This is a genomic window from Runella sp. SP2 (assembly GCF_003711225.1).
GTDB lineage: Bacteria > Bacteroidota > Bacteroidia > Cytophagales > Spirosomataceae > Runella.
In genome coordinates, this window is sequence record NZ_CP031030.1 from 346,029 (window position 1) to 403,699 (window position 57,671).

Below are 57,671 nucleotides of genomic sequence, written 5' to 3' on the forward strand. Positions count from 1 at the left end.
CGATGCCGAGCGGACGGAGATTCCGCCGATGTTGCTCCAACCCTATATCGAGAACGCCATCTTGCACGGGCTTCGTCCGAAAGAAGAGGGTGGAGGTCAACTTAAAGTGGTTATCCTGAGACAGTTTGATGATTTGTTGTGCATCATTGAAGATAATGGCATTGGTCGCGAGGCCGCTGCCTACATCAACTCCCACCGCCGTCGCTCGCACATTTCGCGCGGTACTTCCTTTACCGATAGTCGGATTCGCCTGCTCAATGCCAACCGTACCCAGGCCGTTAGTGCCATTACCATCGACTTGATGGACGAGCAGGGAAACCCCCGAGGCACGCGCGTAGAGCTTAAAATTCCGCTCTGATTGCAGTATCATTTGGCCAAAAATGCCTTCTTAGGGTAAATATTAATCTAAGAACGCATGAAAGTAAAAAGTTTGTTGGCTTCTTTATTGTTCTGTACTTCACTCTCGTACGCCCAATCTGAAGACAATACCCTGACGAAAAAGGAAAAGACCGAAGGATGGAAACTCCTTTGGGACGGAAAAACCAACGCTGGCTGGAAAAGCACGAAAGCCGACGGTTTTCCTGCTACAGGTTGGTCAACGGAAGGTGGCGTGTTGAAAGTCGTAAAAAGTGCCCGAGGAGGCGATATTATTACGACGAATAAGTACAAAAACTTTGTCCTAAAAATAGACTTCAAACTGACGGAAGGTGCCAACAGCGGCATCAAGTACTTCGTAAATTCGTCGGGCATTGGTTGCGAATACCAAGTGTTGGATGACGACAAACACCCCGATGCCAAAGCTGGCGTAGAGGGCAACCGTACCTTGGGTTCTTTGTACGACTTGATTACTGCCGACCCCAAAAAACCACTTAAAAAGGACGACTTCAATACGGCCATGATTGTCGTGAACAACAACCACGTAGAACACTGGCTCAATGGCGTGAAAATAGTGGAATACGACCGCAACAACCAGATGTGGCGGGCGTTGGTCAACTACAGCAAGTACAAAAAGTACGCCGATTTTGGCAATGCTACCGAAGCGCCAATTTTACTCCAAGACCACGGAGACGAGGTGTGGTTTAAAAACATTAAAATTTTAGAAAAAAAATAATCGTTACCAAATGACAACCAGAAGGGATTTTATAAAAAAAGCAGGGGTTGCGGGTTCGGGCCTAGCTTTGGGGCAATTGAGCCCAAGCATCATGACAAACCCAGCACGAAAAGGCGAAAAAGTCAAATTGGCTTGCATTGGAATCGGCTTCCGTGGGGGTGAAATCATCAAAGAACTCAACAAAACGGGTTTGGCTGAGATTGTGGCACTTTGCGACATCGACATGGGCGCCAAGCATACGCAAGAGATTGCGGCCATGTTCCCCAATGCGAAACAGTTCCAAGATTTCCGTAAAATGTTTGACAGCATGGGAAATCAGATTGAGGCGGTTTCTATCGGAATTCCTGATTTTGCCCACTACGTAGTGGCCGTCCACGCGATGTCGTTGGGCAAGCACGTCTATGTTGAAAAACCAATGGCGCGGACCTTCCACGAATCGGAGTTGTTGATGAAGTTGGCCAAGAAAAACCCAAAAGTGGTGACCCAAATGGGAAACCAAGGGCACTCGGAGGCAAACTATTTCCAGTTTAAAGCGTGGAAAGATGCGGGTATCATCAAAGACGTAACCAAAATTACGGCCCACATGAACTCGGCCCGCAGATGGCACGGTTGGGATCCTAAGATTTCAAAATACCCCGAGGCTCAGCCCATTCCGTCAACGTTGGATTGGGATACGTGGCATTTGAACACGATGTACCACGATTTTAACGAAAAATACCACTACGGTAACTGGCGCTGCTGGTACGATTTCGGGATGGGTGCTTTGGGCGACTGGGGCGCGCACATCTTGGATACGGCGCACCAATTCCTCGATCTTGGATTGCCAAACGAAGTGACTGCGGTGAAGTTGGACGGACACAATGATTTCTTCTTCCCAATGTCATCGACGCTTTTGTTCCGCTTCCCCGAGCGAAAAGGAATGCCAGCCGTGGACGTAACTTGGTACGACGGCGTTAACAACCAACCTCCGTTGCCCGACGGATACGGTTTGTCAGAACTTGACCCGAATATTCCTGTGGTGGCAGGCCAGAAAATTAAGGCCGCGACCTTGAATCCAGGTAAGATTATTTATTCAAAAGACCTCATTTTCAAGGGCGGCTCGCACGGAAGCACGTTGAGTATTATTCCCAAAGAAAAAGCGTTAGAAATGCAGTCGAAACTGCCTGTAGTGCCAGCTAGTCCATCCAACCACTTCAAAAACTTCTTGTTGGCGTGCCAAGGAGAAGAAAAAACGCGTTCGCCGTTTGAAATTGCAGGGCCGTTATGTCAAGTGTTTGCGTTAGGTGTAATGGCGCAGCGTCTGAACACGAAACTGTTGTTTGACCGTACGACAAAAACCATTACCAATCATTCTTTTGCCAACGCGATGCTGACAGGTATTCCGCCGCGCAAAGGCTGGGAGGATTATTATCGGATATAAGCGTGGAGTTTACCTTCCCGAAAGTTTTGAACTTTCGGGAAGGTGTTATCTTATCTTAGGGCACTTTGTTCGCCCACGTTGTTTGCGCGAAGCGGGCCGAAATTGAAGCTGATTTTTCGTGACCAAATACCCTCCTTTTCCGTTTCGCGTCCTAATTTCTCCCCCTTCTTTCATCGGAATAAAATCCAACGACGGCAAAAACGCAAAGTCATTAATCGGCTGAGGATGAATGTCGAATAGCGGATTGCCTGGAAAATGGTACGTCTCAAATTCGTAGTCAAACAAGAAAATCGTAATAAACCCATCGGGGCTGTACTTGAGGCTGATGTCTTGGGTAGGTTTCAGTTTAAACGCCTGTTGAAAATCGGCGCGGCGGAAAAACTGGTCTTTAAAATGGTCGTGGTGAAGCTTGGCGCGATTGTACAAATAAATCGTGTTTGACGAATCGTAGGTAATGGCAATGTCGATGTAGTGCTTTGAAAAATCTTTGCGTGTGTCTTTGGCAAACAAAACCCCCATGTTGTTGATGGCATTTTTGCTTAAATACAATTGATAATGCGCAATGGCCGATGACTCCTCGTTGCGGTTTTTGAAGACATTCCCAATGTTGACATTGTACGCCTTTTTGGTGGAATCAATTTCCAGACCTTTTTCAAAATCTTTGAGCGATAAGTCGGAAAACTTGGCTTCTTCGGCTTGGTCGCGGTTGTGGCGTTCACGCAACGACATATACGACTGAACAATCCCACGGTTGTTGTACAACATCGGCAATTGCTTTTTTCGCAAAAGGCTATCGTAGAGTACCTTCGCGCGGTCGATGTCGTCGATGTTTAGGTACGAAACGCCCAAACCGTTGCTCGCGTTGATATTGCTTGGGTCGAGGGCGTGGGCTTGGGTGAAGTCGTCGAGGGCCTGCTGGTACTCGTTGCATTTGAGATAAATATTCCCCCGATTGACGAGCATCCGAACGCTGATTTCGGGGTTGGCTCGAATGGCCCTTTCCAGCCATTTTAAGGAAGTCAAAAAATACCCTTCGATGCGGCAATACTCGCTCATGGCCAAGCAGGGAAGTAGTCCTTTCCCCGAAAGTTGCACTGCCGTTTGAACGTCATCTTTTGCCAAGGCTGTTTGGTGAGAATAGAGCCGACAAAACGCCCGTGCGGCAAAAAAATCGGCATGGTGGGGATTTTTGGCATTCAAAATTTCACCCGCTTGCTCAAAACAACAGACCGCTTCGCTATAATTTTGGAGACGATAATAAATAATGCCTAAACCGAGCCAAGCGTGCTTTTGGGTCGAATCTAAATCCAGCGCCCGTTCGTACGCTTTTTGGGCTTGGCGTTGCCCGTTGGTGCCGACGTACGCATTGCCCAAACTTAGCCACGCTTCGGCCGAAAAATCATTGAGCCGACAAGCCGCGTCGTACTCCAATACCGCTTCCTGGTACTTACGTTGGCGATACAGCGCGTGGCCTAAACCCAGCCTTGCCGCAAAGCGATAATAAGGGTCTTTGGTGGTAAGGTATTCGCGGTAAAGCGCCTCCGCTGTGGTGTATTCGGCCAAGGCCAGCGAGCTATTCCCGCGTTGTACCAAAAAACGAGGCCCGCTTGGGTGCTTGCCCACGCGCGTTGCGAGTTTGTCGGCTTTTTCGTAGAGGCGTTCTGCTTGTTTGTAGTCGCCAAGTTTAAATTGAATATTGGCGGCTAGTTCGTGAAATTCGGCCGCTTTGGCAAAACCAATTCGCTTGCTCCAATCTTGTGACTGTTGCAAATCACCCAATTTGTAATGGGCCAGTGCAATGTTAAAAATAAGTGTATCGTTAGGAGGTGCGTGTTCCCACGTGGCCAAGCCCTGTTGAATATCGCCTTTCTGCGCTTCCCAAACGCCCTTATTGTGCAAATAACGCTTCCCAGCTCCTGTCTGCGTCAGTAGTTGCAGGGCGGTGTCGTATTCTTTTAATACGCCAGTAACGAGTGCGAGATTATACAGTAAGGTGTCGTTGTTGGCATCGTATTCTTGGGCTTGTAGAAACATTGACTGCGCACTTTGGTACCGCTGATTGTAAGCGTACTGAATGCCACCATTGTTGAGTTGAGGAAACCGCTTGGGGTTCTGAGGAACGTTTTTTTTGGGAGGAGCTACCGCAATTTTCTTGGTTGAATGCGCTGACGACCCCGTATTAGAAGAATCTACCACGCACGCTTGAGACCGTGTGCCAAGTACAAATTCAACTATAAAAAGGAGTAAAGTAAACCTAAAAGTCAGCATCTCCATACCAATCGTCAATGTAACTAACTTAATTTCATTTACACGAACCATGCCATGATTAGCCACTTGAGGGAAAAAAATGAGCAATAAGGCGTCAAAAACAGCTGTTTTGGTCCTTTGGTGTAGAATGTGTAAGTAAAGTTAACGCTAAGTTTTGACTTTAGCGCCTATTTAGCTACATCGACGATGAAAAAAGGGGAAATACTAGGCTTAATACATAATTTCATTTTTTACCCGCAGAAGCGCGCAGAATAATACAAACGCAGATAAACGACTTAATGAAGCTATTTTCGTCAGCGAATATCTGCGGCTCTTAATCTGCGGGTAAAACGTAAAAAAAGTAACAAACAATGTACCTAATTCGGCATAATTAAAAATGTCGATTTTCCTTTCTGAGGCAGTGCTTTGTGCGAAAGTATCAATCGACGCACGGGGCGATTGTCCCATTTGGTTTTGAAACTGACGTATTCCATTCCGTCGGTAGAAGGCAGGTCAGTTGATACATCCCAGAGCTTGCTATCGTATTGAATAACAAAGATTTGTCCTTTGGGAGTAGTCAATTTGATTTTGCCAAGAGTGGTTAAATCCGTGTCGCAAACCGTCATAAAAACTTGCTGGAGCGAAGTGGGTTTTTGAGCCAACGTAAAATCATCGTTTATTTCGACACTATTTTTTACGCGATTGAGCTTCACCGAACGATTCCATGTCTGAATTCCCGCTTCTTTGGTGTAGCTAGGCGCAATGTCCATCGACAAAGTTGCTTCTTTTTCGTTGATGGTACTTTTGACGTTATGCGCCTCGTAAGTTCGCCCTGCGAGTTGCCCTAGTCCGTTGACAATCGGCAAGTTATGGTACTGAGATTGGGTAAACCAAAGCTCGTACCGCTTCGACGAAAAAGTGCGGGCGGTGTAGTTACCGCGACCTGCGTCGATGATCACAGGTTCGCCGTTGGCATAAAGTAGAAAATCGCCCACGTCGTTGTGGTTGTGGCTTTCGGCATTGTGCCCGCCGTGGGTAGCCAAGTACAGACCGTTGGAACTACGGGCCGTTAGTACTTGAATATCGCCGAGCCAAGCGTCTTTGACGGGTTGATACGTCGCTTTGGTAGAAGGTAATTCTTTGATGGTGAGTAAATTCTGGATGCGGCGCATACGGTGAAAGCCGTTGTTAGACACCGCCAATGGGTATTTTTCAGTTGCCCACAGGCCAAACTGCATCAATTGCGGGTCGTTGATTTTTTTGCCAAAACGATACAACATAATGCCGTCGGGCTTGAGCTTGGGGTCGGCATCGGCAAAGTTGACAAAGTAATCGTCCGCAATGTGGGTTTTGAACACGTAAGACGCCATTTTTTGAATAAGCGGCTGTTGGTACGCACTTACTTTGTTTTGAGTCGCGGATTCGAGCAATTCAAGGCAGTCAAACACACAAGCTCCCGCCGCAAACCAATAACTTGGGCCTTCGTCGCAGCCGCCATCCTCACCGAGGCCGTTGAGGTATAAATCCAATCCGAGCATGGCCGCATGGAGTTGTTCGGCGCGGCGTTTTTCGTCTTTTTCTAACAACAGCGTCGCCGTCATCCAGTTGGACATAATCCACGGATTCCAGTTGTTTACGGCATTTTTCTTGCTCATCCAGCCGTATCGGTCGGGGTTTTGAATCATGGGTACAAACAACCGCCGATTGGTTTCAAAGTAAATTCGCTTGCGAATGAGTTTATTAATTTTATCTAATTTTTTACCCACAAAATAGTCGGCGAAAGAAAGCACGGCTGCCGTTTCGGCCGCAAACAAATCCACGACGGGGTCTTCGACGTTGGGCAGACCTGTACCGCTGATGTGGGCAGGAACACCCCAAAAACTTTCCTCACAAATGGACCAAACGCCGTTGAAAATGGCTTCCGTAAATCGGCCTTTGTCTTCCACGCTCTCAGCCAAAATAAGGTCAATGAGGGCGTTTCGTTTTCCGTATGAAAGTTTGCCGTGGCGTTCGCGGTCGCCTGAGCGTACAAAATCCATCGAAACACTGGCTGGAATGGCTTCAAATTTGTAGTTCAACACAGCTTCTCCCGCTTTTATCACCCGTGCTGTCACACTATCGGGAAGCTGGGATTGCCATTCGGCGGCGGTTTTGGGGTAGGGTTTAAATTGGGCTTGGGGAAGAAGCGACTGCTTGACGGCTTCAAGCGAATAGGCCGTACCGAGCAGGTTTCGTTGGGTCACTTGGGCGCTGGCGATGGCCGCCCAACCGATTAAAAGGGTGGTGAAAAGGTGTTTCATTGGTCGTTTGATTGTAGCGACGTTGCAACGCAACGTCGCTATTGAAGGGTTTATATCTAACAGATGGCAAGAACCCCCTTTTCATACTGACCACAGAAAATAAATTTGTGGGATTTTGGTTTAATTCCAACCCCCGCCCAGGGCGCGGTAAATATTCACAACGGCATTCATCTGTTGCATCTTGGTTTCGACCAAGTCAAACCGCGATTCTATGGCGTCGCGTTGTGTCAACAACACTTCCATGTAATCGGCACGGGCCGAGCTAAACAAGTTGTTTGAAATTGTGATTGACTGCGTAAGTGCTTGAACCTCTTTGGATTTGGTGTCGTATGTTTTTTCGAGATTGCTGATTTTAGAAACTTGATTAGCTACCTCAATATACGCATTCAACAACGTACGTTCGTAGTTATAAACTGCCTGAATCTGCTTGGCATTGGCGTTGAAATATGAGGCTTTGATGGCGTTTTTATTGACCAACGGTGCCGCTAAATCCCCCGCCAGAGAAAGAATGAGTGATTGGGGCGTTTTTAACAAATACAACGGATTAAAAGCTTGATAACCAATTCCTGCCGAAATTCCCAACGAAGGATAAAACCGCGCTTTGGCCACTTGCACATCTAGCTTATTGGCGGCCAATTCCTGTTCTGCCTGACGAATGTCGGGACGATTGGCTAATAACTGCGAAGGCAAGCCCGTATGAATGGTCGCGGGGACTAAATTGCTAAAATCTTGCGAACTACGCGCCACGGTTTGAGGATAACGTCCCACCAAAAAATTGATATGGTTTTCGGTTTCGATGATTCGTTGCTGGATGTTGTATTGCAAACTTTGGGTGTTCAACACCTGAGCTTCAAACCGCCGAACGGCCAATTCTGTCACTTTGGTGGACTCTTTTTGAAGTCGCACAATTCGCAACGCATTGTTCTGAATGTCAATGTTTTGGTGAATAATTGCTAATTGACTATCAAGCGCCAACAACTCATAGTACGAACTGGCGATTTCGGCAATTAGATTTGTGACCATAAAATTTCTGCCTTCGCCACTGGCCAAGTACCGATGCACGGCGGCATCTTTGGCATTACGGAGTTTATGCCAAATGTCGATTTCCCACGTGGCAAACAATCCACCCAGAAAATTGGGTAACGGTTCGGGGGTTTCTCGGCCAGGTTTGATGTCGGTGGTGGCTTCGCTGGCTCCGATGTTGGTATAGCGCCCCACTTTGTCCACACCCGCACTGCCACGGATTCCCACAAAAGGTTTGTATTCCCCTTGACGAGCCATGATTTCGTTGCGCGACATTTCGATTTCCTGCATCGTAATGTTTAACTCCTGATTGTTTTGCAAGGCGCTGTCAATCAGTGCGGTGAGGTAAGGGTCGGTAAAAAACTCCTTCCATCGAATCGTGGCGCTGCTGGTCGAGTCCTGCGAGTTATTGAAACTCGCAGGTAAGGTATTTCGTTCGGTTCTGGTGACCAGCGCTGGGGTTTTGCAGCCCGAAATGGCCAACGTTAACCCCGCAACTCCAAGACCGAGTATGATGATTTTCTTAAACATTAGTGCTCAATTTCTTCGGTTAATGGATTCTCTTTTTCGCCTTTAATCAGCTGACGACCTTCGGCTATTTTTCCGAAAATAAAGTACAGCCCAGGAACGATAATCACGCCGAATACAGTCCCAAAAAGCATTCCTCCTAGGGCTGACGAACCAATCGTACGGTTTCCGATGGCCCCTGCACCCGTGGCAAGCACGAGCGGAATCAACCCCGCAATGAAGGCAAAAGACGTCATCAAAATGGGGCGGAAACGTACCTTGGCCCCTTCGATGGCGGCGTTCAAAACGGTGAATCCTTCTTTGTGTTTCTGAACGGCAAACTCCACAATCAAGACCGCGTTTTTCCCCAACAACCCAACCAACATCACCAATCCTACTTGGGCATAAATGTCGTTGGCAAGCCCCATCACTTTAATGAGTAGGAAAGAACCGAAGACCCCCGCAGGCAGCGAGAACACCACCGCCAGCGGCAGAATAAAGCTCTCGTACTGGGCAGCAAGGACAAAATAGACAAAGGCCAATACGATGAGGAAAATGTAAAGTGCCTCGTTACCCCGCATTACTTCGTCTTTCGACAAGCCACCCCAGTCGATGTCGTAGCCGCGCGGGAGGGTTTTCTTAGCCACTTCCTGAATCACCTTGATGGCCTCGCCACTGCTGTACCCCTTGGCAGGTGCCCCACGGAAAGCCGCAGTGGTGTACATGTTGTAGCGGTTGATTTCGTTGGCGCCCTGCGATTTTTTGATGCGCATAAAGGCCGAGAACGGTACCATTTCGTCGTACTTATTTTTAACGTACAGGTTCATAATGTCGTCAGGGAGTCGGCGGTATTCGGGCGATGCTTGCACAAACACCTTAAAGAAACGCTGGAACTTAATAAAACCGAGTTCGTACGTACTACCAATCAAAATAGAAAGCGTATTCATGGCATTGCCTATCGAAACGCCCTTTTGCATGGCCAATTTATTGTCGATTTCGAGTTCGTATTGGGGGTAATTGGCACTATAAAAGGTAAACAAGCCCGTCAGTTCTTTCCGCTTTTTGAGTTCACTCATAAAATCGGAGCTGACTTTTTCGAGTTGTTTGTAATCACCCGTGTTGGTTTTGTCCAACAATTGCAATGCAAAACCACCCGCAGCTCCGTACCCTGGTACGGCTGGTGGGTCAAAAAATTCGATGGTCGCCCCTGGGATTACTTTGGCTCGTTCTTCTAATTCATAAATAATCTCATTGACGGTGTGTTTACGCTCGTCCCAAGGTTTGAGGTTAATCAAACACGTACCCGCGTTTGACCCCCGCCCTTCGGTAAGGACTTCGTAACCCGCAAGGGCCGAAACCGACTGAATGCCTTCTACTTTTTCGGCAATCGCTTGGAGTTTGCGGGTAATGTCGTTGGTGCGTTCCAAGGTGGAGCCTGGAGGCGTTTGTACGATGGCGTAAATCATGCCTTGGTCTTCGCTCGGAATAAAGCCCGACGGGAGTTTGGCCGTAATTCCGAAAATTCCGACCCCAAAAGCCAACAGGATTCCCCACGTCACTACGCGGCGGTTGACGATTAGACGCAAAAGCCCCACATACCGACCCGTAAGTTTCTCGAAACCTCGGTTGAAGGCATCAATAAAGCGGTCGATGATGGTTTTCTTGCGTTTGTGACCGTGGTGATTTTTCAAAATCATGGCACAAAGCACAGGCGTAAGGGTAAGCGCTACCAGCCCCGAAATGACGATAGACGTAGCCATCGTAATCGAAAACTGGCGGTAGAAAATCCCCACGGGGCCCGTCATAAAGGCAACTGGGACAAACACGGCGGTCATCAACAACGTAATGGCAATAACGGCGCCGCTGATTTCGCGAAGTACTTTCTTGACGGCTTTGTAAGGTGTGAGGTGAGGTTCCTCTTCCATTTTGGCATGAACGGCCTCCACGACCACAATGGCGTCATCGACCACAATACCGATGGCAAGTACCAACGCAAAGAGCGTAATCATGTTGATGGTCAGGCCAAAGAGCTGCATAAAGATAAAGGCACCAATCAACGACACGGGCACGGCCAGCGTGGGGATGAGCGTAGAGCGCCAGTCGCCCAAGAAGATAAACACCACCAAGGCCACCAGAATAAAGGCATCGCGCAGGGTGTGAATAACGTTTTCGATGGAGGCATCCAAAAAGTGCGAAACGTCGTAGCTAATTTCGTAATCCATGCCAGGCGGAAACGACGTTTTCTTCATTTCGTCCAGTTTGGCTTTTACGCTTTTAATGACATCGCTGGCGTTACTTCCGTAGGTTTGTTTGAGCATAATCGCTGCCGACGGGAAGCCATTGAGGTTGGAATAAATGTCATAATATTCGCTACCAAGCTCCACTTCGGCAATGTCTTTCAGTTTCAGAATTTCACCGTTAGGATTTGCCTTCACAATTACATTTTTGTACTGTTCCACGTCGTTGAAACGCCCTTGATAGGTCAATACGTATTCCAAGGCTTCGGCGCGTTTTCCATCGCTTCGACCAATCCGCCCAGGCGACCCAATCACACTTTGGTCGTTGAGGGCTTCCATCACCTCGTCGGCCGAAATATTGTAAGCCCGCATACGGTCGGGTTTGAGCCAAATCCGCATCGCGTACTGGCGACTACCCAAGATACTGGCTTGCCCAATTCCCGTAATCCGTTGAAGTTCAGGTAACATATTTACTCCCGCAAAGTTGAAGAGAAACTTCATGTTGGCTTTGGGGTCTTTGCTGTACAAGTTGACGTACATCAACATGTTGGGAACGATACGGTTGACGATAACCCCTTCGCGCTGCACCAAAACGGGCAAGCGGTTGAGTACCTGCGCAATACGCGTATTGACGTTGACGACAGCTTGGTCGGGGTCAGTGCCGAGGTTAAAGACAATCTGGATGTTGGCTTCCCCCGCACTGGTGGCGTCAGAAGTCATGTATTTCATGCCAGGTACGCCGTTGATGGCCTGTTCCATCGGAATCAGCACCGATTCGGTAAGTACCTTCGCACTAGCCCCTGGGTAAGAGGCCCGTACGATGACCATTGGGGGCGAAATTTCGGGAAATTGTGAGATAGGTAAGCTAGTAATAGCCAATATCCCCATGAAAATGATGACCAGCGAGATGACGATAGCAAGCACTGGTCGATGTATGAATTTACTAAACATATTCTTGCGAGGTTTTGGGGACGGCTGTTACTCAGTATAAACTTTAAGATTGGCCAACACTTTGTGCGGGTCTTGGTAATCAAAGTGAATCTTCTCGTTGTCGTGTACTTTACGGATACCTTCAAGCAAGATGCGTTCGTCGGCGGCTAAGCCATCTTTTACCACGTAGAGGTCGGGCATTTCGGCCGCAATATTGATTTCACGTGATCGTACAACGTTGTCTTTTCCAACCACATACACATAGCGTTTTTCTAGAATTTCAAAAGTGGCTTTTTGTGGAATAATGATGGCGTTGCGAAGCGGAACCACCATTTGGATGTTGCCTGTTTCGCCGTGACGAAGCAGCCCTTTGGGGTTGGGGAAAGTAGCCCGAAAGGCAATGTTACCCGTTTCGTTGTTGAAGTCGGCCTCAATCGTTTCGACAATGCCCGAGTGACCAAAGAGTTGATTATTAGCCATCAACAAATTGACCGACATCTTTTTGCCGTCTTGTGCTTTGGCTTTAAAATCTAAGTATTCGGCTTCGGGTACGTTGAAATACACCCACATTTTGCTGTTGTCAGAAAGCGTGGTGAGCAAATCGCCTTCATCCACCAAACTTCCAGGGCGTACTTGAAAATGGTCCATGATGCCCGAAAAAGGCGCTTTGATTTTGGTAAAACCTAAATGTACTTGGGCTAAGGCAAGTTCGGCTTTGGCTTTGTCCCACTTGGCATTGACCATCGCCAATTCGTTGGGCGCTACGATGTTGCTATCGGCAAGGCGTTTGGTGTTTCGGTATTCGATGCTGACAAACTTAGCTTCGGCTTCGGCTTTTTGTACTTCGGCTTCGTACAGTTTGGGCATGATTTGAAACATCAATTGGCCTTCTTTGATAAACTGACCTTCGTCCACGTAGATATTTTGGAGGTAGCCTCGCTGCTGAGCGCGGAGCTCAATATGGCGAAATGCACGGATTTGGCAGACGTAATCTTTCGTAATGGTAGTGTCTTTTTTGAGGGGGTTGGTCACCAAAAACTTGGTAATTTCTTCCTTCTCTTCTTCTTTTTCTGAGCAACTTGTACACCACAACAAGGCACAGAAACTTGCGAGCATGAGGGTCTTATTCATACTGATTTCACTTTTTGTGTAGGGAGAATGGGGAATAATGTGAGTGGATTTATTTTTTTGAATGCGAGTTTGTTTTGTAAAGCGGGGGAGCATTGGGGTGTTGGGCCAATTCTCGTAAGAGGCTATCTTTCTCTTGGTTGTGACGAATACATTCCGAAAGTTGCTGCCGACAATACACATTATCGACACTGCTAGCCACGCTGGCTAATTCAAATTCATAGAGGCTCCGTTGGCGGGTTTGTTGGTAAAGTAAAAAGCCGTTGAAGCCTAGTGACAGGGCCAACGTGAGTCCTAAACCGTAAAGCAAAATCGATGGAAAATAATGGCGTCGCATAGGTGATATGCTGTGTTAATTGACAAAACAAAGCAACCACTTAGGTATTAAAACGATGTGAGAAGGAAATTAGAAAACATTAGAGAAAGAAACCAACACGGTGGTACCCTCGTCGATTTTAGAATTCAAATGAAGAAAGCCTTGGTGTAGCTCAATGATTTTCTGCGTCATGGCTAAGCCAATGCCAAACCCAGGAACGCCTTCTACGTTTTTTCCTCGGTAAAGTGGGTCAAAAATGTGGGCAATATCGACTTCGGCAATGCCCCGTCCGTGGTCTTTGATGATGACCAAAATTTTATCAGAAGTCGTCTGAAGTTGTACTGAAACGGCCTCAGTAGAGTACTTGCAGGCATTGTCGAGGAGGTTTAGAAAGGCAGTGGTCAGCAAAGTTGCATTTCCTTTTACTGTCAGCGAGTGGTCGTCGTCGGTTGTAAATTGAAGGGGTAAACTTCGGTGCGGGTATTTGGCATGAATTTGCCCCAGTGCCGTCAGCAAACAATCATCCACCTGCACACTTTGGAGGGTAAGCGCCCCATCGGTGACGCGTGCCAGTCCGAGCAAACTATTGGTGAGCGAAATGACCTTTTTTAATTCTTCCACGGCGACTTCCATGCTGTCGCGCCAGTCGTTGGGGTTTTGGTCGTAGCGGAGCGATGTTTCGAGCGTGCCGAGGGTGTTGGTAAGCGGAGTACGAAGTTCGTGCGAGGCGTGGGCCACAAAACTCCGTTGGGAGACAAAGGCATCTTCGAGCCGAAAGAGCATTTGGTTGAAGGTCATCGCAAGCTGCGCAATTTCGTCGCGGCGGTTGCCTTCGTTGACGCGTTTGTGTAGGTCTTTGGCGGTAATTTGCTCAACTTCGTCCACGATTTGCGAAATGGGTTTCAACACCCTTCCCGAAAAATACCAACCTGCTAATACAATCAGGGAAAATCCTAACATATTGGCCAACAGTAGGATTTGCTGTAACGTGCCAAGTTTGGCAAATCCAATGCGGTCGTAGCCCGAGGCAAAAATGAAAAAGCGCTGCCCTTGGTCATTGTAAGGAATCAAAATGGACTCAAGGTGGCCTGCACGAAATTCAAAAATGGCATCAGAAGAGGGTAGATGTGGGATTTTTTCTTTGTAATAGTCTGATTCTTTGAGGGTTCGGTTGGTAAAAACTAACTTATGTTGTTGGTCAAAAATACTAATTTGTTCCTCGACAATGGTGAGCAAATCGGTACGAACCATGTTTTTAAAAAAATCATCGTGCAGGTGCCGCCTCGAAATCAAAACCCTTCCTGCAACCCGTGCTTTTCCCTCCAATCGGCTATAAAATTCTTCTTGGCGGTATAACGAGTAAAAATACCAAACCAACAACGACAGCGTCACCTGAATGGCCGTGGCAAGCAGGGTAAAAATAATGGTAAGTCGATTTCGAATGAGCATATTTAGAGAAACGATTATCCTTCGCGTAGCACATAACCCATTCCGACGATGGTGTGGAGGAGTTTGGTAGAAAAGCCTTTGTCTATTTTTTTGCGTAAATAGCTGATATAGACGTCAATGACGTTGGTGCTGCTGTCAAAATCCAAGCTCCAAACGCGTTCGCTTATGTCCACCCGTGAGATGATTTTCCCTTTGTTGAGCATCAAATATTCCATTAAAGAGTACTCGCGCGTCGTGAGGTTGATGCGTTGGCCAGCGCGAGTGACTGTCTTGGTATCAAGGTTCAGTTCCAAATCTGCCAACCGTAAGATTTGCTTTGGTTTGGTGCCGCTTCGCCGCGTGAGTGCCCGAAGACGCAAAAGAAGTTCCTGAAATTCAAAAGGTTTGGCAAGATAGTCGTCCGCGCCCGCGTTAAAGCCATCGGCTTTGTCTGCGAGGCTATCGAGGGCCGTTAGCATCAAAACGGGGACGCTTTCATTGTCAGCCCGAATAAGCTGACATAACTCAAAACCATTGATGTGAGGGAGGTTAACGTCCAACAAAATGATGTCGTAACTATTTTTACGAAAAAGTGACAGACCCATGCGCCCGTCGTAGGCAACTTCTACTTCATAGCCTTCGGCCGAAATACCTTTTCGGATAAAAGAGGCGAGTCTATACTCGTCTTCCACTAATAAGATTTTCATACAAACGATGTGGGTTGTTGATGTGTCAAAGTGTTCGTTTCCACCCCTTTAGAGGGTGTGCTGTTGCTGCAAATATATACACCGACTTGATTGGGTAGGCATACATACACTTCTCACAAAGCGATTTTAATCCTTTTTTCATACCCGCTTGCGACAATTAAGTCGCACTATTTGGCATAAAAAAAGCGATAAAAGAAGGGCTCATCTAAAAAACTGACGTGGGATAAGTAAAAAGCATAACTTGGTCGTTTTATTTAGTTTTAAGTATCTCTCTCACAAAAGTTTGATTAACCCATGCGTTTTAAAAAACAGTCAAAATTGCAACTTTCGGCGGCAATCGGGACGGCTTGTTTGGTGGTGTCGTGTATGAAAACACCACGTACGAGCCAGCCCGTTGTCATCAAAGAAGACCCTACCAAGGCCATTGCCAGAGCCAAAGAAATCCGTGAAAAAACGCCTGTTAAGCTCGCTGATGGCCTGCAAATGACGCTTTGGGCGTCTGATTCACTTGCTCCCGACCCCGTGGCGATGGCTATCGACGACCAAGGGCGGGTCTATATCAACCGTACTAATCGCCAAAAAAATTCGGAATTTGACATTCGCGGCCACCGTGATTGGATGACGGAGTCAATCGGGCTTCAAACGGTAGAAGACCGTCGGGCGTTTTTGCGCAAAACATTTTCTCCCGAGAAAAGTAAAGCCAACGAGTGGCTCGCTGATCTCAACGAAGATGGCATACACGATTGGAAAGACTTGGCCGTTGAAAAAGACGAAATCTGGCGGTTGGAAGATACTAACAACGATGGTATCGCCGACGTTTCGCTTCGGGTGGTGGAAGACTTTTTCGAGGAAGTTACCGACGTAGCGGGTGGTATGCTGGTGCGTGCGGGCGAAATTTTTGTGGGAATTGCCCCCGACCTATGGCGTTTGAAAGATACTAATGGCGATGGTATCATGGATAAAAAGACATCCATCAGCCATGGATACGGCGTACACATTGGGTTTGGCGGACACGGAATGTCGGGTGTAACTGAAGGGCCTGATGGACGTATTTATTGGAACATTGGAGACATTGGGGCGAATATCACTGCGCCCGACGGCAAAAAATGGGAAAACCCCAATTCAGGAATTATCGCTCGTTCTAATCCTGACGGCTCTGATTTTGAGATTTTTGCCTCAGGACTTCGTAACACCCACGAGTTTGTTTTTGATGAATACGGCAACCTTATTTCGTCCGATAACGACGGTGACCACCCAGGCGAAAGCGAGCGTTTGGTGCACGTGGTACAAGGACACGATGCAGGTTGGCGTTCTAATTGGCAGTATGGAAAATACACCGATCCGCGCAACAATAAGTATAATGTGTGGATGAACGAGAAATTGTTCAAACCACGTTGGGAGGGGCAAGCGGCCTATATTTTGCCCCCAATCATGAACTACCACAACGGCCCAACGGGGATGGAGTACAACCCAGGTACGGCGCTAGGGTCGGAGTGGAAGAACAAGTTTTTCTTGGTAGAGTTTGTCGGAACGCCCTCACGGTCACACATTTGGTCCTTTGGGTTGAAACCAAAAGGAGCAACGTTTGACCTTGATGGAGAAAAAGACATTGTGAGCGGGATTTTACCAACAGGCATCAAATTTGGTCCCGACGGGGCCTTGTACGTCGCCGACTGGATTAATGGTTGGGACACCAAAAACTACGGTCGCGTCTGGAAATTGGACGTTACCAAAGATAAAAATGACCTAGCGGCCGTACGCGAAGAAACCAAGCGGATGATTCAGTTGAGTTACCCTGCGCAAACCGAAGAAAAACTGTATTCGCTGCTTTCGTACGGAGATATGCGGGTTCGTCAAAAAGCGCAATTTGAATTGGTAAATCGTGGCAAAAAAGGACTTCCGCAGTTGATAAAAGCAGCCGAACAAACGCAAAGCCAATTGGCGCGTATTCACGGAATTTGGGGAATTGGTCAGTTGACGCGCATCGACCAAGCCAATGCTTCAACGTTGATGTCGTTGTTGAACGATAAAGATACCGAAATCGTCGCCCAAGCCGCCAAAATGCTCGGAGATGCACGCATCGCAAACGCAGGAAGTGCGTTGGTACCGTTGTTGAAAAATACCAACCCGCGCGTTCGTTTTTACGCTGCTGAGGCGTTGGGACGCATTGCTTATGCAGATGCCGTAACACCGTTGATTGAAATGATTGGTGCCAACAACGATGAAGACCTTTACCTTCGTCATGCGGGTGTTTTGGCTTTGTCGCGCATTGGAAAAGTAGAACCAATGGTAGCCTTGGCTAACAACCCAAGCAAAGCATTGCGGACAGCGGCAGTGGTGGTATTGAGACGTTTACGCAATGGAAATGTAGCCGTTTTCTTGAACGACAAAGACGAATACATCGTAGCCGAAGCAGCCCGTGCCATCAACGACGACCTGTCGATTGTGGGAGCGTTGCCAGCATTGGCGGCTACTTTAAAAGAAACCCGCTTTACGTCGGAGGTGATTGTACGCCGTGCCATCAACGCGGCATTGCGCGTGGGCGGCGATAAAGAACTCCAATTGTTGCTTGATTTTGCCCGTCGCACCGACCTCAAAGAAGACATAAAAGCAGAAGCATTAGCCGCGCTCGGAACGTGGGCAAATCCGTCGTACACCGACCGCGTGGATGGTCGTTACCGTGGTAAAATTGAGCGTGACCCTGCGGCAGTAAAAGCCAAAGTGTTGCCCTTCATTAATGAATTTTTAAAAGAGAAAAATGCCGAACCTCTGGCGGCGATTGTGGGCTTGATTGCGGATGTAAAAATCACCGAAGCCAACGAACAATTGGTGTCGATTTTTGATGCCAGTGAAAGCCCTCGGGTAAAAAGTGCTATTTTGACTGCCCTCAACCAGCTCGGATATGCGCAAATTGATGCCATTGTTAAGAAAGGAATGGACGACAAAGAAGAAAGTGTGCGCACGGTGGCGTTGGGTCTATTGAACAATAACAACGTTACTAAAGCAAGTTTACCTTTGATTGTCAATTCGATTTTTACCAAAGGCACAACGCGGGAGCAACAAAAAATGCTCGAAGTACTAGGGAAAATGGAAGCTGATAAAACACAGGTAATCTTGAGCGACTTGATTGATCAGCTGAAGGCTAAAAAACTATCGCCAAACTTGTCGTTGGAGCTGAAAGAAGCGGTAGAAGCCTCGGGGGTAGCTTCATTAAAGGAAAAAATGGCGACAGTAAAACCAGGCGCTTCGACGATGGATGAATATGCGGAATCACTTTTTGGCGGAAATCGCTTTTCAGGTCGCAACATATTTAACAATAACTCGGCTGCGCAATGCGTGCGTTGCCACGCCGTTGGCGGTACGGGCGGAGCCGTTGGGCCTTCGTTGACGCACATTGGTGATGTTCTCACGCGCGAACAATTGTTACAAGCGTTAGTAGAACCAAGTGCGCGTTTGGCACCAGGCTTTGGTATGGTATCGCTCACTTTGAAAGACGGTCAAGTGGTGAACGGAACGTTGGCCAAAGAAACGGCGGAAGAGCTGACCATCACAACTTCCGACGCTGAGCCGTTGGTGATTCCTGTGGCACGCATCGGCAAACGTGAAAATATGCCATCGGGGATGCCGCCGATGGGAAGCATTTTGTCAAAACGCGAAATCCGCGATTTGGTAGAGTATTTGGTGAATTTGAAAAAGTAGGAGAAACCTATTCCCAGCACCATTTATTCAAAAAACGCCACGAAGCTCAGGTTTTGTGGCGTTTTTTTACATTATTTTATATTGAATCATCCAACCTAAGAGCTTGTTTGTATATATTTGTTCGTTCGACACCCTTCCGCCTTTGAATTATGGTTAATACAATAAAATTTAAGAATTATAAAGTCTTCAAGAGTTGGCAGACCCTTATAATCAAACCTATGACTGTTTTAATAGGAAAAAACAGTTCAGGAAAAAGTGCTATTTTGAAGTTGCCAACATTAATACAAGGTTCTTTATCAGGTGATTTTCCTGAACCATTACGATGGAAAAGCGATGGTGTAGAACTTGGTGGTGAGTTTAAAGATTTGATTTATGGTAGAAACCCGTTAGGGCAACTAGAATTTAATTTGAAGAGTGGCGAAGATGAATTAGAGGTAGTCGTTAGTCATTTTGAGGGTATTCCTAAAATTTTCTTCTGGAAATACAATGATAAGGAAATAATAGAACCTTCTGAAGAAGATTTTAATGGTTTTATTTATAAGCGAAACTTTCTTAATAATCTATCACTAACTACAGAATACATTTCTTCATTACGATTGGGGTTGGAACGCTATTTTGACAAATCAACTCAAAAATTTAATAGGGTTGGCTTATTTGGTGAACATGTTTATCAAATTTTGATAGATGATGCTTTAACGACACCCCAAAGCCTTGTAAAACAGGTTTCTGAATTTTATAAACTCAATTTTGAAGGTTGGGGCTTGACAATAAACAAAGATACACCTCCTTATACTATTCGTTTAGAAAATGAAGACTTACGAATCAATATCAAGGATGTTGGTTTAGGTATGGTTCATGCCTTACCACTGGTTGCACGAGCTTGCATGGATGCCGAGAATGAAATATTGATTTGTATCGAAGAACCAGAATTACATTTGCACCCTGCGGCTCATGGGAATTTGGCAGAACTCTTTGTTAAATCACTTAAGGATAATAATAAAAAATATTTTATAGAGACTCATTCTCAAAACTTTATTCTCCGCTTAAGAGCATTGGTAGCAGAGGGTAAACTAAACAGTGAAGATTTAGCGATTTATTATGTTGATTATGATGAAGAACGTAACGAAAGTAATTTGTTACCTGTTACCGTAGATAAACAAGGTGAAGTTGATTACTGGCCTGAAAATATTTTTAGTGAAAGTTTATACGAAACTATCAGAATCAGAAAAGCTCAAAAATTACAAGCCTTATGATTTTTACTATCTCAAAGGATGTTTTTGAAGATAATTCTGACTCCAATATTAGAGAACTATACAAAATTTGGTTACAAGTTGATGAACGTCACAGAATGTATATTTATGACGAAATAGAGTCTTTATTAAACTGTGAATGGTTTAAATCATTACCAAAGCCTTTTCAAGATGAAATAAAAGAACATATAGCTTGGTCAGGATTGAATCCCCAACCTACATCTTTGTTGAAAATTTCTAATGAGTCCAGTGGCAATTTTTCCACTATGGAAGCATATGAAATATTGTCTACACCTTTAACATTAATTCTTGAAAATGCAGAAAATGATGCTTATTTCATTCGTGCGTTACTAAATAACTTTAAAAAGAAAGGGAGAAAGATAGAGCAGCATCTGAATAATGGATGGTTGAAATTTGGAATGGGAGCAGGTAGCACAATTCCAAACTTAATAAGGTCTGAAAAACGTAGATTTGACGAAAATAAAGATAGCTTTCCCAAAAATAGCCATTCTTATTTAAGATATTTTGCACTGATAGATAGTGATAAATTGCATCCTGACCAACCATTAAAAGATGAGAAACAAAACCTTGTTCAATTTCTCGAAGAGAACGAGATTCCGTTCCATATCTTAGCTAAAAGAGAAATGGAAAACTATTTGCCGGATGCAGTATTTGAAGAGATTTCGCATAACGAAGATTACATACGATGCTATTTAAGCTTAAGTGATGTGCAAAAAGATTTTTTTGATATTGGCAGTGGTTTTCCAAATAAACGATTTGAACAACTCCTTCCTGAAATAAAAGATTTGTATGGAGGTATTTCTGCTACCAGTAAAGATATTTTTAGAAATAGGGAATTAGAAATAAAAGATAAAAATGGTAAAAAACTAAGCGTTAAAACGGAACTGCCAAAGCTATTTTTAAGCCAGAATGTAACTCAAGAAGGATTACAAAATAGAGCAGGGTCAGATGAACTTCAAAAAATTCTTGACAAAATAAGTGAATTACTATGAGTAGTAAGCTAAAAATAGAACCCAGAGTACGTCGCCTAAAAGACTATATAGAAGATTTAGAAAAAGGTCTGCTACAAATTCCTCCCTTCCAACGAGATAAAGCATGGGACAACAATAAACGAAAAGACTTGTTTGATAGCCTAAAAAATGGTTATCCGATTGGTTCTTTGCTACTTTGGAAACCAGAAGAAGATAATATTTTTGAAAGAAGTATGGAAAAAGTGGGTCCTTACACAACCCCTTTAACTGGGAATAGAGAGTTTTATTACATATTAGATGGATTTCAAAGATTATCTACTTTGTTTGGATGCCTTTTGGATAAAAATAAAACAAAACTAGAAATAGATGAAGAAGAATGGAAAAAAGAGTTTTTTATCTGCTATGATTTAAAAGAAGAAGAGTTTTTTATCCCGAGAACAAGAGATTTAGAATCTTACCAAGTTCCAATATACGAACTTATCGATACAAAAGCAGCTTTCCTCCGAGAGCGGGAATTAAGGACAAGGTTTGAGGAAGAACAGGTAGAATCATATATGGATAGATACAGGAATCTGGGGTCTATTTTCATTGATTATTCTCTTCCTTCAGTACAAATTAATGGGGGAGGTATTGAAGATGCCGTTGAAATATTCTCAAGAGTAAACTCCAAAGGGTCTATTATTTCACCAGATTGGATGGTTTCAGCTCTTTCCTACAATAAAGATAAAAGAGGTTTTAGATTGGGGAGTGCTATAGATATGCTAGTAGAAGAATTAAAAGTTTACAACTTTGACAATATCAAACGTGAAGTTATCTTTCAGTGTATTATAAATTCGTTTGGGAAAGCCCATTTTGACCAAATGAACCAAAAAAATACTAGTAAAATTGAGAAGCTAGTTAAAAGAGCTGATTTTGTAGAAGTTACAAAAAAAACTATTGAAAGCATAAAAAAAGCAGTTCATTTTTTATTTGAAAATTTATTAGTATTAGATAGTAAACTATTGCCTTATGGAAATCACTTGATTTTTATCACTGATTTTTTCAACCAAGTGGAAAATCCAAGTAAGGTACATCTTGAAAAATTAAAACAGTGGTTTTGGATTACGACTTATGCCAATTACTTCACTATTTATTCATTGAGTAAGCAACGGGCGGCATACCTTCAATTTCAAGACTTTCTAAAAGACGAAGAACAAGATCCTGTTTTCAATGACAGACCTGATACTGCATTTTCTGTGTTTGAATTTCCCCCCAAAATCTTTTTCGGTAGTGTACGAGCTAAAGCATTGGTGCTCTTTTTGCTAAATTACTCGAATGATTTTAAGATAATCGAAACATCTAAGGTTGAAGGTCTAAATATGAATTATTTATTCGTTGATATAAAGGATGAAAAAGGAAATTTATTACCAGAAGGGGTTTTACCTACGATTAATCTTTTGACAGAGCAATTTCCTAAATCAAAAGATATGTCTTTCATGCTTGAAGAATATAATTCAAAGTACGAAAACTATTTTTTAACAAGCGAAATGAGGGAAATATTCAATACCTACCATAAAGATATATCACAAAGAAAAATTTTAGACATTAGAAAAGGCTTAATAGTGGAGAATGAGAAGGCTTTTGTTGAAGCATTGGGGTTGAAATATGCAGTATAACCCTAAACCTCCGACGCTGAGCCGTTGGTGATTCCTGTGGCACGCATCGGCAAGCGCGAAAACATGCCGTCGGGAATGCTACCAATGGGAAGCATTTTGTCAAAACGCGAAATCCGCGATTTGGTAGAGTATTTGGTGAATTTGAAAAAATAGGAGTACTACCTTCCCGAAAGTTTTGAAACTTTCGGGAAGGTCCTGATAAAACTTTTCGACAATTTTTCAACTTCCCGAAAGCTCTAAGCTTTCGGGAAGTTTTTGTTTAAGGCTCAGCAGAAACTTTAGCGATGATGTAAAGTCTAATCGTAGGTGAATTATTGTTGACCCTAAAGGAGTTGTAAAATGAAAAATTACGAAATTCCACTTGTTCCTGGTACCTGCTATCATATCTTTAATCACGCCAATGGCCGAGATAATTTGTTTGCAAACAGAGGCAATTATCAGTTTTTTCTACAACGTTATGCCTTTTTCATGAATCCAATTCTGGATACCTATGCGTATTGCCTAATCACTTGCATCTTTTAGTACGAATTAAGGAAGAACATGAGTTAAAAATAGCATGGGGAGTGAAAAATACCCCGTACAATTCAGTGACTAAAGAAGTGAACTGGCCTGCTTTTATAAGTCGAGCGTTTGGTAATCTTTACAGTTCATACTCTCAAGCGTTTAATCGCCAGCAAAACAGAATGGGCAGTTTATTTATGCCAAATTTCAAGCGACGAGAGGTTGACAATGAAGACTATTTGGTACAATTGATTCATTATATTCATGCTAATCCCATTCATCATGGTTTTGTCAACTCCATGGATAGGTGGGAGTTTTCTTCTTACCATGCGCTGAAAAGTGTGAAACCGACTAACCTAAAACGAGACGAAGTGTTGGAATACTTTGGGGGAATCAATGAGTTTGTTCAGTTTCATGCCCAAATGCCGATTTCAAAAAAATGCTTAGACGAGGGGGAGTTTTAGCTTATAACTGCACCTTCCCGAAAGTCTAAACCTTCCCGAAAGTTCTGAAACTTTCGGGAAGGTTGCCAAGTTTCATGACCAAATGTCGATTTCAAAAAAATATCTAGACGAGGGGGAGTTTTAGCTTATAACTGCATCTTCCCGAAAGTCTATACCTTCCCGAAAGTTCTAAAACTTTCGGGAAGGTTGCCAAGTTTCATGCCCAAATGTCGATTTCAAAAAAATGCTTAGACGAGGGGGAGTTTTAGCTTAGAACTGTACCTTCCCGAAAGTCTGCACCTTCCCGAAAGTTCTGAAACTTTCGGGAAGGTTTTTGTAAAACTTTTCGACAAAGGTCATTGCAGGTCGGGAAAATCCTTTTTAAGTTTAAAGGTTAATATTCCTAATCACGTTAATTCCTTAAATCATGTCGGAAAAGCAACACAAAATCTTACTCACCGAAGACGAAATTCCAAGACATTGGTACAACATTCAGGCAGATATGCCCAACAAGCCGCTGCCGCCTTTGCACCCCGCTACCAAGCAGCCCGTAGGGCCAGGCGATTTGGCTCCGTTGTTTCCGATGGAGCTGATTAAGCAAGAAGTGTCCCAAGAAAGATACATCGAAATCCCCGAAGAAGTACGCGAAATCTACAAGCTGTGGCGTCCAACGCCCATGTTCCGTGCGCATCGCTTGGAAAAAATGCTGGACACGCCCGCAAAAATCTACTACAAATACGAAGGCGTAAGTCCATCGGGTAGCCACAAAACCAACACCGCGGTGGCGCAGGCGTACTACAACAAGATGGAAGGTGTAAAACGCATTACTACCGAAACAGGCGCAGGGCAGTGGGGAACGGCCTTGGCCATTGCCTGTCAGATGTTTGGCATTGAGTGTGAGGTGTTTCAGGTGCGTATTAGCTATAACCAAAAACCGTATCGCAAAGCCCTCATCGAATCGTTTGGGGCCAAGATTTTCCCTTCTCCTTCGGAACTGACGCAGTCGGGACGGAAGATTTTGGAACAATATCCCGACACCCCAGGAAGCTTAGGAATTGCTATTTCGGAGGCGATTGAGTGTGCCGTTCAGGACGAAAACTGTAAATACGCCCTCGGAAGCGTACTGAACCACGTGTTGATGCACCAGACCATCATTGGCCAAGAGTGTTTGGTACAGATGGAAAAAGCGGGCGATTATCCCGACGTCGTCATTGCGCCGCTGGGTGGTGGCTCCAACTTTGCAGGGATTTCGTTCCCATTTTTACACAAAAATATCACCGAAGGTAAAAACGTGCGCGCCATTGCGGTAGAACCTGCTTCGTGTCCTAAACTTACCAAGGGTGAATTCCGCTACGACTTTGGCGATTCGGCTGGGTTTACCCCGTTGTTGCCGATGTACACCTTGGGTCACAACTTCCGTCCTGCGGCCATTCACGCGGGTGGTTTGCGTTACCACGGAGCGTCGGTATTGTGTTCACAGTTGTTGAAAGACGGCCTCATCGAAGCCAATGCCATTCAGCAGTTGGAGTGTTTTGAGGCAGGGGTGGCTTTTGCCAAAGCCGAAGGAATTATCCCCGCGCCCGAAGCCACGCACGGCATCGCGCAGGTATTTAGAGAAGCGCAGCGTTGCAAAGAAGAAGGCAAATCAGAGACGATTTTGTTCAACCTCTGCGGCCACGGTTTCTTGGATATGCAGGCTTACATGGACTATTTCGACGGTAAACTCTCCGACCATTTCTTGACCGACGATGAATTGAAATCGGGCTTGAAAGAACTAGAGGGTTATCCAATGGCCTAATAAAAATAAAAGCGAGAGGTTGTCCCAAAAGGATAGCCTCTCGCTTTTTATTGATTTGTTTTTCTGTAAGTTACGTTAAAAAGCACCCAGTCTTCGATGGCGCGAACGTCCAGCTGCTCCAAATCCCGTGTTTAAAGATATTAGAGCGGCGCACATTCGATTGTTGTTAGTAGTTTTAGTAGGATAGTTTCAATAGAAAAATTATGTAGTAAACGAGAAAAACTATGGTATTACGATCCTTCATTATCCTGATTCTGTTCGTTTATAACTCAGCATTTGGACAGATTAAAACAGAAAGTTTTGAGTTTATTCATAACGGTAAAAAACTTAGGGGACTTCTGGATTTACCAATTGGACAAAAGCCGACTTCAGTAATTTTAATTGTTCAAGGTTACGGAAAAAGTAATATTGTAGAAGGAAATTGGTATTACGATTTACGCTCAAACTTTGTAAAACTTGGACTTGCTTGTGTTATTTGGGATAAACCTGGTTGTGGAAAAAGTGAAGGTGAATTTGACGTAAATCAAACAGTACAAAGTAGTGCTGATGAGGTTCTTTCTGCAATTAAAGAAATAGAAAGTAAAAATATTGCAGGGGCTACCAATATTGGACTTTGGGGGATTAGCCGTGCAGGATGGATTTGCCCTTTGGTAATTCAAGAATATCCAAAAATTGCCTATTGGATTTCGGTGAGTGGAACAGATGATAAAGAAAATTTTGGCTACTTGCTTGAAACAAATCTTAGAATTGAAGGAAGAAGTGAAACTGAAATACAACTATTGGTTTCAGAATGGCAACGAGGTAATGATATATTTAGAAAAGGTGGGGCATTTGCTGAATATCAAAAAGCGACACAAAATCTAAGGAAGGATTCTTTTTGGATTTTTTTAAACAATTCTTCAGAAACCGAAGAGTCCTATTTGTCTAAGCAGAAACAATTTATAAGTGAACATCATAAATTTGACAGAAAAACAGGACTAATGATATACGTTCCCAATTTTCGGAAAACGCTTATGAAAATTCAATGCCCTGTACTAGCAATTTTTGGAGAAAAAGACGCAAATATTAATTGGAGAGAAACGATTGCCCTCTATAAAGAAACAATAGGAAAAAGAACTAAAGCTAAGCTAACAATAAAGACTTATCCTGATTGTAACCATAACCTTAAAAGTTGCAAAACAGGTGGTATGAAAGAAACTATTGAAAACAGTAATAAATATCAACCACCATGTGATGGATATTTTGATACAATGTCGGAATGGTTTAAAAAAATAGTGCTCTAAAAATAAAAAACTAACACCAATAACATCGCCTTCATAGCCGCTAAAAACCAAGCTATAAAACGCCCGTAAGCGCTTGGAAGGGGAGAAGTACGGCGATCGTTTGATTGGTATTTTTAAAAAGTAAGCGGCTGCCCTTTTGGGGCAGCCGCTTACTTTTAGAATCAGGTTCGAATCAAGTTACGAAATCGACGCGCCTGACCACACTTCTTTGTGGGGCTGGAGTAGCGATAGGCTGCCGTCGCGGTCTTCGGCCATGAGAATCATCCCGTTAGATTCTTGTCCCATGATTTTGCGAGGGGCGAGGTTGGCGATGAACGTCACTTGGCGACCAATCATTTCTTCGGGTGAAAAATGTTTGGCAATTCCGCTCAGAATCGTGCGTTTTTCAAAGCCATCGTCCACCAAAAATTTCAATAATTTATCACTTTTAGGAACGCGTTCGGCTTCCAAAATGGTACCGATGCGAAGGTCTAATTTGGCAAAATCGTCGAACTGAACCGTTGGTTTAAGTTCAGGGACGGATTTGGTCGCTAATTCGTTCATTTTCTTTGCGTCGTGCAGTTTTTGTACTTGTTTTTCGATGACCGAGTCCTCGATTTTTTCAAACAATAAGAAAGCTTCGCCAATGGCTTGGCCTTCTGCCAACAGGTCGCTTCTGCCCGCTTCTTCCCACTGCTGTTGGCTGAGCGACAGTTGGTTGCGCAGCTTTTCGGCGGTAAACGGCAAGAAAGGCTCGCTCACGATGGCCAGGTTAGCGGCAATCTGAAGCGCAATGTGCATGATGGTATTTACGCGCTCGGCGTCGGTTTTAATGACTTGCCAAGGCTGGGTTTCGGCCAAGTATTTGTTGCCCAAACGCGCCAAATCCATCAACAACGCCAAGCCTTCGCGGAAACGATAGTTTTCGAGGGCATCCCCAATTTTGACGGGGAGTTCGGCCAATGAAGCGAGCGTCTCACGGTCAAAATCCGTTAACTCACCCAAGGCAGGAACGCTACCGTTGCAGTATTTGTGCGTTAAGACAACGGCACGGTTGACAAAATTGCCGTAAATCGCTACCAACTCGCTGTTGTTGCGGGTTTGGAAGTCTTTCCACGTAAACTCGCTGTCTTTGGTTTCGGGAGCATTGGCGGTCAATACGTAACGCAGAACGTCTTGTTTGTCAGGAAGTTCCTCTAAATATTCGTGCAACCAAACGGCCCAGTTGCGAGAAGTTGAAATTTTATCGCCTTCCAAATTCATAAATTCGTTGGCAGGAACATTGTCGGGCAATAAATATTCATCTCCCATCGCCATGAGCGTAGCGGGGAAAATGATGCAGTGAAACACGATGTTGTCTTTGCCAATAAAGTGAATCAGCTTCGTATCTTCGTTGTCCGACTTTTTCCACCACGACTCCCAGCCTGCATCGGTGCCATTCTGCTGAATCAACCAATCTTTGGTGGCCGAAATGTACCCAATCGGCGCCTCAAACCACACGTAAAGCACTTTTCCGTCGGTATCGGCAAGGGGTACTTTGATGCCCCAGTCTAGGTCGCGGGTCATGGCGCGTGGCCGAAGACCTTCTTTTAACCACGACTGACACTGACCAAATACGTTGGTTTTCCATTCGGTATGGCTTCCTACGTATTTTTCCACGTCGGGTTGCATTTTGTCCAAAGGTAAGTACCAGTTTTTGGTCGATTTTAAGACAGGTTTTGAGCCCGAAAGTGTCGAATGTGGTTCTTTTAACTCCATTGGACTGAGGGCGGTTCCGCAGCGTTCGCACTGGTCACCGTAGGCGTTAGGGTTTGCACAAACGGGACAAGTTCCAACGATGTAGCGGTCGGCCAAAAACTGTTGTGCTACCTCGTCGTAATATTGTTCGCTGGTTTCTTCTACGAAGCCGTCTTTGTCGTAAATAGTCTTAAAAAACTCCTGCGACGTGCTGTGGTGAACAGGCAGGCTCGTGCGAGAGTAAACATCGAACGAAATCCCAAAATCAGCAAACGATTGCTTGATTTGCGTATAGTACTTATCGACTACTTCTTGGGGCGTAATTCCCTCTTTTTTTGCACGGATGGTGATGGGTACACCGTGTTCGTCGGTGCCGCTTACAAAAGCTACATTGGCACCTTTGGCACGTAAGTACCGCACGTAAATATCGGCAGGAACATAACAACCTGCTAAGTGACCAATATGGATAGGGCCGTTGGCGTAAATGAGGGCCGCCGTAACGGTGTATTTCTTACTCATGGGATAATAAGTCAAATTTGAGGCTGCAAAAATAGTAAAATAGCGTGGGAATGGAGAATTGTTTAACTTTGATGCAGTGCCAATTTTGAGTTAACTATGAAAAATTTTATACAACAGTTGTACTTGGCAGGAAGTATGTTGGCGTTGGGAATCGCGCTGGAGCGCTGTACGCCCAAAGAAACGCCCGTTTCTGTACCCCAAGCGGCCTCGTTTGATTTGCTTCAAGACCGTATTTTGACGCCCACTTGCGCCACTGCGGGCTGTCATGCGTCGGAGCAGACGAGCACATTTGCGCAACACGGTTTGGTGTTGGCCAAGGGAAAATCGTATGATTTTTTGGTAAACAAAGACCCTAAAAACACCAATGCCCGCACTGACAAACTAAAGCTAGTGACGCCTTATTTTTCGCTGCAAAGTCTTTTTTATCATAAATTGGTTTGGGGAGACAGTGGTCACCACAGTGGATTAAGTTACGGGAATCCCATGCCGCTCAACGGAAAAGCGCTTTATAAAGGACAAATTGAGTTTGTGCGGCGGTGGATCGAAGCGGGCGCTCCTCGTACGGGTAGCGTAGTGGATACCACACTCTTGAATGACAAAACACCAAGTTTTTAAGGTATGTGCGTGGCGTGCGTCGGGGTACTCATACCCCGACGACCTACTTGCGCAGGCTACTCAGCGGGGTATGAGTACCCCGCTGCACAGTTGACGACCTATTTGCGCAGGCTATTCAGCGGGGTATGAGTACCCCGCTGCACAAATACTTAAAACCAGTACTTTATTTTGTCGCGGGTACGTTTGAAACGAAGCGCGGTACTTTCGGCGGGTTCGCTCAGAATACCTTTGTAATAAGCGTTTTGGGTTGAGCGCTGAAATTGAAGGTAATAATCAAAAAACGTACGAGCTGAAATTCGCCATTTTTGGTAAAACTGCTTGCTACCGTCGTTCTTTTTGATGCGCGATACGCTCTTCGACATAAAGTGATAGACAAGACTATCGCCGATGCCCCTAAAGTTACGTACTCCTACGGCCCAAAGTTTTCTGCAAATATCAGGGTCGGAATACATGCCAGGACTAAATTCGACGCTGAAGCCGCCAATCAAATTCCACATCCGTCGGTGCATGATACTTGGTGGGTAATTGGCGCCCTGCCAGTCGGGAATAATCAAACTCGACCATTCATTCAGCAATTGTTCTTCCTTAAAATTCTCGACGCTATCGCCATAATTATGCGGAGAAGAAACATTGCCGCTGTGTGCGTCAATGCGTTCAATCATGGTTGATGAAAAGTAAAAATCGTCGCTTCCATAATCCGTTACAGCCCGAAAAAGCCGCTTGTCCCATTCGGGGCACACATACATATCGTCGTTGATATAGACGATATAATCGGCTTTAGAAAGCGTAAAAGCGGCATTGCAAGCAACGCAGATTCCGACATTTTCGGCCGTGTGGGTGAAGTCAAGCTGTTGTTGTTTGGCCCAGGCCACAGTGCCATCGGAGCCGTCGTTGATGTGGAGAATAATCTGGTGGTTGTAAGTGGAGTTTTTGCGGATGCTCTCAACGCAAAGTTTGACCAGTGAAAGATTATTCCAAGTAGGAATGAGGATGGAGAAAAGTGGTTTTTCTCCATCCGAGTGTTGTTCATAATGGATGTGCATACGTCGTAAGAATGGTGTAATGATTTATTCTAATTTTTTTATTTCTACATAAAAATTAGGGTCTATCATCACAGCGCTTGCCTTAGCGACTTTGAGTGTTTTCCAATCAGAATTTGGCTGTAGTGTCTTCCAATTATCGCCAATTTTTAATTTTACTGGCATCTCAAAACCTGCTACGCAATTGCTCCAGCGATACGAAAGTTGTTTGCCTTCGAGTTTGTACTCTAACGTTGGAATGCGAACATCGCGGAGATACTGGTCAAACACTTTCGACAGATTTATTCCCGCTTGTGCGCTCATATACTCTTCAATTTGTGGTGACGTAACGGTCTGGTGGTAAAACGTCTTATTCAATCCGCGCAAGATGCCGCGCCACTTCTCGTCGTCGTTCACAATTTGTCGAATGGTATGGAGCATGTTTCCGCCTTTGTAGTACATATCGCCCGAGCCACTGTGATTAACACCATATACGCCAATAATCGGCTTGTCGTTGCGAATTAATTTCCGACAACCAATCACATATTCCGCCCCCGCTTGCTTACCGTGGTGATACTCAGTGTATAAGTTTTCCGAATAATTAGTAAAACTTTCGTGGATCCACATGTCTGCTATGTCTTTGTAGGTAATATTATTGGCAAACCACTCGTGCCCTGATTCGTGGATGATGATAAAATCCCACTTCAAGCCCCAGCCCGTTGCCGAAAGGTCGCGGCCGAGGTAGCCGTTTTGGTAGCCGTTGCCGTACGTCACTGAGCTTTGGTGTTCCATGCCCAAATAAGGTACTTCGACGAGTTTAAACCCATCTTCATAAAACGGATACGGCCCAAACCAATGTTCAAACGCTTTGAGCATCGACCTCGCTTGTTGGAATTGGACTTTGGCTTTTTCTACGTTTTCGGGTAGTGCATAAAACGACAGGTCGAGTTTCCCTTTTTCGCCTTCAAAGGTTTCGCTCCAGCTCACGTAGTTGCCGATGTTTACGTTTACGCCGTAATTGTTGATGGGATTCTGAACATACCAATGAAAAGTGCGCCACCCGTCGGCGTTGTTGGTAATACTACTTAAACGCCCGTTGGAAACATCCGTCAGGCCTGGCGGCACCGTGATGCTGATTTTCATGCTGTCGGGCTCATCATACATGTGGTCTTTGCAAGGCCACCACACACTCGCTCCCAAGCCTTGGCAAGAAGTTGCCACAAATGGTTGCCCATTTTGGTCACGCTTCCAAGAAAAACCACCGTCCCACGGAGCACGTTTCGCGATGCGAGGTCGGCCACCATAATACACCGTGATTTCTTCTTGGGCATTGGCTTTTTGGGGTTTTGTCAACGTGATAAAAAAAGCGTCACCATCGCGCTTGTAAGTGAGCTCCTGACCGTCTTGTGTAATTTTAGAAATCGTTAGGGGGCGTTGAAGGTCGATTTGGAGCACTTGTGAAGGCTGAATTACTTTGTAGCGAACAGTTACACTGCCGCCAATCGTACTATCGGCAGGGTTGATGCGGGTGTTGAGGTGATAAAACTGCAAATCCCACCAAGCACGTTCTTTGGTAATGCTGCCCCGCAGCGTATCGTCGTGCGTGAAGGTGTATTTTTGGGCGAAAAGGGTGAAGGAAAAAATAGAAAATAGCAGAGCTAGACGAAAAATTTTCATATTAGAAGAGCGCTTGTAGTTTGCCTGGGAATCCAGTTTGGGATGAAAAATGCTTTTGATAAAGCAATAATACCAGTTTGTAGGGCAAAAAAAAATCCGAGCGGGAAGCCCACTCGGATTTTTAACCTTTACTCAACGTTATGAAAAACTCTATAGCTTAGACTATAGGTCGAATACAAGGTCACAATTTTTTTTTATTTTTTTTAAAAAGTTTTAAAAAAATAGTACCCAAGTCGAAAAATCTTCTGAAAAACGAGTGAATTTGTGGGCTGCATGGGCAGGTACAAACAAAAAATCGCCCGTTTCTACTTCGGTCACATTTCCTTCTAACTCAAACGTTGCGCTCCCTGATGCGATGATGTAAGCTTCGTCGCGGTCGTGGGGAGTTTGTTTGTCCGCAAGGTGTGGTTTGTAAAGTTCCACTTCTAAGTTGCTACGCCGAAACAACGAGATAAATTCCTCGGGGTGTTGACTGAGTTTTTGAGACGCTTCTGCCAAGCTAATTTTGTTTGCGAACATGATGGTAGTAAGTGAACCTTAAATCAACGGAAAATAACGCTCTTCCAACACTCGTAAGTGGTGAATGGGGTGGCCAATCAACACAAACCCTAAAGCTAAGGGAGAAATTTGCTGGTTAAAACTAACGCCCGAACGGTGGAACATCTCGTCGCTGAAACTTTTAAAAAGTGCGATGGTTGACTGACGAACTACGGCAAATTCATCCAGCAAATCGTCCAACGTGCGTTGGTTAGCGGTGGTGTTGGCACCGAACAAATCTTCGTCGTATCCTGGCAGACTCGTTTTGTCGTTGCGGGCAAAACGCATTGCTCGATAAGACATAATGCGCTCGTTATCAATCAAATGTTGGATGATGTCCTTGGCCGTCCATTTGCCAGGTGCATAGACTTGGTCGCCAAGTGCCTCCAGTTTTTCTTTGATTTCGGGCGCGTGATAAAGGCCAGCCGTTGCCTCCAGACCGTCGATGATGTCAATGTCATCAACGAGCAAGATGTAGCGGTCAAAGAACTGGGGCATGTGTTGGATGTCGGAACGTTTCATGAGGGTAGGTGAGTTAAATGTTCGGGTAAAGATACATTTTTACTGAATTCATTCCCCACGGGAGTTTCGCGAACGGTACGTAGCGGAATCAGCCCCGACCAAATCGGCAGTTCTTGGTCTTCTTCGTCGTCTTTAGGCATTCCTGTGCGTAGCTTTGCCGATGCTTCTGCAATGGGAAACGACAAAACGGTGGTTTTACGAACTTCGCTTTCCGTCATGGGGCGCAGGTATTCCCAACTGTTTGGGACAATTTTTTCTGTGACCCAACGGAGTGCGTCCCATTTAAGGGTAGCGTCTTCTACTTTTTCGGCGTTAGAAAAAACCACGACCGAACGATAATTGACCGAATGATGAAAGGCTGATTTGGCCACCACCAAGGCATCAGTCAACATGACCGAAATACAAACGGGAACGCCTTTTTCTAGTTCTCGAATAAAATGACTCCCTACTGAACCATGAATATAAATACGGTCTTCGTAGCGGGCAAATGCCGTAGGAAGTGCAAAAGGTTGTCCGTCGATGGTAAAACTTACGGTACAAAACATCGATTCGTCCAAAATCGAATAAACGGTTTCTTCGTCGTACTGAGCGCGTTTGGCCAAACGGCTTGGAGTTGTGCGTGGTGTTGGCTGCATGGGTTGGTTTTTTTTTGACAAAAGTATATCTTTACTGGATTGCTATACGTGTCCACTTTTAATAAAGTAAGTAGTCCACTTTTTAACCTAAACAAACGATGAAAACCAAAAACCTATGGGTGTTTTTAGCGGGGATAAGTACAGCCTTTGCGCAAGCTCCCAACAAAGCCCACGAAAGTGTTATCAAGGAAATTAACCAAAAAGAAAAGCAGTACGGCGTGCTCTCTAAGCAAATTTGGACGTTTGCCGAAGTAGGGTACCAAGAAGTCAAAAGCTCGGCCATTTTACAAGATCAGCTTCGTAAAGAAGGCTTTAAGGTACAGTCGGCCGTGGCAGATATGCCTACCGCTTTTGTGGCGAGTTTTGGCGAAGGCAAACCCGTGATTGGTATTCTGGGGGAATTTGATGCGCTCCCAGGGCTTTCGCAAGACTCGATTCCCGTCAAAAAATCAATTGGAGGCATTGCAGGTCATGCCTGTGGGCACCACCTGTTTGGGGTAGGTTCGTTGGCGTCGGTGGTTGCCATTAAAAACTGGTTGGTGCAATCAGGACACAAAGGAACGATTCGGTTTTACGGTACACCTGCCGAAGAAGGCGGGTCGGGAAAAGTATATATGGTACGCGATGGTTTGTTTAAAGACGTGGACGTGGTATTACACTGGCATCCAGGCGATAGCAACAGCGCAAGCTCTTCGTCGTCGTTGGCGAACAAATCGGCCAAATTTCGTTTCAAAGGCATTTCGTCGCACGCTGCGGCTGCCCCTGACCGCGGGCGCTCGGCTTTGGATGGGGTAGAGGTGATGAATTATGCCGTCAATATGATGCGTGAACACATTCCGTCGGCTACCCGAATCCACTACGTGATTACCAACGGCGGGAAAGCGCCAAACGTTGTTCCTGATTTTGCCGAAGTGTATTACTACGTTCGGCACCCGAGTCGTCAATACGTGGCTTCGATTTGGGATCGCGTTCAGAAAGCGGCTCAGGGGGCAGCACTCGCAACGGGTACGACGGTAGAAGAAGAGGTGATTGGAGGCGTACACGAAATTTTGCCCAACGATGTTTTGTCACAACTCATGCACGAAAATCTGAAGGGTATTGGGGGAATGAAATATACGCCCGAAGAGTTGAAATATGCCGAAGAAATCAGCAAAACGCAAGGAATGGGGATTCGTGCGTTGAGTTCGGTTGAAACGATTGAACCATTGGCCAACGAGGGATTAAGCAGCGCTTCGACAGACGTGGGTGATGTAAGTTGGGCGGTGCCAACGGTCGGTTTGCGTACGGCTACGTGGGTGCCAGGTACGCCCGCCCACAGTTGGCAGGCAGTAGCGGCGGGTGGCACGAGCATCGGCCGAAAAGGGATGATAATTGCAGCCAAAGCGTTGGCAACGACGGCCATTGATTTGTTCCAAAATGAAAAGATTATTTCGGAAGCCAAAGCCGAATTTGAAAAACGTCGCGGTGCTGATTTTACCTACAAAGCCTTAGTCGGCGACCGAAAACCAGCCCTTAATTACAGAGATTAATCATTATGCTTGTCCATCAGCTACAATTATCTATTGATAAAAACGCCAAGCAGCCTGCGTATTTGCAATTGGCCAATCAGCTGATTCAGTTGATTCGGACGGGTGAGCTGCGGGCGGGGCAAAAATTGATTGGTACTCGATCATTGGCCGAACTGCTTGATATTCACCGAAAAACGGTCGTGCAAGCCTATGACGAACTGTTGGTACAAGGTTGGCTAGAAAGCAAAACGGGCAGCGGGACGTACGTAGCTGAGACGTTACCCGAAGTTGAACCCCAAAAACTGAGTAAACAGACGCTCGAAAAAGTAAATCCTGCCAAAAAAGCAGGGTTTACTTTTTCAGAACCACTCCACCTGCGTCGCGATGTGCTAACGTCGGGGTATGCTTTGCATTTGGACGATGGTTTTCCTGATCCGCGCTTGGCGCCGCTCGCCGAATTAAGTCGCGTGTATCGAAGTCAATTACTGTTGGGGAATCAGTATGTAAAATTGGGCTACGGAGATACCAAAGGGTCGGGTTGGTTGCGACAAGAACTTTCGACCTATTTGAACGAAACCCGTGGACTTAAAATTACGCCCGAAAATATCCTGATTACGCGTGGCACGGTCATGGGCATCCACTTAGCGAGCGCGGGGTTGGTACAACGCGGTGACGTGGTCGTGACGGGAAAAATGAGTTGGGGAACGGCTACGACCAATTTTGTACAGGCGGGCGCGCACATTGAGCAAATTGAGGTGGATGAATATGGGCTGGTTGTAGAAGAGCTGGAAAAACTATGCCAACGTAAACCTGTTCGTTTGGTTTATGTAACCTCCCACCACGACTATCCGACGACCGTGACTCTGCGCGCCGACCGCCGATTGAATTTACTGAAATTGGCTGAAAAATACGGTTTTATTGTCTTTGAAGACGATTACGACTACGATTTTCACTACCTAAGCAAGCCCTTATTACCGTTGGCGAGTGCCGACCGCGCGGGCATGGTGCTGTATTGTGGGTCGTTTACGAAAGCCATTTCGCCCGCCTTTCGGGTGGGGTATTTGGTGGGGCCAGAGGATGTCATTGCGCATTTGGCACGCCTGCGGCGGATCATCGACCGACAAGGTGACTTGATGCTGGAAAATACCGTGGCCGAACTCCTTCAAACGGGCGTCATAGAACGGCATTTGCGAAAATCGCTGAAAGAATACCGCAAACGGCGGGATGTCTTTGCCGAATTACTTCAAAATGAATTGAGCGATTATGTACAGTTTCAACTTCCCGACGGCGGCATGGCGATTTGGACGTTGTTTGATAAAGGTGTTGATATAGAACGTTTTGCAGAACGTTGCCTCAAACAAGAGCTCTTTTTTTCCAACGGGAAACACCTTCACCCAACCCTCAATGGCACGCGACTGGGGTTTGCATCGTCGAACGAAGAGGAATTGGTAAGATGTGTGGAGGTAATGAAGCGAAACCTTTGACGTTTAAGCATACTCACTTGGTGAAATACCGTACCGTTCGCTAAATACTTTAGAGAAGTACGGTAAACTTTCAAAACCCACTTTATAAGCTATTTCTGAAACGGTTCCTGCGTTGGTTTGGAGCATATCAGCTGCTATTTGGAGACGATAGTTTCGAACGTATTCGGTTACGGTTTGGTTGGTGAGCGCTTTCAATTTACGACGTAGCTGCACGGACGTTAAGCCCATTGCTGCGGCAAACTGGTCAACGTCAAAGCTACTTTCGGTATAGTTTTTGGCTAAAACGTCGGTTACTTTTTGTAAAAATAAGTCATCCATCGACGCTGCTGGAACGACTTCGTCGGCCACCTGAGCTACTGGAGCCAAATGAGCGTACTTTTGTTGGAGCAATTGTTGTTTTTTGAGCAAATTCTGGATTCGCACTTGCAACTCTTCCGTATAAAACGGTTTCGACAGATAATCGTCGGCACCTATCTCAAGCCCTTCGAGTCGGTCGTTAAGCGTAGCTTTTGCAGTAAGCATCACGACAGGAATGTGATTGGTACGAATGTCAGTTTTGAGGGCTTTACAAAAGCCAAACCCATCCAGCCGTGGCATCATAACGTCACAAATAACAACGTCAGGAATTAGTTCGGTAGCCATTTGGAGACCGATTTGGCCGTCTTGCGCTTCTTCAATTCGATACGTACTGCTAAAAATACTTCGGATATAGTGGCGCAAATCGGGGTTGTCTTCGACAATAAGTAGGAGTGGAGCTTCGCTATTTTTATCGACAACAGGAGCTTCGATTGAGCTTGAAACACTAGATTCAAACACCATTGGTGCACCCAATTTTTCAACAGTTGTTTGACTAGCATGAACAAACTCACTCCAATGGGCAGCATCGCAGGGGAGAGTCACGACAAAAGTGGTTCCTTTTTCGGGCTTGCTTGTCACGTCAATCGTCCCTCTGAGGGCTAAAACCAATTCTTTCACCAAGGCCAATCCAATACCCGTCCCTTCGTAGTGGCGTCGTTGGCTGTCATCAATTTGGTAAAAACGGTCAAAAATTCGGTGAAGTCGTTCGGCATCAATTCCAATCCCGTTGTCAGCCACTGTTAACGTAAGGAGTGCGCCTTTCTCATTACCTTCTCCTTCGGGAGTAGTGTACTGTACATTCACTTTTACGCGCCCATTTTCATTGGTAAACTTAAAAGCATTAGACAATAAGTTGGTGACGATTTTTTCCAGTTTATCCTCGTCAAAATAGGCAAGGCATTTTTGATGACTTTGCGTTCGTTCAAAAATGATTTGTTTGCTTTGCGCGAGCGACTCAAAGGACGCAAATTGGTAACGTAAAAAATGGGCTACGTCGCCATACTGAATGATGGGTTCTAGCTTCCCAACTTCGAGTTTAGAAAGGTCAAGGAGTTGATTGATAAGGTTTTGGAGGCGAGATAGGTTTCGTTGCATGATAGGAATCATGCCTTCGGTGGGGTATTTTTTGCCTAGCTCAGCCAACGGGCCAACGAGCAGGGTTAGGGGGGTGCGAAACTCGTGCGAAATATTGGTAAAAAAGCGCGTTTTGGTTTCGTCCAACGCCATCAATCGTTCGGCTTCTTTTTGCTCAAAAGACAAGCGTCGCATTAATTCTTCGCGTCGTGTTTTTTGGCGGTAATAAACAAAGTAAGCACCAAACAAAACGATGGCAAGTACCAAAGAGACGGCCAATATCCAAAAACGCGCATTCTGTGCTTGTTCATTTGCAAGTTCGGCTTGAAGCTTGTTTTTTTCTACGTCAAACCGTACTGAAGCTTCTGAGGTAATGGCTTTAATTTCTTGTTCATTGCTAACAATTAATTCTTCATAATATCTTTTTCGGTGATAATAAGCGCTTTTAAAATCTCCTATTAACGAATCGGCAATCATGCGATTGTTGTATAATGATGCGACCAAAGCGTGATAGTCACGCTTGTCGGGGTCAGAGTTCAGCGTGAAAATTGCTTTATCAAAATACCGTGCAACGTCTGCTTTATTTCCTTTTACGCCCGCTACCTGGCACAAATTCCCATAAGCCTTGGCAATATCGCCCAACCCTTTGGGTTTGTAACGTTGCCGATATACTAGCTCTTGCTTGAAATAAGGCTCTGACTGGGCAGGGTTAGGGGAGGTATTGAGGATGATTTCGCCAATATTACCATTGATAGTTCCAATTTTCAAGCTATCTCTGCGCAGTCGTACTTGGGCAATCGCCAATTTGTTGTACTTAATGGCTTGGCTATATTGCTTTAAATAGACCAAACAGTTGGCGTAATTTTTGTAAAACTCAATTCGATAACGGTCAATAGGGTCTTTGGCTAAATACTTCTCTCCTTCTCTAAAATATTTGATGGCCGTCTTAAAATCAGAGACCTGGTTCATGTAGTACGTTCCGAGGCGGTTGAGCTTGTGGTCTGCTAACAAGACATTGTCATAGCCTATTTTCCTAAAAAACAGGTCCGCCGTAAGGAAATGATTGACGAGGGTGACAGAATTGGCACGATCGTCGTAGAGGATTATGCCCATTCTAAATTCTATATAAGCTCTAATTCGGTCGGTTAAAAGGGTTTGGGGGAGTTTGGCTAACTCATCCAACAATTTTTTCATTTCTAAATACTTAGAGCTAGGCTTGGGAACTGGTTTAAAGGTAAAGTACCTGAGGGTTAGATAATTGTTAAAAATACGGAGTGCCTTGTCTTGCGATTGGTTGGCGTAGAGCTCAATCGCGTTCAAATCAGCAGCCATCGAAGCGCTGTCAGGTTCTTCGTTTGCCCAAATAAAGTGCATTTCAAGACTGTCTAACCGAGCTAGGTCTTTTAGCTTTAAAAATGAAGCTATCTTGGGGCTTTGAGCGTTCAAAGGCGTAGCACTTGATGACCCCAAAAATAGGAGAATGAACAGGATGGATGCTGCTAAACGTTTATTTTTAAAGGGAGAAAGAGTAGGCATTGGTCACAATTGAAGTTTTTGCATGGGTTTTTAACCAATACAACAAAATACGTCAATTGTGAATTTAGGAAAAAGGGTTTTGTTAAAAAAGATACCAGAAAGTAGATAATAAAATTGGGCTATTGGTATTTCACCAATAGCCCAATTGCAACTTTAATGTACTTTAATGACTTTCAAATGGGTTGACTTATCGGGAGTCGATACCCGTAGGAAGTAGAGTCCATCGGCAAGTTCGTTGACCCCAAACTCCTCTTGATGGGTGTTGGTTTCGGGTACAAATTGACGACGCAATACCTCCCGACCCGAAGCATCAGTTAATGCCGCTTGCACCACTTGCCCCTTGCTCTCTTGCACTTTCAAGCGCAGGATGTTGCTGACTGGGTTGGGCATGACTGTGGCAAAGACGCCGTTATCAGTTATCGGTTGTCCGTTATCCGACCCTTGCTCTTTGCCTCTTGCCACTTCACTATCCGCTGCACGTGCTGCGCCTACGCCTACCCCATCTCTTGACTGGATACGGAACCAGTATTCTTGGTAGGCCAACACGTTGCCTTGAGGCTTGCGGGTGGATGGATAAATGCTGCCCCAGCCTTTTTGGTCCCAATAACGAATGCTCAATTTGTACAACCCTTTGGGTAAACCTGCATCGTACGAATTGCCACCTGCACCGTTGTCTTGGTAGAAGCCATAAGCAGGGTGATTTTGAGCGTACAACTCCGTCCAGCCCTCGCGGTTGGCGTACATGAAGTATGGTGCATTGTTCTCGTGCGTGTTGAATGAACGAATTACCCCCATTTCTGGCGTCGCCAACATGTCGAATGTCAATGAGCCGTCAGTGCTTAATCCGCAAGCTTCTACGTTGATTGTCCAGTAACGAGGAGCCATTTTGTTGGCATTCTCAACGTAGTATAAGGTTGGATTTACCTGCGTACTCTGCTCCAATTCGGGGCCACCGTCGCGGGTGATGAATTGGCTTGTCCACAACGACTTATCGTTGGCGGGTTTCACTGCCGATTTTGATTCGCCGATGTTAATCAACGTCACCACAAAAGCGTTCCAATAAATGTCCTTTTTCATACTTTCCACACTCTGACAACCACCTTCAAAAAGACACTTCGCCCAGTACGTTTGCTTGGTCACGTTGTTAAAAGCTACCTCAAAACTTGGCGCAGTGACACCCGTATTCCAAAACGTCTGACTTCCTGCGGGGCAATTGGCCGAAACCGTGACCGTTGTACCTGTGCAAACGATCTCTTGACTTGCCGTAATCACGGGCGCTACTTGCGTTGGTGTCAAAGTAAACGTTACGACATTACTTTTCTCACTCACGCAACCATTTTCCGTCTGGCAACGAGCGTAGTATGAAGTCGTTTGGCTGGGAACGGTGGCGGGAAGGCTTGGCAAAGCCACATTCGTGGTGGCATTGTACCAAACTGTCCGCAAGCTTCCACAAGTTGACTGTCCACTGAAACTTGCTGTTGCATCACAACTCGCTGTTGATGACAAAGATACCGTCGGTGCAGAAGGAATGGTCACCAATTTTAAGCGCATTACCCCTGATTCCGATTCCACACAAGATGGCGTTCCGTCCGATTTGCGGCAACGTACGCGGTAGTTGTGGAATTGATTGTCCACCAAACCAACTGGTACGCCCGCGCTGTATTCACCACCGTCAACCGAGTAAAGAACCACTTCTCCAGTTGAACAATTGGCATTAAATGTAAGAGGCATGTTCACCAAACTGCACACTTCCTTCGTCTCCCCTACGGCAACTGTTACTCCATCTACCATTAAAGACACATTTTGAGGAACGGAGGCGCGGTTATTAATCGTCAATTCTATCACGCCCGAGTAGGTCGAAGCGCAATTAGCATCACAGGCCGCTTGGTAGCGGTGGAGTTGGTTATTGGATGGTTGGGAAACTGGGGCTGTCGCCGACCAGTTGCTCCATGCGCCATTCCCTACTTGAACTCGCCAAACGGGCGAACCCACCACACACGAACCCGAAACCGTAAACTGCAAACCGTTAACTGGATTCGCATCCGTGTCGCACAAAACTTGAGAATTGCCTTCGTTTAGCGTTTGTTGAAGCGTAGTCAACGAAATCGTTGGCGGGCCTACCACTGCTACACTTCCTGTAACATTTGGCGAAACACAGCCCCCCGCATTGCTCACCGTCAGGGTGTAAGTAATCAAATTGCCCGTTGCTGGGCCACTCAAATTCACTACAATTGGCGTTGATGTGAGCAAACCATTAGTTACTGAAGTGATGCCTGTTCCCGTAATCGAATAGCTTATCGGGCTGCCCGTCGTACCCGTGTAAGGGATTGTGAAGGAAGTCGCTCCTGCACAAATAGGTGAGCTTGCTGCCGTTGTGATGCTTACATTGCTAGGTGGCGCAATAATATCCACATCCCCACTCGCCAACGATACGCAGCCCGCATCATTGGTCACCGTAAAGGTATATATTCCTGAGGACAAGCCTGAAACCGTCGTCGTTGCGCCCGTACCTGTACTAGTGACAGAACCAGGGTTACGCGTCAATGTCCATGTCCCACTCGATGGCAAACCACTCAACGCTACGCTCCCCGTGGCCAATGCGCAAGTCGGCTGCGTTATTGTACCTGTCACGGGCGCACTTGGCGTTGATGGCTGAGAATTAATCTCCACGTTCCCACTTGCTACCGATGTACAACCTGCATCATTCGTCACCGTGAAGGTGTACGTGCCTGAGGACAAGCCCGACACCGTCGTCGCCGAGCCACTGCCTGTACTAGTGACCGACCCAGGGTTACGCGTCAATGTCCATTGCCCACTCGATGGCAAACCACTCAACGCTACGCTCCCCGTAGCCAATGCACACGTCGGTTGCGTTATTGTACCTGCCACGGGCGCACTTGGCGTTAATGGCTGAGAATTAATCTCCACATTCCCACTCGCCAACGATACGCAGCCCGCATCATTGGTCACCGTAAACGTGTACGTACCTAAGACCAAGCCCGACACCGTCGTCGCCGAGCCACTGCCTGTACTAGTGACCGACCCAGGGTTACGCGTCAATGTCCATTGCCCACTCGATGGCAAACCACTCAACGCTACGCTCCCCGTAGCCAATGCACACGTCGGTTGCGTTATTGTACCTGCCACGGGCGCACTTGGCGTTAATGGCTGAGAATTAATCTCCACGTTCCCACTTGCTACCGATGTACAACCTGCATCATTGGTCACCGTGAAGGTGTACGTACCTGAGGACAAGCCCGACACCGTTGTCACCGAGCCACTGCCTGCGCTAGTGACCGACCCAGGGTTACGCGTCAATGTCCATTGACCACTCGATGGTAAACCGCTCAAGACCACACTTCCCGTCGGTGTCGAACACGTAGGTTGCGTTATTGTACCTACCACGGGCGCACTTGGCGTTGATGGCTGAGAATTAATCTCCACGTTCCCACTCGCCAACGATACGCAGCCCGCATCATTGGTCACCGTAAAGGTGTATATTCCTGAAGCTAAGCCTGAAACCGTCGTCGTTGCGCCCGTACCTGTACTAGTGACAGACCCAGGGTTACGCGTTAGCGTCCACTGACCACTCGATGGTAAACCACTCAGCGCTACGCTCCCCGTGGCCAATGCACAGGTCGGTTGCGTTATTGTACCTACCACGGGCGCATTTGGCGTTGATGGCTGAGAATTAATCTCCACGTTCCCACTTGCTAACGATGTACAACCTGCATCATTGGTCACCGTAAAGGTATATATTCCTGAAGCTAAGCCCGACACCGTCGTCGCCGAGCCACTGCCTGTGCTAGTGACCGACCCAGGGTTACGCGTCAATGTCCATGTCCCACTCGATGGTAAACCGCTCAAGACCACACTTCCCGTCGGCGTCGTACACGTCGGTTGCGTTATTGTACCTACCACGGGCGCACTTGGCGTTGATGGCTGAGAATTAATCTCCACATTCCCACTCACCAACGATACGCAGCCCGCATCATTTGTCACCGTGAAGGTGTACGTGCCTGAGGCCAAGCCTGAAACCGTCGTCGTTGCGCCCGTACCTGTGCTAGTCGCCGACCCAGGGTTACGCGTTAGCGTCCACTGACCACTCGATGGCAAACCGCTCAAGACCACACTTCCCGTCGGTGTCGAACACGTCGGTTGCGTTATTGTACCTACCACGGGCGCACTTGGCGTTGATGGCTGAGAATTAATCTCCACGTTCCCACTCGCCAACGATACGCAGCCCGCATCATTGGTCACCGTGAAGGTGTACGTGCCTGAGGCCAGGCCTGAAACCGTCGTCGCCGAGCCACTGCCTGTGCTAGTTATCGACCCAGGGTTACGCGTCAATGTCCATGTCCCACTCGATGGCAAACCACTCAACGCTACGCTCCCCGTGGCCAATGCACACGTCGGTTGCGTTATTGTACCTACTATCGGCGTGGCGGGACTGACGCAATCCACCGTTATCACTACGTCATTGTTATTAGTCCCTCCCGTGTAACTAATCCTCGCATTCAACCCTGAATTTAAAAAGTTTGACAGCGTTGCGCCTTGACTAAAATTGCTGAAGGTACTACTGATGGCGTCTGTACCATCATTGTCCACGATGACAAACGTCTCCCCTCCTACCAGCGTAGGCGTTCCGCTCAACACCAAGTTGGAACCCGACAAATTTACCCCACCTACTACTTTGAGTTGGCTGTAGGCACTGCCCGTACCGTTGATGGAAATGTTTAAATCGCCCCCTAACGTCAGCGTACTCGCCGTTACATCCGTTCCGTTGAAGGTCGGTTTGATGGCCGCAGGTGAGCTGCCTGGGTCTAACAGCAACGTGCCTCCTCCTGTATTGAAACCACCAAAGCTCACGTTTATATCGCCCCCACTAATCAGTTGTACGTTCGTAGATGCAGGACGAGTAACCCCTCCTGACGAGAAACTGATGGCCCCCGCAGTAGCATCCCCAATGATGAGCGTTCCCGTCGTCATTCGATCGAGCTCCGCATCGGACAAACTTAATGGACCACTCGTAGGGTCAGTAGAGGAACCGAGGTTAATTTGCATACCCGCAGTAAAGGGGCGAAGCCAGAGCGTAGAAACCGAATTGGTACTTAAAGAAGCCTGAATATTCATGCTGTTAGCAATGAGGCTCAGGTTACCGCCGTTAGTAGCTGTGCTAATCAAACCCAAGCCCGTTATATCAATTCCATAGCTATTAGCTCCACTCCCTCCCGTTCCTGTAACACTCACATTTCCTCCCGAGGAAGTAATCGAACTTGTGCCCGAAATAATCACCCCACTACAAAACTCTCCTCCTGAGGCTCCACCTTTGCCTACTACATTTACCGTATTGCCGTGGATTTGACCACCACCAGTTACAAAAACTCCAAGCTGATCACCTCCAGGGTTATTTCCCCCTGTGCCCTTCACTGTAACAGAACCATTACCCGTCGATTGAAGTAAACTACCAGTTCCAGAAATCAATACACCATAAAAAGTACCCGACGTGGCCGTGGATTGTTGATTGGCTTCTACCAATAAATTCCCATCGACCGTTTCTAAACTTCCACCCGTAAAAATTTGCACGTTTTTGCTCACTTTGACCGTGGCCGTTCCCGTACCCGTCAGTTTTACATTCGCATTCAAGGCGACCCTCACCGCATCAACCCCAGGATTCAAATCGTCGTTTTGTAAGTCCAAATCGAGGTTCGCGTTCGCCGCAAAGGTGATGTCTCCGTTGAAGATCACTTCGTCATCGCCCGTGCCGCCGTTGATGGTCAACGAAGGCAGATTCGCCGTAAATGTACCGACGTTGATGATGTCATTCCCTGCTGCGTTATTGACCGTAATGGAGCTTGCTCCAGCGAGGGCTACATCGGCAGGAAAACTGAGCGTAGTTCCCCCATTCAGGGAATAGGTACGTCCAGTCACATCAAAACGAATATTGGTGCTATTTTGAGAGACATTGAGCGTTTCGCCATTGCCTACTGCATCGGTAATGATAATGCCACCACCAGTTGTAGTGATGGTATAATCGGGATTACAGCCCTCGTCAGTAGAACCATTACAGTTGTTGTCGATACCGTCGCAGATTTCGGTAGTGCCGGGTCTGATTGCAGAATTGTTGTCGTTGCAGTCGCCCGAGGTAGCCAATAATTCAGTGGATACTTTATAGCCTAGCGGACGTAGACATTGCGTAATGGTAGCTGCACCTGTTTCAGCATAATTGTCATTGTCGGTATCTTTATACCATACCTGACCAGGTTTCTCCAAAGCATTATTGTCATTACAATCAGTGTTGTTGGTGACGTAGCCGCTGGGTTGAGTACAGGCAGTTTGGGTGATTGAGGGGTTGCCAAAACCATCGCCATCCATATCGCGATAAAAGGTAGTGATGAACTGACCTGTTGTGACAGGAACGAAAGCCACATAGTCGTTGGTTGCACTCCAGGCAGCTCTATTTCTACCCGGCACTGCGAGGGCAATGGTGCCGCTGGCATTTTCAATCCCCATGGTAGCGGGGTCAACCCCATTGATATTGGTAGAATGAATTTCAATTAAATTGGAAGTTTCATAAAGGATGATCTGGCTGGTGACGTTAGGGGAGCTACTCCCAGCAATGGGAATGCCCACATAATTGACGATTAACTTTCGGTTGGGTGCCGAGCCTGTGGTGAAGTAGTTGATGCTACCACCCGCAGAAGGATCTAAATCATCCCAGGCTAAAGCAATCAGATTATTGGGAGAAGACGTATTGGGAATACTCTGTCCGGAGCAGCAGCCAGAGGAAAAAGGTGAAAAGGTTATAAAGCCATTTGAACTAATCGCAAAATCGGTATAGCTGTTCCCAAAGAAGCTAAACGTAAAACCGATGGGTAAAGTACTGCTCACCGCATCATCGCCAAGCGTTACAGAGGTACCCGTTCCTGCCACCGGGCTAAAGGTGCCACTTTGATTGAGTGAATAAGGCAGATCAGCGTTTTGGTTATCGTCGCAATCTAGGGCATTGTCAGCCCAGCCTTCGCCGCAACTCGTACAGAATTGTTTGGTAACACCAGCAATTCCATAGCCGTCACCATCCATATCCTGATAGCAGGTGACAACAGTAGCCGTTGAGGTAGCTGTTTCAAAGGCACCGTAATCGTAGCAACCAATCGGCCTGTTGTTGTTGTTGTAATCTTTTTCGGCGGGTGCGCTGGTAAAATACTCGCCGCCAGGTCCATCTATTGCGGGCGAGTTGACTGCTAAGCGCAAATCCCCACCTGCAGCATTTACAAAAAGCGGATCCGTGTTGAGAACGGTTCCGACGCAGGTAAGGCCAAAGGTGCAACCACCTTTAGACAAGCTGTTTTCTAAACGGATAGCCGAAAAACTGGCTGTGCCCAGACAGTCACCAGTGGGGTCTCCCCAAAGAATACATTTAATAAAACTAGCCGTAGAGCCTCCACCTTGAAGCGCATTGGAATACCCCACTTTTTTAGATAGCGATGCGTTGTTGTTGTAAAAAGTGCAGTGTTCAAATACGGGAGTGGAGAATGGAGTACCACTGAAATCGCCATCCGCCATGCTCAACACTGCCCCGCCGTGGCGGGATGCAATATTGTTTTCAAACAAACAATTGGTGAAAGTAGGCGTACTGGAGCCACTCACCTTACTGGCTGCGCCTGCTCCCCCCCCTCCAGAGGCCTGGTTGTCGTAAAGCCTGCAGTTGTTTATGGTCGGTGCCGAAGTGATGCCACCTGTGGCATATACGAAAACACCACCACCGATGCCGCTTACAGCAGGATTGCTGAAATCATTGGCATCGCCGCCATTGGCGTTTCCTTTGGTAACGGCTACCCCATCCAAACGCATGGCCGCCGAAACGCCCTGTATATACACTACGTGGTACGCATTGTCAGCATCATCGCCGACGGTGCCCACATCGCCGCTCAGGATTGCGATATTGGTTCGCCAGTTTCGCTGGGAAAGCGAAGATTCTGTACCGTTAAAGCCCCCGTAAATGGCAATATCTTTGTTGATAAAAAAGGTTTTGAGCTGTCCATTGTCAGGGATGTTGCCTGCATTGTCCTTGGTGGGATAATAAGTGCCTGAAGCCAGCCAGATTTGATCTCCAGCCACAGCCACTTCAATGGCTTTTTGCAGGGTTTGATAAGCTTGTGCCCAGGAAGTACCTGTATTGCTGTCGTTGCCACCAGGCCTGACATAACGGGTAACCGCCAGTGCGGGACTAGCATCAATAATAGCAGAACCTGAATAAATTGAGAGTGGGGCCAATCCTCCAGTATTGGCCCCACTCATGGCTATACTTCGCGTAAAATCGCTGGTGCCTAGTAAGCTCAGATTTACGCACATAGTCTGACCAAATACCAGCACAGTACGATTGATACCAACCAGTAATAAACACAACAAAATAAATAGCTTTTTCATGTGATTTAGATGAGTTAAAGTGATGTCCCAAAATGGGTATGATGATTGATGATAGACGCTGAACTATCGTTAACAATTAGATAGCCGTTGCCGAAAACATCCATTTTGGGTTCAAGACCAGACCTTGAGAGGCTAATTTCAAGTGAAGGCATACTTAACATATCTGGGATTTGGGCTAATGAGCTAAAACTAGCTATGATGCTAACCCAAAATGTAAGTGTAAATAAGTTTTTCATTGGTAGAAAATTTTAAAATGAGTTTAACATGAATCGGTAGTAGAAAAAGGAGGCAGAAACATTTCGTCAAATGTCTCCCAAACCTCCTTCCCTTTCTACCATGAAAGATTATGAGTAGGGTAATCAAAAAAGTACAGTCGTTTTTTCATGTCCAAACGAGTGAAAGTGATGTACCAAAATTCGGGATTTGTGAAACACAGGTGTTATCCCAAAATTGACTTTCTTTAGCTCATTTTTGACAATAAAAAAAAGCCCCTCTGAGGGGCTTTCAATTTTTATTAACTCATTTTTGACTTTCTTTAGCTCATTTTTGACATTTTCACAAATCAAGGCAATTTTATCACCTTCAAAGTTGCTTTATTTGTCTCTGTCCTCACCTGCAAGAAGTACACTCCCGCAGGCAATTCACTCACCCCAAATTCCTCTTGGTGCGTATTGGTTTCGGGTACAAATTGACGACGCAACACCTCCCGACCTGAAGCATCGGTTAAAGCCGCTTGCACCACTTGTCCCTTGCTCTCTTGCACTTTTAAGCGCAGGATGTTGCTGACGGGGTTGGGGAGAACGGTGGCAAAGACGCCGTTATCAGTTATCTGTTTTCCGTTATCCGACCCTTGCCCTTTGCTTTTTGCCTCTTCGCTCTCCGCTACGCGTGCTGCACCCACACCTACCCCATCTCGCGATTGAATGCGGAACCAGTATTCTTGGTAAGCCAGCACGTTGCCTTGTGGTTTACGCGTTGAAGGATAGATGCTGCCCCAACCCTTCATATCCCAATAACGGATACTCAATTTGTATAATCCTTTGGGCAACCCTGCATCGTACGAATTGCCACCCGCACCGTTGTCTTGGTAGAAACCGTAGGCGGGGTGGTTTTGGGCATAAAGCTCCGTCCAGCCCTCGCGGTTGGCGTACATGAAATACGGCGCATTGTTCTCGTGCGTGTTGAAGGAACGAATTACCCCCATTTCTGGCGTTGCCAACATGTCAAATGTCAATGAGCCGTCAGTGCTTAATCCGCAAGCTTCTACGTTGATTGTCCAGTAACGAGGCGCCATTTTGTTGGCATTTTCAACGTAGTATAAGGTTGGATTCACCTGCGTACTCTGCTCCAATTCAGGGCCACCGTCGCGGGTGATGAATTGGCTACTCCACGCTGAACGGTTGTTGGTTTTTATCGCTGATTTACTTTCACCGATATTGATCAATGTTACCACAAAAGCATTCCAATAAACATCCTTGCGAACACTCTCTGAGCTCTGGCAACCACCTTCAAAAATACATTTCGCCCAGTAGGTTTGCTTAGTTACGTTGCTAAATGCCACTTCAAAGCTTGGCGCGGTTACACCCGTATTCCAGAACGTTTGGCTTCCTGCGGGGCAATTGGCTGAAATCGTGACCGTTGTGCCTGTGCAAACTATCTCTTGCGAAGCCGTAATCACGGGCGCTACTTGGGTTGGCGTTAACGTAAACGTTACGACATTACTCTTCTCGCTCACACAACCATTTTCCGTCTGACAACGAGCGTAGTACGACGTCGTCTGACTTGGAACGGTCGAAGGCAGGCTTGGAAGTGCCACGTTCGTTGTGGCATTGTACCAAACCGTGCGCAAGCTTCCACAAGTTGACTGCCCACTGAAACTGGCTGTCGCGTCGCAACTCGCTGTTGATGAAAGTGATACCGTCGGAGCTGCTGGAATTACCACCAATTTTAAGCGCATCACCCCTGACTCCGATTCCACGCAAGATGGCGTTCCGTCTGATTTGCGGCAACGTACGCGGTAGTTGTGGAATTGATTGTCCACCAAACCTACGGGAACTCCTGCACTGTATTCGCCACCGTCAACTGAGTAAAGAATCACTTCGCCAGCAGCACAATTGGCGTTAAATGTAAGAGGCATATTGACCAAACTACACACTTCCTTCGTCTCTCCCACGGCAACTGTTACGCCATCCACCAACAGCGACACATTTTGCGGAACGGATGCGCGGTTATTGATCGTCAATTCTATCACGCCAGAATAGGTCGAAGCGCAATTGGCGTCACAAGCCGCTTGGTAGCGGTGGGGTTGGTTATTGGACGGCTGGGAAACTGGGGCTGTCGCTGACCAGTCGCTCCATGTAGTGTTGCCCACTTGTACCCGCCAAACAGGTGACCCCGAAACACACAAACCCGAAACATTAAACTGTAAACCGTTAACAGGATTGGCATCCGTGTCGCACAAAACTGGGTTGTTGCCTTCGTTTAGGGTTTGTTGTAACGTGGATAAAGTAATCGTTGGTTTGTTTTGGACGGCTACAGTTACACTACCTATCATAGTAGCACTACAATTTCCTGAATTGTGGGTAGCTTCTACTGTGTAAATACCTGCCAACTGTGTTCCAAAACTTATTGTTGCTCCCGTACCTGCTACGATGCTCCCCGTGTTGTTACCGTCTTTTTTGAGTTGATAGTTAATGCCGACTTCTGAACCATTCAATCCCACAGCCACTCCTGAACTTTCAGTGCAATATACACCGCCGCCCGTGACTGTGAACATCATCGGAGCAGTAGAAGCGTTAATCGTTTTGACTGAGTTGTCGGTGGCGGTGCATCCCGCGTGAGTAATGCTAAATTCGGAGTAAGTTCCTTGGGTTAAGTTGCTCAAGGTAAAGGCATTACTAGCGATACTGATTGTGGTCGAAAGCGCGGTTGTTCCTTTTTTGTAATTGAGGGTATAGCTGTCATCGTTCAAATTCGTGGTTACAAATGGAATGCTTCCGTTGCTTCCCGCGCAAGTGCTAGGGTTGGTAGGTGTCCCCGCGGCGATGGTAGGGGTGGCAGGGTCATTTAAAGTTTTGGCGGAGTTGTCGGTGGCGGTGCATCCCGCGTGAGTAATGCTAAATTCGGAGTAAGTTCCTTGGGTTAAGTTACTCAAGGTAAAGGCATTACTAGCGATACTGATTGTGGTCGAAAGCGCAGTTGTTCCTTTTTTGTAATTGAGGGTATAGCTACCATCGTTCAAATTCGTGGTCACAAACGGAATGCTTCCGTTGCTTCCCGCGCAAGTGCTAGGGTTGGTAGGTGTCCCCGCGGCGATGGTAGGTGCAGCGGGGTCATTTAAAGTTTTGACTGAGTTGTCGGTGGCGGTGCATCCTGCGTGAGTAATGCTAAATTCGGAGTAAGTTCCTTGGGTTAAGTTGCTCAAGGTAAAGGCATTGCTGGCGATACTGACGGTGGCTGAAAGCGCGGTTGTTCCTTTTTTATAATTGAGGGTATAGCTGCCGTCATTCAAATTCGTAGTCACAAATGGAATGCTTCCGTTGCTTCCCGCGCAAGTGCTGGGGTTGGTAGGTGTCCCCGCAGCGATGGTAGGGGTGGCGGGGTCATTTAAAGTTTTGGCGGCGTTATCGGTGGCGGTACATCCCGTGTTGGTAATGCTAAATTCGGAGTAAGTTCCTTGGGCTAAGTTACTCAAGGTAAAGGCATTGCTGGCGACATTGATGGTGGTCGAAAGTGCAGTTGTTCCTTTTTTGTAATTCAAAGTATAGCTACCATCGTTCAAATTCGTGGTCACAAATGGAATGCTTCCGTTGCTTCCCGCGCAAGTGCTGGGGTTGGTAGGTGTACCCGCGGCGATGGTAGGGGTGGCGGGGTCATTTAAAGTTTTGACAGAGTTGTCGGTGGCGGTACATCCCGTGTTGGTAATGCTAAATTCGGAGTAAGTTCCTTGGGTTAAGTTACTCAAGGTAAAGGCATTACTAGCGACATTGACGGTGGTCGAAAGCGCAGTTGTTCCTTTTTTGTAATTCAAAGTATAATTGCCATCGTTCAAATTCGTGGTTACAAACGGAATGCTTCCGTTGCTTCCCGCGCAAGTGCTGGGGTTGGTAGGTGTACCCGCGGCGATGGTAGGGGTTGCGGGGTCATTTAAAGTTTTGGCGGAGTTGTCGGTGGCGGTACATCCCGTGTTGGTAATGCTAAATTCGGAGTAAGTTCCTTGGGTTAAGTTGCTCAAGGTAAAGGCATTGCTGGCGATACTGATGGTGGTTGAAAGCGCGGTTGTTCCTTTTTTATAATTCAAAGTATAGCTGTCATCGTTCAAATTCGTAGTTACAAATGGAATGCTTCCGTTGCTTCCCGCGCAAGTGCTGGGGTTGGTAGGTGTACCCGCGGCGATGGTTGGTACAGCGGGGTCATTTAAAGTTTTGGCGGCGTTATCGGTGGCGGTACACCCTGCGTGAGTAATGCTAAATTCGGAGTAAGTTCCTTGGGTTAAGTTACTCAAGGTAAAGGCATTGCTGGCGACATTGACGGTGGTTGAAAGCGCAGTTGTTCCTTTTTTGTAATTCAAAGTATAGCTGTCATCGTTCAAATTCGTGGTCACAAACGGAATGCTTCCGTTGCTTCCCGCGCAAGTGCTGGGGTTGGTAGGCGTACCCGCAGCGATGGTTGGCGCAGCAGGGTCATTTAAAGTTTTGACAGAGTTGTCGGTGGCGGTGCATCCTGCGTTGGTAATGCTAAACTCAGAGTAAGTTCCTTGGGTTAAGTTGCTCAAGGTAAAGGCATTGCTGGCAACATTGACGGTGGTTGAAAGCGCAGTTGTTCCTCTTTTGTAATTCAAAGTATAGCTGTCATCGTTCAAATTCGTAGTCACAAACGGAATGCTTCCGTTGCTTCCCGCGCAGGTGCTGGGGTTGGTAGGTGTCCCCGCAGCGATGGTAGGGGTGGCGGGGTCATTTAAAGTTTTGACAGAGTTGTCGGTGGCGGTACATCCTGCGTTGGTAATGCTAAATTCGGAGTAAGTTCCTTGGGTTAAGTTGCTCAAGGTAAAGGCATTACTAGCAACGTTAATGGTGGTCGAAAGCGCGGTTGTTCCTTTTTTGTAATTCAAAGTATAATTGCCATCGTTCAAATTCGTGGTCACAAATGGAATGCTTCCGTTGCTTCCCGCGCAAGTGCTGGGGTTGGTAGGTGTCCCCGCAGCGATGGTAGGGGTGGCAGGGTCATTTAAAGTTTTGACAGAGTTGTCGGTGGCGGTACATCCCGTGTTGGTAATGCTAAATTCGGAGTAAGTTCCTTGGTCTAAGTTACTCAAGGTAAAGGCATTACTAGCGATACTGATTGTTGTCGAAAGCGCGGTTGTTCCTTTTTTGTAACTCAAAGTATAGCTGCCATCGTTCAAATTCGTAGTTACAAATGGAATGCTTCCGTTGCTTCCCGCGCAAGTGCTGGGGTTAGTAGGTGTACCTGCGGCGATGGTAGGGGTGGCGGGGTCATTTAAAGTTTTGACGGAGTTGTCGGTGGCGGTACATCCTGCGTGAGTAATGCTAAATTCGGAGTAAGTTCCTTGGGTTAAATTGCTCAAGGTAAAGGCATTACTAGCGATACTGATTGTAGTCGAAAGCGCGGTTGTTCCTTTTTTGTAATTCAAAGTATAGCTGTCATCGGTCAAATTCGTAGTCACAAATGGAATGCTTCCGTTGCTTCCCGCGCAAGTGCTGGGGTTGATAGGTGTCCCCGCAGCGATGGTAGGTGCAGCAGGGTCATTTAAAGTTTTGGCGGCGTTATCGGTGGCGGTACATCCTGCGTGAGTAATGCTAAATTCGGAGTAAGTTCCTTGGGTTAAGTTGTTCAAGGTAAAGACATTGCTAGCGACATTGACGGTGGTCGAAAGCGTGGTTGTTCCTTTTTTGTAATTCAAAGTATAATTGCCATCGTTCAAATTCGTAGTCACAAACGGAATGCTTCCGTTGCTTCCCGCGCAAGTGCTGGGGTTGGTAGGTGTCCCCGCGGCGATGGTTGGGGTGGCGGGGTCATTTAAAGTTTTGACGGAGTTGTCGGTGGCGGTGCATCCTGCGTGAGTAATGCTAAATTCGGAGTAAGTTCCTTGGGTTAAGTTACTCAAGGTAAAGGCATTGCTGGCAACATTGACGGTGGTTGAAAGCGCAGTTGTTCCTCTTTTGTAATTCAAAGTATAATTGCCATCGTTCAAATTCGTGGTCACAAATGGAATGCTTCCGTTGCTTCCTGCGCAAGTACTGGGGTTGGTAGGTGTAACCGCAGCGATGGTTGGTGCAGCGGGGTCATTTAAAGTTTTGACGGCGTTGTCGGTGGCGGTGCATCCTGCGTTGGTAATGCTAAACTCAGAGTAAGTTCCTTGGGTTAAGTTACTCAAGGTAAAGGCATTACTAGCAACGTTAATTGTTATTGAAAGCGCGGTTGTTCCTTTTTTGTAACTCAAAGTATAGCTGTCATCGTTCAAATTCGTAGTCACAAATGGAATGCTTCCGTTGCTTCCCGCGCAGGTGCTGGGGTTGGTAGGTGTCCCCGCAGCGATGGTAGGGGTGGCGGGGTCATTTAAAGTTTTGACGGAGTTGTCGGTGGCGGTACATCCCGTGTTGGTAATGCTAAATTCGGAGTAAGTTCCTTGGGTTAAGTTACTCAAGGTAAAGGCCTTGCTGGCGACATTGATGGTGGTCGAAAGTGCAGTTGTTCCTTTTTTGTAATTCAAAGTATAATTGCCATCGTTCAAATTCGTAGTTACAAATGGAATGCTTCCGTTGCTTCCCGCACAAGTGCTGGGGTTGGTAGGTGTCCCCGCAGCGATGGTTGGTGCAGCAGGGTCAGACAGGGTTTGAGAGTTGTTATCACTTCCCGTGCATCCTGCGTGAGTAATGCTAAATTCGGAGTAAGTTCCTTGGGTTAAGTTGCTCAAGGTAAAGGCATTGCTGGCGACATTGACGGTGGTTGAAAGCGCAGTTGTTCCTTTTTTGTAATTCAAAGTATAGCTGTCATCGTTCAAATTCGTAGTCACAAACGGAATGCTTCCGTTGCTTCCCGCGCAGGTGCTGGGGTTGGTAGGTGTCCCCGCGGCGATGGTAGGTGCAGCAGGGTCATTTAAAGTTTTGACAGAGTTGTCGGTGGCGGTACATCCCGTGTTGGTAATGCTAAATTCGGAGTAAGTTCCTTGGGTTAAGTTGCTCAAGGTAAAGGCATTGCTGGCGACATTGATGGTGGTCGAAAGTGCAGTTGTTCCTTTTTTGTAATTCAAAGTATAGCTGTCATCGTTCAAATTCGTAGTCACAAACGGAATGCTTCCGTTGCTTCCCGCGCAGGTGCTGGGGTTGGTAGGTGTCCCCGCGGCGATGGTTGGTACAGCGGGGTCATTTAAAGTTTTGGCGGCGTTATCGGTGGCGGTACATCCTGCGTTGGTAATGCTAAATTCGGAGTAAGTTCCTTGGGTTAAGTTGCTCAAGGTAAAGGCATTGCTGGCGATACTGATGGTGGTTGAAAGCGCGGTTATTCCTTTTTTGTAATTCAAAGTATAATTGCCATCGTTCAAATTCGTGGTCACAAACGGAATGCTTCCGTTGCTTCCCGCGCAAGTGCTGGGGTTGGTAGGCGTCCCCGCAGCGATGGTAGGTGCAGCGGGCTCAGACAGGGTTTGAGAGTTGTTATCACTTCCCGTACATCCCGCGTGAGTAATGCTAAATTCGGAGTAAGTTCCTTGGGTTAAGTTACTCAAGGTAAAGGCATTACTAGTGACATTGACGGTGGTCGAAAGCGTAGTTGTTCCTTTTTTGTAATTGAGGGTATAGCTGCCATCGTTCAAATTCGTAGTCACAAACGGAATGCTTCCGTTGCTTCCCGCGCAGGTGCTGGGGTTGGTAGGCGTCCCCGCGGCGATGGTTGGATTATTGCATATACCCGTCCCTTGTATGTTGAACGTGTAGGGGTTTTCGTTACTATCGTTATTCTCAATACTGATGATAGCGGTGCGAATGCCTGGAGCATTGGGCGTAAAGCTAATAACAAACGTAGTCGAACTTCCAGCGGGAATAGTTGCGCTAGGAAGGGTCGTTATTTGAAAATCGGAGGGATTTGCGCCAGTGACGTTGACAAGAGGTGTTCCCGAAAGTGTTAAATTTCCTGTCTCCGTATTTTCAATGGTAAAAGTTTTGGATACAGGGCCTGTACCAATGGTTTTATTACCAAAATCGGTATCATTTGTCGTCGAGGGTGGGTTGTTGCCGCTTAGGATATTGTTAGCATTGCCTTTGATGTTGATTTCTGGAGAAGGTGGAATGCCCGTTCCTTGTATGGTAAAAGTGTAAGGGTTTTCGTCTAAGTCATTATTTGCTATACTTATGTTAGCGGTGCGTACCCCAAGTCCTTGAGGTGTAAAGCGAATGATAAAGGTTGCGCTGGAGGATATAGATGCAGGTGGCTGGGTGATGACCGTGAAGTCATTAGCATGTGGGCCAGAAATAGCTACTCGTGGGTCTCCTGTTAGAAGTAAAGTTAGATTCCTAGTGTTTTCAATACTAAATGTCCGCTCGACGCTACCAGCTACACCTTTGGGGCCAAAATCGGTAAAATTGTTAAGATTAGGGGTTGTACTTTGATTTTCAATGAGGTTATTATTTCCTCTGATAGTAATTTCTGTTGCGTCGTCGTTGAGTATTGTTAATGTTCCCGAACTAGGATTACCTAGTTGATACCCTGTACTGTTGGTGATGGTTAAGATTACTGTTTCATCGGATTCCAATTGATTATCTAAGCTCGGGTCAATAGTAACTGTTGCTGTTTTACTGCCACTTTGAAAAGTGACCGACCCTGAGCTACTTGTAAAGTTGGTTGCTCCTGTTTGTGTGTAGTCAGTTCCAAAGGTAGCGGTTCCGCCTACGGTAAAGTTTACAGTAAAGCCAGCAGGAGCGGGGTTGGAGAGTGTAAAAGTAACAGTTCCATCTGATGCACCATCCTCCGAAATAGAGAATTGTGAGAGACTTACGGTTACGGTAGGTACTAGTGTGTAAGTAAAGGGGACAATATAGCTACAAGCGTTGCC

Annotated in this window: 30 protein-coding genes (2 of these 30 cut by a window edge); 13 read left to right on the plus strand and 17 right to left on the minus strand. The window is 46.3% G+C overall.

Going from position 1 to position 57,671, the window contains the following annotated elements:
• The 3 genes in view from DTQ70_RS01410 to DTQ70_RS01420 are tightly spaced (at most 57 nt apart) and all read left to right on the plus strand, a layout consistent with a single transcriptional unit that may run on beyond the window.
• Positions 1–358, plus strand: partial view of a sensor histidine kinase gene (locus DTQ70_RS01410; RefSeq protein WP_122929150.1) — the 3' portion only. It extends 1,052 nt beyond the left edge of the window; 358 of the gene's 1,410 nt are visible here — the last part of the coding sequence; its start codon lies beyond the left edge, outside the window; the stop codon is at positions 356–358.
• A 57-nt stretch (positions 359–415) separates the two neighbouring features.
• Positions 416–1,111 carry a DUF1080 domain-containing protein gene (locus DTQ70_RS01415; protein ID WP_122929151.1) on the plus strand — a complete coding sequence of 232 codons (696 nt, stop codon included), beginning with the start codon at positions 416–418 and terminating at the stop codon, positions 1,109–1,111.
• Positions 1,112–1,121: 10 nt separating this feature from the next.
• Positions 1,122–2,531 (plus strand): Gfo/Idh/MocA family oxidoreductase, encoded by a 1,410-nt coding sequence (locus DTQ70_RS01420; protein WP_122929152.1) that lies wholly within the window; start codon positions 1,122–1,124, stop codon positions 2,529–2,531.
• A 45-nt stretch (positions 2,532–2,576) separates the two neighbouring features.
• Here the strand turns inward: DTQ70_RS01420 and DTQ70_RS01425 are convergent, their stop codons facing one another.
• The 8 genes from DTQ70_RS01425 to DTQ70_RS01460 form a co-directional block, all read right to left on the minus strand.
• Complete coding sequence (locus DTQ70_RS01425; protein WP_122929153.1) at positions 2,577–4,850, minus strand: tetratricopeptide repeat protein; 2,274 nt, start codon at positions 4,848–4,850, stop codon at positions 2,577–2,579.
• A gap of 305 nt (positions 4,851–5,155) precedes the next feature.
• Entirely contained in the window at positions 5,156–7,078 is a 1,923-nt protein-coding gene (locus DTQ70_RS01430; protein ID WP_122929154.1) for a heparinase II/III family protein, read from the minus strand.
• Between the two features lie 120 nt (positions 7,079–7,198).
• Positions 7,199–8,632 (minus strand): TolC family protein, encoded by a 1,434-nt coding sequence (locus tag DTQ70_RS01435; protein WP_122929155.1) that lies wholly within the window; start codon positions 8,630–8,632, stop codon positions 7,199–7,201.
• A complete protein-coding gene (locus DTQ70_RS01440; RefSeq protein WP_122929156.1) occupies positions 8,632–11,796 on the minus strand; it encodes an efflux RND transporter permease subunit in 3,165 nt (1,054 codons plus the stop codon). The genes DTQ70_RS01435 and DTQ70_RS01440 overlap by 1 nt, the downstream gene beginning before the upstream one ends.
• 27 nt (positions 11,797–11,823) lie before the next feature.
• Positions 11,824–12,906, minus strand: a complete 1,083-nt coding sequence (locus tag DTQ70_RS01445) for an efflux RND transporter periplasmic adaptor subunit (protein WP_122929157.1) — start codon at positions 12,904–12,906, stop codon at positions 11,824–11,826.
• 49 nt (positions 12,907–12,955) lie between these two features.
• Positions 12,956–13,240 (minus strand): hypothetical protein, encoded by a 285-nt coding sequence (locus DTQ70_RS01450; protein ID WP_122929158.1) that lies wholly within the window; start codon positions 13,238–13,240, stop codon positions 12,956–12,958.
• Positions 13,241–13,309: 69 nt separating this feature from the next.
• Complete coding sequence (locus DTQ70_RS01455) at positions 13,310–14,668, minus strand: HAMP domain-containing sensor histidine kinase (RefSeq protein WP_122929159.1); 1,359 nt, start codon at positions 14,666–14,668, stop codon at positions 13,310–13,312.
• A 14-nt stretch (positions 14,669–14,682) separates the two neighbouring features.
• Complete coding sequence (locus DTQ70_RS01460) at positions 14,683–15,354, minus strand: response regulator transcription factor (protein ID WP_122929160.1); 672 nt, start codon at positions 15,352–15,354, stop codon at positions 14,683–14,685.
• A gap of 294 nt (positions 15,355–15,648) precedes the next feature.
• Between DTQ70_RS01460 and DTQ70_RS01465 the strand changes: the two genes are divergently transcribed.
• From DTQ70_RS01465 to DTQ70_RS01495, 7 genes are all read left to right on the plus strand, one after another.
• Positions 15,649–19,053 carry a HEAT repeat domain-containing protein gene (locus DTQ70_RS01465; RefSeq protein WP_122929161.1) on the plus strand — a complete coding sequence of 1,135 codons (3,405 nt, stop codon included), beginning with the start codon at positions 15,649–15,651 and terminating at the stop codon, positions 19,051–19,053.
• A 218-nt stretch (positions 19,054–19,271) separates the two neighbouring features.
• Entirely contained in the window at positions 19,272–20,306 is a 1,035-nt protein-coding gene (locus DTQ70_RS01470; RefSeq protein ID WP_164489802.1) for a DUF3696 domain-containing protein, read from the plus strand.
• A complete protein-coding gene (locus DTQ70_RS01475; protein ID WP_122929163.1) occupies positions 20,303–21,316 on the plus strand; it encodes a hypothetical protein in 1,014 nt (337 codons plus the stop codon). The genes DTQ70_RS01470 and DTQ70_RS01475 overlap by 4 nt, the downstream gene beginning before the upstream one ends.
• The gene (locus DTQ70_RS01480; protein ID WP_122929164.1) at positions 21,313–22,950 is read left to right on the plus strand and encodes a DUF262 domain-containing protein; all 1,638 of its coding nucleotides are present in this window, start codon (positions 21,313–21,315) and stop codon (positions 22,948–22,950) included. The genes DTQ70_RS01475 and DTQ70_RS01480 overlap by 4 nt, the downstream gene beginning before the upstream one ends.
• Before the next feature lie 683 nt (positions 22,951–23,633).
• Positions 23,634–23,915: a hypothetical protein gene (locus DTQ70_RS30555; RefSeq protein WP_164489803.1), complete on the plus strand. Its 282-nt coding sequence runs from the start codon at positions 23,634–23,636 to the stop codon at positions 23,913–23,915.
• A 406-nt stretch (positions 23,916–24,321) separates the two neighbouring features.
• The gene (locus DTQ70_RS01490) at positions 24,322–25,692 is read left to right on the plus strand and encodes a TrpB-like pyridoxal phosphate-dependent enzyme (protein WP_122929166.1); all 1,371 of its coding nucleotides are present in this window, start codon (positions 24,322–24,324) and stop codon (positions 25,690–25,692) included.
• Between the two features lie 224 nt (positions 25,693–25,916).
• A complete protein-coding gene (locus tag DTQ70_RS01495; protein ID WP_122929167.1) occupies positions 25,917–26,975 on the plus strand; it encodes a S9 family peptidase in 1,059 nt (352 codons plus the stop codon).
• Positions 26,976–27,152: 177 nt separating this feature from the next.
• Here DTQ70_RS01495 and metG read toward each other — a convergent pair whose 3' ends face one another.
• Positions 27,153–29,210 (minus strand): methionine--tRNA ligase, encoded by a 2,058-nt coding sequence (metG, locus tag DTQ70_RS01500; RefSeq protein WP_122929168.1) that lies wholly within the window; start codon positions 29,208–29,210, stop codon positions 27,153–27,155.
• A gap of 96 nt (positions 29,211–29,306) precedes the next feature.
• Here metG and DTQ70_RS01505 point away from each other — a divergent pair, with 96 nt between their 5' ends.
• Positions 29,307–29,825, plus strand: coding sequence for a hypothetical protein (locus DTQ70_RS01505; protein WP_122929169.1), 519 nt, complete (start codon positions 29,307–29,309; stop codon positions 29,823–29,825).
• A gap of 149 nt (positions 29,826–29,974) precedes the next feature.
• Here the strand turns inward: DTQ70_RS01505 and DTQ70_RS01510 are convergent, their stop codons facing one another.
• From DTQ70_RS01510 to DTQ70_RS01530, 5 genes are all read right to left on the minus strand, one after another.
• Positions 29,975–30,868, minus strand: a complete 894-nt coding sequence (locus tag DTQ70_RS01510; RefSeq protein WP_122929170.1) for a glycosyltransferase family 2 protein — start codon at positions 30,866–30,868, stop codon at positions 29,975–29,977.
• A 24-nt stretch (positions 30,869–30,892) separates the two neighbouring features.
• Complete coding sequence (locus DTQ70_RS01515; RefSeq protein WP_122929171.1) at positions 30,893–32,521, minus strand: M1 family metallopeptidase; 1,629 nt, start codon at positions 32,519–32,521, stop codon at positions 30,893–30,895.
• A gap of 213 nt (positions 32,522–32,734) precedes the next feature.
• Positions 32,735–33,040 (minus strand): cupin domain-containing protein, encoded by a 306-nt coding sequence (locus DTQ70_RS01520; RefSeq protein ID WP_122929172.1) that lies wholly within the window; start codon positions 33,038–33,040, stop codon positions 32,735–32,737.
• Positions 33,041–33,058: 18 nt separating this feature from the next.
• On the minus strand, positions 33,059–33,580 hold the full coding sequence (locus DTQ70_RS01525) for a DinB family protein (protein WP_122929173.1): 522 nt from the start codon (positions 33,578–33,580) through the stop codon (positions 33,059–33,061).
• The gene (locus DTQ70_RS01530; RefSeq protein ID WP_122929174.1) at positions 33,577–34,215 is read right to left on the minus strand and encodes a pyridoxamine 5'-phosphate oxidase family protein; all 639 of its coding nucleotides are present in this window, start codon (positions 34,213–34,215) and stop codon (positions 33,577–33,579) included. Before DTQ70_RS01530 ends, DTQ70_RS01525 begins: the two co-directional genes overlap by 4 nt.
• A 98-nt stretch (positions 34,216–34,313) precedes the next feature.
• Between DTQ70_RS01530 and DTQ70_RS01535 the strand changes: the two genes are divergently transcribed.
• Both DTQ70_RS01535 and DTQ70_RS01540 read left to right on the plus strand, forming a co-directional pair.
• Positions 34,314–35,744, plus strand: a complete 1,431-nt coding sequence (locus DTQ70_RS01535) for an amidohydrolase (RefSeq protein ID WP_122929175.1) — start codon at positions 34,314–34,316, stop codon at positions 35,742–35,744.
• 5 nt (positions 35,745–35,749) lie between these two features.
• On the plus strand, positions 35,750–37,207 hold the full coding sequence (locus DTQ70_RS01540) for a PLP-dependent aminotransferase family protein (protein ID WP_122929176.1): 1,458 nt from the start codon (positions 35,750–35,752) through the stop codon (positions 37,205–37,207).
• Positions 37,208–37,210: 3 nt separating this feature from the next.
• On the opposite strand, the gene DTQ70_RS01545 is transcribed toward DTQ70_RS01540, so the two are convergent.
• From DTQ70_RS01545 to DTQ70_RS01560, 3 genes are all read right to left on the minus strand, one after another.
• The gene (locus tag DTQ70_RS01545) at positions 37,211–40,174 is read right to left on the minus strand and encodes an ATP-binding protein (RefSeq protein WP_122929177.1); all 2,964 of its coding nucleotides are present in this window, start codon (positions 40,172–40,174) and stop codon (positions 37,211–37,213) included.
• A 153-nt stretch (positions 40,175–40,327) separates the two neighbouring features.
• Positions 40,328–48,604 (minus strand): T9SS type A sorting domain-containing protein, encoded by an 8,277-nt coding sequence (locus DTQ70_RS01550; RefSeq protein WP_122929178.1) that lies wholly within the window; start codon positions 48,602–48,604, stop codon positions 40,328–40,330.
• Between the two features lie 562 nt (positions 48,605–49,166).
• A protein-coding gene (locus tag DTQ70_RS01560) for a choice-of-anchor D domain-containing protein (RefSeq protein WP_122929180.1) crosses the window boundary here: on the minus strand, positions 49,167–57,671 show its 3' portion. Its footprint extends 2,253 nt past the window's final position; 8,505 of the gene's 10,758 nt are visible here — the last part of the coding sequence; the start codon falls outside the window, past its right edge; it ends in the stop codon at positions 49,167–49,169.

Bases quoted from the DNA above. Each gene is read 5' to 3' on its own strand.
- DTQ70_RS01450 (WP_122929158.1), bottom strand. From the start codon at position 13,240: ATGCGACGCCATTATTTTCCATCGATTTTGCTTTACGGTTTAGGACTC.
- DTQ70_RS01550 (WP_122929178.1), bottom strand. From the start codon at position 48,604: ATGAAAAAGCTATTTATTTTGTTGTGTTTATTACTGGTTGGTATCAAT.
- DTQ70_RS01545 (WP_122929177.1), bottom strand. From the start codon at position 40,174: ATGCCTACTCTTTCTCCCTTTAAAAATAAACGTTTAGCAGCATCCATC.
- DTQ70_RS01465 (WP_122929161.1), top strand. From the start codon at position 15,649: ATGCGTTTTAAAAAACAGTCAAAATTGCAACTTTCGGCGGCAATCGGG.
- DTQ70_RS01505 (WP_122929169.1), top strand. From the start codon at position 29,307: ATGAAAAATTTTATACAACAGTTGTACTTGGCAGGAAGTATGTTGGCG.
- DTQ70_RS01440 (WP_122929156.1), bottom strand. From the start codon at position 11,796: ATGTTTAGTAAATTCATACATCGACCAGTGCTTGCTATCGTCATCTCG.
- DTQ70_RS01435 (WP_122929155.1), bottom strand. From the start codon at position 8,632: ATGTTTAAGAAAATCATCATACTCGGTCTTGGAGTTGCGGGGTTAACG.
- DTQ70_RS01520 (WP_122929172.1), bottom strand. From the start codon at position 33,040: ATGTTCGCAAACAAAATTAGCTTGGCAGAAGCGTCTCAAAAACTCAGT.
- DTQ70_RS01470 (WP_164489802.1), top strand. From the start codon at position 19,272: ATGACTGTTTTAATAGGAAAAAACAGTTCAGGAAAAAGTGCTATTTTG.
- DTQ70_RS01430 (WP_122929154.1), bottom strand. From the start codon at position 7,078: ATGAAACACCTTTTCACCACCCTTTTAATCGGTTGGGCGGCCATCGCC.
- DTQ70_RS01455 (WP_122929159.1), bottom strand. From the start codon at position 14,668: ATGCTCATTCGAAATCGACTTACCATTATTTTTACCCTGCTTGCCACG.
- DTQ70_RS01515 (WP_122929171.1), bottom strand. From the start codon at position 32,521: ATGAAAATTTTTCGTCTAGCTCTGCTATTTTCTATTTTTTCCTTCACC.
- DTQ70_RS01480 (WP_122929164.1), top strand. From the start codon at position 21,313: ATGAGTAGTAAGCTAAAAATAGAACCCAGAGTACGTCGCCTAAAAGAC.
- DTQ70_RS01530 (WP_122929174.1), bottom strand. From the start codon at position 34,215: ATGCAGCCAACACCACGCACAACTCCAAGCCGTTTGGCCAAACGCGCT.
- DTQ70_RS01510 (WP_122929170.1), bottom strand. From the start codon at position 30,868: ATGCACATCCATTATGAACAACACTCGGATGGAGAAAAACCACTTTTC.
- DTQ70_RS01445 (WP_122929157.1), bottom strand. From the start codon at position 12,906: ATGAATAAGACCCTCATGCTCGCAAGTTTCTGTGCCTTGTTGTGGTGT.
- DTQ70_RS01415 (WP_122929151.1), top strand. From the start codon at position 416: ATGAAAGTAAAAAGTTTGTTGGCTTCTTTATTGTTCTGTACTTCACTC.
- DTQ70_RS01535 (WP_122929175.1), top strand. From the start codon at position 34,314: ATGAAAACCAAAAACCTATGGGTGTTTTTAGCGGGGATAAGTACAGCC.
- metG (WP_122929168.1), bottom strand. From the start codon at position 29,210: ATGAGTAAGAAATACACCGTTACGGCGGCCCTCATTTACGCCAACGGC.
- DTQ70_RS30555 (WP_164489803.1), top strand. From the start codon at position 23,634: ATGGGCAGTTTATTTATGCCAAATTTCAAGCGACGAGAGGTTGACAAT.
- DTQ70_RS01490 (WP_122929166.1), top strand. From the start codon at position 24,322: ATGTCGGAAAAGCAACACAAAATCTTACTCACCGAAGACGAAATTCCA.
- DTQ70_RS01540 (WP_122929176.1), top strand. From the start codon at position 35,750: ATGCTTGTCCATCAGCTACAATTATCTATTGATAAAAACGCCAAGCAG.
- DTQ70_RS01420 (WP_122929152.1), top strand. From the start codon at position 1,122: ATGACAACCAGAAGGGATTTTATAAAAAAAGCAGGGGTTGCGGGTTCG.
- DTQ70_RS01525 (WP_122929173.1), bottom strand. From the start codon at position 33,580: ATGAAACGTTCCGACATCCAACACATGCCCCAGTTCTTTGACCGCTAC.
- DTQ70_RS01495 (WP_122929167.1), top strand. From the start codon at position 25,917: ATGGTATTACGATCCTTCATTATCCTGATTCTGTTCGTTTATAACTCA.
- DTQ70_RS01460 (WP_122929160.1), bottom strand. From the start codon at position 15,354: ATGAAAATCTTATTAGTGGAAGACGAGTATAGACTCGCCTCTTTTATC.
- DTQ70_RS01425 (WP_122929153.1), bottom strand. From the start codon at position 4,850: ATGGTTCGTGTAAATGAAATTAAGTTAGTTACATTGACGATTGGTATG.
- DTQ70_RS01475 (WP_122929163.1), top strand. From the start codon at position 20,303: ATGATTTTTACTATCTCAAAGGATGTTTTTGAAGATAATTCTGACTCC.